At 52.6% G+C, this 57,671-nt stretch carries 45 protein-coding genes, 4 tRNA genes, 6 rRNA genes, 1 other RNA gene and 1 other annotated feature (1 of these 57 running past the window's edge); of the genes, 53 read left to right on the top strand and 3 right to left on the bottom strand.

What is annotated here, in order from left to right:
- Positions 1–48 precede the first annotated feature (48 nt).
- The 13 genes from dnaA (at position 49) to rrf (GYMC52_RS00075) (ending at position 17,509) form a co-directional block, all read left to right on the top strand.
- A complete protein-coding gene (dnaA, locus tag GYMC52_RS00010) occupies positions 49–1,401 on the top strand; it encodes a chromosomal replication initiator protein DnaA (RefSeq protein WP_012820416.1) in 1,353 nt (450 codons plus the stop codon).
- A 172-nt stretch (positions 1,402–1,573) separates the two neighbouring features.
- Entirely contained in the window at positions 1,574–2,710 is a 1,137-nt protein-coding gene (gene dnaN / locus GYMC52_RS00015; protein WP_012820417.1) for a DNA polymerase III subunit beta, read from the top strand.
- 278 nt (positions 2,711–2,988) lie between these two features.
- Positions 2,989–4,176, top strand: coding sequence for an IS701 family transposase (locus GYMC52_RS00020; protein ID WP_012820547.1), 1,188 nt, complete (start codon positions 2,989–2,991; stop codon positions 4,174–4,176).
- Positions 4,177–4,276: 100 nt separating this feature from the next.
- Positions 4,277–4,507 carry a S4 domain-containing protein YaaA gene (gene yaaA / locus GYMC52_RS00025; RefSeq protein ID WP_012820418.1) on the top strand — a complete coding sequence of 77 codons (231 nt, stop codon included), beginning with the start codon at positions 4,277–4,279 and terminating at the stop codon, positions 4,505–4,507.
- A gap of 11 nt (positions 4,508–4,518) precedes the next feature.
- Entirely contained in the window at positions 4,519–5,637 is a 1,119-nt protein-coding gene (gene recF, locus GYMC52_RS00030) for a DNA replication/repair protein RecF (protein ID WP_012820419.1), read from the top strand.
- Between the two features lie 46 nt (positions 5,638–5,683).
- The gene (gene gyrB, locus GYMC52_RS00035; protein ID WP_012820420.1) at positions 5,684–7,606 is read left to right on the top strand and encodes a DNA topoisomerase (ATP-hydrolyzing) subunit B; all 1,923 of its coding nucleotides are present in this window, start codon (positions 5,684–5,686) and stop codon (positions 7,604–7,606) included.
- Between the two features lie 150 nt (positions 7,607–7,756).
- Complete coding sequence (gyrA, locus tag GYMC52_RS00040; RefSeq protein ID WP_011229522.1) at positions 7,757–10,213, top strand: DNA gyrase subunit A; 2,457 nt, start codon at positions 7,757–7,759, stop codon at positions 10,211–10,213.
- Positions 10,214–10,359: 146 nt separating this feature from the next.
- Entirely contained in the window at positions 10,360–11,427 is a 1,068-nt protein-coding gene (locus GYMC52_RS00045; RefSeq protein WP_012820421.1) for an HD-GYP domain-containing protein, read from the top strand.
- Positions 11,428–11,812: 385 nt separating this feature from the next.
- Positions 11,813–13,370, top strand: a 16S ribosomal RNA gene (locus GYMC52_RS00050).
- Positions 13,371–13,827: 457 nt separating this feature from the next.
- Positions 13,828–13,901 (top strand) — tRNA-Ile (locus tag GYMC52_RS00055).
- Between the two features lie 6 nt (positions 13,902–13,907).
- A tRNA-Ala gene (locus GYMC52_RS00060) sits at positions 13,908–13,983 on the top strand.
- Between the two features lie 241 nt (positions 13,984–14,224).
- Positions 14,225–17,154, top strand: a 23S ribosomal RNA gene (locus tag GYMC52_RS00065).
- A gap of 238 nt (positions 17,155–17,392) precedes the next feature.
- Positions 17,393–17,509 (top strand): 5S ribosomal RNA (rrf, locus tag GYMC52_RS00075).
- Together the 16S, 23S and 5S rRNA genes with 2 tRNA genes alongside form the textbook arrangement of a ribosomal RNA operon.
- 44 nt (positions 17,510–17,553) lie before the next feature.
- Here the strand turns inward: rrf (GYMC52_RS00075) and GYMC52_RS00080 are convergent.
- Positions 17,554–18,531 carry a YaaC family protein gene (locus GYMC52_RS00080; RefSeq protein WP_012820422.1) on the bottom strand — a complete coding sequence of 326 codons (978 nt, stop codon included), beginning with the start codon at positions 18,529–18,531 and terminating at the stop codon, positions 17,554–17,556.
- A 125-nt stretch (positions 18,532–18,656) separates the two neighbouring features.
- Between GYMC52_RS00080 and guaB the strand changes: the two genes are divergently transcribed.
- The 5 genes from guaB (at position 18,657) to serS (ending at position 24,774) form a co-directional block, all read left to right on the top strand.
- A complete protein-coding gene (guaB, locus tag GYMC52_RS00085; RefSeq protein ID WP_011229525.1) occupies positions 18,657–20,123 on the top strand; it encodes an IMP dehydrogenase in 1,467 nt (488 codons plus the stop codon).
- A 104-nt stretch (positions 20,124–20,227) separates the two neighbouring features.
- Entirely contained in the window at positions 20,228–21,586 is a 1,359-nt protein-coding gene (locus GYMC52_RS00090) for a serine hydrolase (protein WP_011229526.1), read from the top strand.
- Between the two features lie 130 nt (positions 21,587–21,716).
- Positions 21,717–22,601, top strand: a complete 885-nt coding sequence (pdxS, locus tag GYMC52_RS00095) for a pyridoxal 5'-phosphate synthase lyase subunit PdxS (RefSeq protein ID WP_011229527.1) — start codon at positions 21,717–21,719, stop codon at positions 22,599–22,601.
- Positions 22,602–22,625: 24 nt separating this feature from the next.
- A complete protein-coding gene (gene pdxT / locus GYMC52_RS00100) occupies positions 22,626–23,216 on the top strand; it encodes a pyridoxal 5'-phosphate synthase glutaminase subunit PdxT (protein ID WP_011229528.1) in 591 nt (196 codons plus the stop codon).
- Positions 23,217–23,225: 9 nt separating this feature from the next.
- Positions 23,226–23,445 (top strand) — a binding site (T-box leader).
- A 54-nt stretch (positions 23,446–23,499) separates the two neighbouring features.
- On the top strand, positions 23,500–24,774 hold the full coding sequence (gene serS, locus GYMC52_RS00105) for a serine--tRNA ligase (protein ID WP_012820423.1): 1,275 nt from the start codon (positions 23,500–23,502) through the stop codon (positions 24,772–24,774).
- 212 nt (positions 24,775–24,986) lie between these two features.
- Here the strand turns inward: serS and GYMC52_RS00110 are convergent, their stop codons facing one another.
- Complete coding sequence (locus tag GYMC52_RS00110; protein WP_013522751.1) at positions 24,987–26,282, bottom strand: LysM peptidoglycan-binding domain-containing protein; 1,296 nt, start codon at positions 26,280–26,282, stop codon at positions 24,987–24,989.
- 85 nt (positions 26,283–26,367) lie between these two features.
- Here GYMC52_RS00110 and tadA point away from each other — a divergent pair, with 85 nt between their 5' ends.
- The 20 genes from tadA (at position 26,368) to rsmI (ending at position 43,302) form a co-directional block, all read left to right on the top strand.
- Positions 26,368–26,865 carry a tRNA adenosine(34) deaminase TadA gene (gene tadA / locus GYMC52_RS00115; protein WP_011229532.1) on the top strand — a complete coding sequence of 166 codons (498 nt, stop codon included), beginning with the start codon at positions 26,368–26,370 and terminating at the stop codon, positions 26,863–26,865.
- A 38-nt stretch (positions 26,866–26,903) separates the two neighbouring features.
- An RNA gene (gene ffs, locus GYMC52_RS18155) (signal recognition particle sRNA large type) lies at positions 26,904–27,168 on the top strand.
- A gap of 117 nt (positions 27,169–27,285) precedes the next feature.
- The gene (dnaX, locus tag GYMC52_RS00120; protein ID WP_012820425.1) at positions 27,286–28,965 is read left to right on the top strand and encodes a DNA polymerase III subunit gamma/tau; all 1,680 of its coding nucleotides are present in this window, start codon (positions 27,286–27,288) and stop codon (positions 28,963–28,965) included.
- 26 nt (positions 28,966–28,991) lie between these two features.
- The gene (locus GYMC52_RS00125; RefSeq protein ID WP_020279743.1) at positions 28,992–29,315 is read left to right on the top strand and encodes a YbaB/EbfC family nucleoid-associated protein; all 324 of its coding nucleotides are present in this window, start codon (positions 28,992–28,994) and stop codon (positions 29,313–29,315) included.
- Positions 29,316–29,324: 9 nt separating this feature from the next.
- Complete coding sequence (gene recR / locus GYMC52_RS00130; protein WP_012820426.1) at positions 29,325–29,921, top strand: recombination mediator RecR; 597 nt, start codon at positions 29,325–29,327, stop codon at positions 29,919–29,921.
- Between the two features lie 23 nt (positions 29,922–29,944).
- Positions 29,945–30,169 carry a YaaL family protein gene (locus GYMC52_RS00135; protein WP_012820427.1) on the top strand — a complete coding sequence of 75 codons (225 nt, stop codon included), beginning with the start codon at positions 29,945–29,947 and terminating at the stop codon, positions 30,167–30,169.
- A 78-nt stretch (positions 30,170–30,247) separates the two neighbouring features.
- On the top strand, positions 30,248–30,511 hold the full coding sequence (locus tag GYMC52_RS00140) for a pro-sigmaK processing inhibitor BofA family protein (protein WP_012820428.1): 264 nt from the start codon (positions 30,248–30,250) through the stop codon (positions 30,509–30,511).
- A 541-nt stretch (positions 30,512–31,052) separates the two neighbouring features.
- A 16S ribosomal RNA gene (locus GYMC52_RS00150) occupies positions 31,053–32,610 on the top strand.
- 335 nt (positions 32,611–32,945) lie between these two features.
- Positions 32,946–33,019 (top strand) — tRNA-Ile (locus GYMC52_RS00155).
- A 6-nt stretch (positions 33,020–33,025) separates the two neighbouring features.
- A tRNA-Ala gene (locus GYMC52_RS00160) sits at positions 33,026–33,101 on the top strand.
- 266 nt (positions 33,102–33,367) lie between these two features.
- Positions 33,368–36,296, top strand: a 23S ribosomal RNA gene (locus tag GYMC52_RS00165).
- Between the two features lie 238 nt (positions 36,297–36,534).
- Positions 36,535–36,651, top strand: a 5S ribosomal RNA gene (gene rrf, locus GYMC52_RS00175).
- A gap of 152 nt (positions 36,652–36,803) precedes the next feature.
- Positions 36,804–37,010, top strand: a complete 207-nt coding sequence (locus GYMC52_RS00180; protein ID WP_011229538.1) for a sigma factor G inhibitor Gin — start codon at positions 36,804–36,806, stop codon at positions 37,008–37,010.
- Positions 37,011–37,180: 170 nt separating this feature from the next.
- Positions 37,181–38,614, top strand: coding sequence for an aminotransferase class I/II-fold pyridoxal phosphate-dependent enzyme (locus GYMC52_RS00185; protein WP_012820430.1), 1,434 nt, complete (start codon positions 37,181–37,183; stop codon positions 38,612–38,614).
- Between the two features lie 26 nt (positions 38,615–38,640).
- On the top strand, positions 38,641–39,273 hold the full coding sequence (gene tmk / locus GYMC52_RS00190; protein ID WP_041467722.1) for a dTMP kinase: 633 nt from the start codon (positions 38,641–38,643) through the stop codon (positions 39,271–39,273).
- Between the two features lie 79 nt (positions 39,274–39,352).
- The gene (holB, locus tag GYMC52_RS00195) at positions 39,353–40,345 is read left to right on the top strand and encodes a DNA polymerase III subunit delta' (protein WP_012820431.1); all 993 of its coding nucleotides are present in this window, start codon (positions 39,353–39,355) and stop codon (positions 40,343–40,345) included.
- Between the two features lie 14 nt (positions 40,346–40,359).
- Positions 40,360–41,187 carry a PSP1 domain-containing protein gene (locus GYMC52_RS00200; RefSeq protein ID WP_012820432.1) on the top strand — a complete coding sequence of 276 codons (828 nt, stop codon included), beginning with the start codon at positions 40,360–40,362 and terminating at the stop codon, positions 41,185–41,187.
- 15 nt (positions 41,188–41,202) lie between these two features.
- Positions 41,203–41,565, top strand: coding sequence for a DNA replication initiation control protein YabA (gene yabA, locus GYMC52_RS00205; RefSeq protein ID WP_011229543.1), 363 nt, complete (start codon positions 41,203–41,205; stop codon positions 41,563–41,565).
- Positions 41,566–41,625: 60 nt separating this feature from the next.
- The gene (locus GYMC52_RS00210; protein ID WP_012820433.1) at positions 41,626–42,375 is read left to right on the top strand and encodes a tRNA1(Val) (adenine(37)-N6)-methyltransferase; all 750 of its coding nucleotides are present in this window, start codon (positions 41,626–41,628) and stop codon (positions 42,373–42,375) included.
- 15 nt (positions 42,376–42,390) lie between these two features.
- Entirely contained in the window at positions 42,391–43,302 is a 912-nt protein-coding gene (gene rsmI / locus GYMC52_RS00215; protein ID WP_012820434.1) for a 16S rRNA (cytidine(1402)-2'-O)-methyltransferase, read from the top strand.
- 16 nt (positions 43,303–43,318) lie between these two features.
- Here the strand turns inward: rsmI and GYMC52_RS00220 are convergent, their stop codons facing one another.
- The gene (locus GYMC52_RS00220) at positions 43,319–43,618 is read right to left on the bottom strand and encodes an AbrB/MazE/SpoVT family DNA-binding domain-containing protein (RefSeq protein ID WP_011229546.1); all 300 of its coding nucleotides are present in this window, start codon (positions 43,616–43,618) and stop codon (positions 43,319–43,321) included.
- Between the two features lie 396 nt (positions 43,619–44,014).
- On the opposite strand from GYMC52_RS00220, the gene metG reads away from it, so the two are divergent.
- The 15 genes from metG to GYMC52_RS00300 form a co-directional block, all read left to right on the top strand.
- Positions 44,015–45,967, top strand: a complete 1,953-nt coding sequence (gene metG / locus GYMC52_RS00225; RefSeq protein WP_012820435.1) for a methionine--tRNA ligase — start codon at positions 44,015–44,017, stop codon at positions 45,965–45,967.
- Between the two features lie 136 nt (positions 45,968–46,103).
- Positions 46,104–46,874 carry a TatD family hydrolase gene (locus GYMC52_RS00230; RefSeq protein WP_012820436.1) on the top strand — a complete coding sequence of 257 codons (771 nt, stop codon included), beginning with the start codon at positions 46,104–46,106 and terminating at the stop codon, positions 46,872–46,874.
- 200 nt (positions 46,875–47,074) lie between these two features.
- Entirely contained in the window at positions 47,075–48,280 is a 1,206-nt protein-coding gene (locus tag GYMC52_RS00235; protein ID WP_012820437.1) for a G5 and 3D domain-containing protein, read from the top strand.
- A 257-nt stretch (positions 48,281–48,537) separates the two neighbouring features.
- On the top strand, positions 48,538–49,101 hold the full coding sequence (gene rnmV, locus GYMC52_RS00240; RefSeq protein WP_041469197.1) for a ribonuclease M5: 564 nt from the start codon (positions 48,538–48,540) through the stop codon (positions 49,099–49,101).
- A complete protein-coding gene (gene rsmA, locus GYMC52_RS00245) occupies positions 49,094–49,975 on the top strand; it encodes a 16S rRNA (adenine(1518)-N(6)/adenine(1519)-N(6))-dimethyltransferase RsmA (RefSeq protein WP_012820439.1) in 882 nt (293 codons plus the stop codon). The genes rnmV and rsmA overlap by 8 nt, the downstream gene beginning before the upstream one ends.
- A 139-nt stretch (positions 49,976–50,114) precedes the next feature.
- Positions 50,115–51,014, top strand: a complete 900-nt coding sequence (yabG, locus tag GYMC52_RS00250) for a sporulation peptidase YabG (protein ID WP_012820440.1) — start codon at positions 50,115–50,117, stop codon at positions 51,012–51,014.
- A gap of 183 nt (positions 51,015–51,197) precedes the next feature.
- A complete protein-coding gene (veg, locus tag GYMC52_RS00255) occupies positions 51,198–51,455 on the top strand; it encodes a biofilm formation stimulator Veg (RefSeq protein ID WP_011229553.1) in 258 nt (85 codons plus the stop codon).
- A gap of 258 nt (positions 51,456–51,713) precedes the next feature.
- Positions 51,714–51,893, top strand: coding sequence for a small, acid-soluble spore protein, alpha/beta type (locus GYMC52_RS00260; protein WP_013143961.1), 180 nt, complete (start codon positions 51,714–51,716; stop codon positions 51,891–51,893).
- Between the two features lie 222 nt (positions 51,894–52,115).
- Positions 52,116–52,988 carry a 4-(cytidine 5'-diphospho)-2-C-methyl-D-erythritol kinase gene (gene ispE, locus GYMC52_RS00270; protein WP_012820442.1) on the top strand — a complete coding sequence of 291 codons (873 nt, stop codon included), beginning with the start codon at positions 52,116–52,118 and terminating at the stop codon, positions 52,986–52,988.
- Between the two features lie 55 nt (positions 52,989–53,043).
- The gene (gene purR / locus GYMC52_RS00275; RefSeq protein ID WP_012820443.1) at positions 53,044–53,865 is read left to right on the top strand and encodes a pur operon repressor; all 822 of its coding nucleotides are present in this window, start codon (positions 53,044–53,046) and stop codon (positions 53,863–53,865) included.
- A 43-nt stretch (positions 53,866–53,908) separates the two neighbouring features.
- Positions 53,909–54,283 (top strand): RidA family protein, encoded by a 375-nt coding sequence (locus GYMC52_RS00280; RefSeq protein WP_011229557.1) that lies wholly within the window; start codon positions 53,909–53,911, stop codon positions 54,281–54,283.
- 126 nt (positions 54,284–54,409) lie between these two features.
- Positions 54,410–54,700 (top strand): septation regulator SpoVG, encoded by a 291-nt coding sequence (spoVG, locus tag GYMC52_RS00285; protein ID WP_003247437.1) that lies wholly within the window; start codon positions 54,410–54,412, stop codon positions 54,698–54,700.
- A gap of 132 nt (positions 54,701–54,832) precedes the next feature.
- Complete coding sequence (gene glmU, locus GYMC52_RS00290) at positions 54,833–56,209, top strand: bifunctional UDP-N-acetylglucosamine diphosphorylase/glucosamine-1-phosphate N-acetyltransferase GlmU (RefSeq protein ID WP_012820444.1); 1,377 nt, start codon at positions 54,833–54,835, stop codon at positions 56,207–56,209.
- Positions 56,210–56,221: 12 nt separating this feature from the next.
- Positions 56,222–57,169, top strand: coding sequence for a ribose-phosphate diphosphokinase (locus GYMC52_RS00295; protein WP_012820445.1), 948 nt, complete (start codon positions 56,222–56,224; stop codon positions 57,167–57,169).
- A 77-nt stretch (positions 57,170–57,246) separates the two neighbouring features.
- Positions 57,247–57,671: the 5' portion of a 50S ribosomal protein L25/general stress protein Ctc gene (locus tag GYMC52_RS00300; protein ID WP_012820446.1), read on the top strand. Its footprint extends 208 nt past the window's final position; 425 of the gene's 633 nt are visible here — the first part of the coding sequence; its start codon is at positions 57,247–57,249; its stop codon lies off the right edge, out of view.

A 57,671-nucleotide genomic window follows, 5' to 3' on the forward strand; every position in this document is an offset into this window, starting at 1 on the left:
ATTTTTTTAAACAAACGATCATCCTCTGACTTAAGGGAGGGGCAACGGGTGGAAAATATCCATGACTTATGGGATCACGTGCTCGCGGAGATTGAACAAAAAATCAGCAAGCCGAGCTTTGAAACTTGGCTCAAGTCAACAAAAGCCCACTCTTTACGAGGTGACACGCTCGTCATCGTAGCCCCGAACGAGTTTGCTAGAGATTGGCTTGATTCTCGCTACTCTCATTTGATTGCGGAAACGATCTACACCATCACGGGCGAAGAATTGGCCGTCAAGTTTATCATTCCGCCAAATCAGGATGATGAAGAACTAGAGTTCCAGTCATCTAAGAAAAAGCAACGGAAACCGTATGAAGAGACAAACGATTTCCCACAAAGCATGTTAAATCCGAAATACACGTTCGATACGTTTGTCATCGGCTCCGGCAACCGGTTCGCCCATGCCGCTTCACTGGCGGTCGCTGAGGCTCCGGCCAAAGCATACAACCCCTTGTTTATCTATGGCGGCGTCGGACTTGGAAAAACACACTTAATGCACGCGATCGGCCATTACGTGATTGAACATAACCCATCGGCGAAAGTGGTCTATTTATCTTCAGAGAAATTTACGAATGAGTTTATTAACGCCATCCGAGACAACCGCCCTGACGACTTTCGCAACAAGTATCGGAACGTTGACGTCCTACTGATCGATGATATTCAGTTTTTGGCCGGAAAAGAACAAACGCAAGAAGAATTTTTCCATACGTTTAATACGCTGCACGAGGAGAGCAAGCAAATCGTCATCTCAAGCGATCGACCGCCGAAAGAAATCCCAACACTCGAAGACCGCTTGCGTTCGCGCTTTGAGTGGGGGCTCATCACCGACATTACGCCGCCTGATTTGGAGACGCGGATCGCTATCCTCCGCAAAAAGGCGAAGGCGGAGGGGTTTGACATTCCAAACGAGGTAATGCTTTATATCGCCAATCAAATTGACTCGAACATCCGCGAGCTTGAGGGCGCTCTCATTCGCGTCGTCGCTTATTCGTCGCTCATCAACAAAGAGATCACCGCTGACTTGGCAGCAGAGGCATTGAAAGACATCATCCCGAGCGCAAAGCCGAAGGTAATCACGATTCAAGACATTCAGCGCGTTGTTGGACAGCATTTCAACATCAAGATGGAAGATTTTAAAGCAAAAAAGCGAACAAAATCGGTCGCGTTCCCTCGGCAAATTGCCATGTATCTCTCCCGCGAACTGACCGACTGTTCGTTGCCGAAAATCGGCGATGAATTTGGGGGACGCGATCATACAACCGTCATCCACGCCCATGAAAAAATATCAAAGCTTTTGCAAACCGATACGCAGCTGCAAAGGCATATACAAGAGATTCAAGAAAAGCTGAAGCAACTGTGAACAACTGTCTCGGTTTTATGCACAGCTTATCCACATGTGGACAGGCTGTGCTTGCTTCGCTTTTTTTGTTTATCCACATACTAACAAGCCATACGACTAGTACTACGGTTTTTGTTTTTATATTTTCATAATTTATTTCCGACGATCTAAAGAAACGGGGAGGAACAGCAACGTGAACATTTCCATTGACCGCGAAGCGTTGGCCAAGAGCGTCCAAGACGTGATGAAAGCCGTATCGACAAGAACGACGATTCCGATTTTGACCGGAATCAAACTAACAGCAACCGCCTCGGGAGTAACGCTGACCGGAAGCGATTCCGACATTTCAATTGAATCGTTTATTCCGCTTGAAAAAGAAGGCAAGTTGCTCGTTGATGTGAAAAGACCGGGGAGCATCGTACTGCAGGCGCGCTTTTTCTCTGAAATCGTGAAAAAACTGCCGCAACAAACGGTGGAAATCGAAAGGGAAGACAACTTTTTGACGATCATCCGCTCGGGGCACTCAGAATTCCGCCTCAATGGGCTAAACGCCGACGAATATCCGCGCCTGCCGCAAATTGAAGAAGAAAACGTGTTTCAAATCCCGGCTGATTTATTGAAAACCGTGATTCGGCAAACGGTGTTCGCCGTTTCTACATCGGAAACGCGCCCAATCTTGACAGGTGTCAACTGGAAAGTTGAACATGGCGAGCTTGTCTGCACAGCGACCGACAGTCATCGCTTAGCCATGCGCAAAGTGAAAATTGAGTCGGAAAATGAAGTATCATACAACGTCGTCATCCCTGGAAAAAGTCTTAATGAGCTCAGCAAAATTTTGGATGACGGCAACCACCCGGTGGACATCGTCATGACAGCCAATCAAGTGCTATTTAAGGCCGAGCACCTTCTCTTCTTTTCCCGGCTGCTTGACGGCAACTATCCGGAGACGGCCCGCTTGATTCCAACAGAAAGCAAAACGACCATGATCGTCAATGCAAAAGAGTTTCTGCAGGCAATCGACCGAGCGTCCTTGCTTGCTCGAGAAGGAAGGAACAACGTTGTGAAACTGACGACGCTTCCTGGAGGAATGCTCGAAATTTCTTCGATTTCTCCGGAGATCGGGAAAGTGACGGAGCAGCTGCAAACGGAGTCTCTTGAAGGGGAAGAGTTGAACATTTCGTTCAGCGCGAAATATATGATGGACGCGTTGCGGGCGCTTGATGGAACAGACATTCAAATCAGCTTCACTGGGGCCATGCGGCCGTTCCTGTTGCGCCCGCTTCATACCGATTCGATGCTTCAGCTCATTTTGCCGGTGAGAACATATTGACCCACCGCCCTCCTATTGGCGAAAACCATTCAGCGTCAAGGGCAAAAGCCGCCCGACAACGCTGCTTTTTCTCAAGTCCGATGAGAAGGCGGGCAACATCTATGCCCATCCTTCCCATCGGCTTTCTTTGCGAGTGGGCGGATTTTCCGGTAAAATACTGTAGATGAGCAAATTCACTAACATAAATTGACAACCAAACAAAAAAGGAGACATGAACCGGACTCCTTGGGTAAAATAGATGTGCTCAAAACCCATTCACACAAGGAGGTTCATGTCTCATGAATAGATTAGCACATCACCAAGGAATCCACAAGTTTTTCTTCACTTTGGGGTTGACGCTGCAGCTTTCCAAACCGGTCATCAAGCATCTCATTCATATCGTCGATGCCTTGACCACCAAGGGATTCTCGGGAACATTGACCGATATTCATCACTGGAGCTTTCATCCGAATCATCGAACGACGCTCAGTCACTTTTTCACGAAAAGCCCTTGGGATGAGGAAAGGCTGCTTGGGAAGCTTCAAGAGTGGATCCTCCGCCGAATCGAGCGCCTGGTCGAGCGAAAGAATCAGCCTCTTTTTGTCTCGATTGATGATACGATTTGCCAAAAAACGAAGCCTTCGTCACGGGCAACGCACGCCATTCAAGGGTGCGACTGGCACTACTCGCATAAAGATCATCAATCGGTTTGGGGGCATTCGCTCGTTTGGCTGATGGTGCACACCTTGACACAAGCGTTTCCGTTTGCGTTCCGCCTGTATGACAAGAAAGCGGGAAAAAGCAAGATCGACCTGGCCATCGAGATGCTTTCTTCGCTCAAAGTGAAGCGGGCTCAGCCGGTGTATGTGCTCATGGATTCGTGGTATCCGTCCAAAAAGCTCATTGAAGCCTGCTTGAAACAGGGATTCCATGTCATCGCCATGCTCAAGACGAACCGGATTCTCTACCCGAAAGGCATCGCCATCCAAGCCAAGCAGTTCGCCCGCTATGTCGAGTCCGAAGACACCCGCCTCGTCACGGTGGGGAAGGAGCGTTACCGCGTGTATCGCTATGAGGGGGCGATCCATGGCCTCGATGACGCGGTGGTGCTGCTGGCTTGGAAGGCGGATCAGCCGATGGCGCCGGAACATCTCCATGTCGTCTTGAGCACCGATCGGGAGCTGAGCGACGAAGACATCTTGCGTTACTATGCTCAGCGTTGGACGATCGAGTGCTTTTTCCGGCAGGCGAAAGATCAACTGAAGCTTGATGGATACCGCGTTCGCCACATTCGGGCGGTGAAACGGTATTGGGCGGTGGTGCTGTTGGCCTGCGTGTATAGCATCGCCGAATCCCGACAAAACCTCTCCGCCGGGCTGGAGCTTCTTCGGTCGCGGAAAGACCACAGCGTCGTCGAGTTCATTTATGACGCTGCGAAGCAAGATATTCCCATTGATGTGATCAAAAAACAGCTCCGTATCGCGTAAGGGGTACCCTGTTTGTCTCTCTAATCATGGAAATTATTGTAATGAAAAATGCTCATCTACAGTAAAATAAAAGAATAGGCAGTTTGAAGGAAAGCGAGCGATGACACGGATGGAACAACGGGTGACGATTACAACGGAAACGATTACGCTGGGGCAGCTTTTGAAACTTGTGCGATTGATCGATACTGGCGGTGCGGCCAAATGGTTTTTGCAGGAACATCACGTGCTTGTCAATGGAGAACGGGAAAACCGGCGCGGGCGAAAGCTGAGAGACGGCGACCGGATCGACATTGAACCGTTTGGCACGTTCGTCGTCGTAAAAGCGGAGTAGGTGAAGGTTCGGTGTTTTTGACCAACTTAACGTTGACGAATTACCGGAATTATGAGTATGAAACGCTGAATTTCGGCGAGGGCGTGAACGTCATCTTAGGAGAAAATGCCCAAGGAAAGACGAACATGATGGAGGCCATTTATGTTTTGGCTATGGCGAAGTCGCACCGCACGTCCAACGATAAAGACCTTATCCGTTGGAATGAAGAGTATGCTAAAATAGAAGGAAGAGCGGAAAAACGAAGCGGGTCGTTAACGCTTGAGTTGCTTATTTCAAAAAAAGGAAAAAAAGCAAGATGCAACCATATTGAACAGCAACGGCTCAGCCAATACGTCGGCCATTTGAATGTCGTCATGTTCGCTCCCGAAGACTTGAATTTAGTCAAGGGAAGTCCGCAAGTGCGGCGCCGATTTGTCGATATGGAAATCGGACAAGTGTCGCCTGTGTATATACATGATTTGAGCCAATACCAAAAGCTGCTGCAACAACGCAATCATTACTTAAAAATGATGCAGGCGCGCGAGCGGAGCGATGAGGCGGTTCTTGATGTGTTAACTGAGCAGCTTGTATTGCTGGCGGCCAAAATTACGCTGCGGCGCCGCCAGTTTTTGTCGCTGCTTGAGCAATGGGCGATGCCAATCCACTATGAAATCAGCCGCGGCGCCGAACAGCTTTGCATCCGATACGAACCGTCGGTCGACGTATCAGAAAAGGCGGAATTGTCGAGAATAGTAGAAGCATACAGTGAAACGTTCGCCGCCATGAGGGAACGGGAAGTTCTGCGGGGAACAACGTTGGTCGGCCCGCATCGCGATGACATCGCGTTTTTCGTGAATGGAAAAAACGTGCAAACTTTCGGTTCCCAGGGGCAACAACGTACAACCGCGCTAGCGGTCAAGCTGGCAGAACTTGAGCTCATCTTTTCCGAGTTAGGCGATTACCCCATTTTATTGCTGGATGATGTGTTGTCAGAACTTGATGACTTTCGGCAAACCCACCTCCTTGATGCCATCCGGAAAAAAGTGCAAACTTTTGTCACAACAACAAGCATTGACGGCATTAAGCACGATATCATTCAAGAAGCGGCCATTTATCGAGTCCATTCTGGTTCGGTAACCGCTCCTTCTTGACCGCGAGACCGTTGAACGTTTGCAAAGAAAGCGTAGGTGATCAGGCATGACAATGGAACAACGGGTTGAGCAGACGTACGATGCAAGCCAAATCCAAGTGCTTGAAGGCCTTGAAGCGGTCCGCAAGCGCCCGGGGATGTACATCGGCTCGACGGGGCCGAAAGGACTGCACCATCTCGTTTGGGAAATCGTCGACAACAGCATCGACGAGGCGTTGGCGGGCTATTGCACAAACATCGATGTGACGATCGGCAAAGACAACAGCATCACCGTCGCCGACAACGGGCGTGGCATTCCGGTTGACATTCACGAGGCGACCGGGCGTCCCGCCGTCGAAGTCATTATGACCGTCCTTCATGCCGGTGGGAAATTTGGCGGAGGGGGCTATAAAGTGTCCGGCGGCTTGCACGGCGTTGGCGCTTCGGTCGTCAACGCCTTATCGGAATGGCTTGAAGTGTATGTCTATCGGGATGGAAAAATCCATTACCAGCGGTACGAGCGCGGAGAACCGTGCACCGACTTGCAAGTCATCGGCGAGACAGACCGGACCGGAACGACGACCCGTTTTAAGCCGGACCCGGAAATTTTCACTGAGACGACCGAATTTGACTATGAAACGCTGGCCACTCGGTTGCGTGAGCTCGCCTTTCTAAATCGCGGCTTAAAAATCACGCTGACGGACGAACGGGTTGACAGCCGAAAAAACGAATATGTTTACGAAGGCGGCATTCGTTCATACGTCCGTCATTTGAACCGAACACGAGAAGTGCTGCACGAAGAGCCAATTTATATCGCTGGCGAGCGTGACGGCATTGCCGTAGAAATCGCCTTGCAGTACAACGACGGCTATACGAGCAATATTTATTCGTTTGTCAACAACATTCATACGCATGAAGGCGGCACACATGAATCTGGCTTTAAAATGGCGCTGACGCGCATTATCAATGATTACGCTCGCAAGCAGCAAATTTTTAAAGAAAACGACGCGAATTTGACTGGCGAAGATGTGCGCGAAGGGCTGACGGCCATCGTGTCGATCAAGCATCCATCGCCGCAGTTTGAAGGGCAAACGAAAACGAAGCTCGGCAACAGCGATGCGCGCACGGTGACCGACGCTGTCTTTTCCGAACAATTTGAAACGTTTTTGCTTGAAAATCCGACGATTGCCCGAAAAATCGTCGAAAAAGGAATGATGGCGGCGCGGGCGCGGCTGGCGGCGAAAAAAGCGCGCGAACTGACGCGGCGCAAAAGTGCGCTTGAAATTTCCAATTTGCCGGGCAAACTGGCTGACTGTTCGTCAAGAGACCCGTCGATCAGCGAGCTGTACGTCGTCGAGGGCGATTCGGCCGGCGGCTCCGCGAAACAAGGGCGCGACCGCCATTTCCAAGCGATTTTGCCGCTGCGCGGGAAAATCCTTAACGTGGAAAAAGCGCGCTTGGACAAAATTTTGTCGAACAATGAGGTGCGGGCGATTATTACCGCCCTTGGCACGGGCATTGGCGAAGAGTTTGACATCTCAAAGGCGCGTTACCATAAGGTCATCATCATGACCGACGCCGATGTTGACGGGGCCCATATTCGTACGCTTCTTTTAACATTTTTTTACCGTTATATGCGGGAATTGATTGAACACGGCTACATTTATATCGCTCAGCCGCCGCTGTATAAAATCGAGCAGGGAAAACAGGTGCGTTATGCTTACAACGACCGCCAGCTTGAGAAAATCCTTGCCGAGCTGCCGGACCAGCCAAAACCGACGATTCAACGCTATAAAGGACTGGGCGAAATGAATCCGGAGCAACTTTGGGAAACGACGATGAATCCGGAAACGAGAACGTTGCTGCAAGTGAGCTTGCAAGACGCCATTGACGCAGATGAAACGTTTGAAATTTTAATGGGCGATAAAGTTGAGCCGCGCCGCCAGTTCATCGAAGAAAATGCCCGTTATGTGAAAAACTTGGACATTTAGGATAAAAAAAGAGGGAATCAGCCGCCCTCCTCGCTTCACCTTGCCGACGGGGACACCCGGCGCGCGAGCGAAGCGGCGCCCGCCGTCCGTCCGCGTCCGCCTGGCCGGGCGGTCCGGACTGGAGGAGGTTTCAAAGGGAGGTTTGAACGAATGGCAGAACACGAACAACCGCGCATCCGCGAAGTGAACATCAGCCAGGAAATGCGTTCTTCGTTTCTTGACTATGCGATGAGCGTCATCGTTTCGCGCGCCCTGCCGGACGTGCGCGACGGGCTGAAGCCGGTGCATCGCCGCATTTTATATGCCATGCACGACCTCGGCATGACTGCCGATAAACCGTATAAAAAGTCGGCTCGCATCGTCGGCGAAGTGATCGGGAAATATCATCCGCACGGGGATGCCGCCGTGTATGACACGATGGTGCGCATGGCGCAAGATTTCAACTACCGCTACATGCTTGTCGACGGACATGGCAACTTCGGATCGATTGACGGCGACGCGGCAGCAGCGATGCGCTACACGGAAGCGCGCATGTCGAAAATCGCCATGGAGCTTTTGCGCGATATCAACAAAGACACGATCGACTATCAAGACAACTATGACGGTTCGGAAAAAGAACCGGTCGTGCTGCCGTCCCGGTTTCCTAATTTGCTTGTCAACGGTTCATCCGGCATCGCTGTCGGAATGGCGACGAACATTCCGCCGCACCAGCTTGGCGAAGTGATTGATGCCTTGTTGGCATTAAGCCAAAATCCGGAGATGACGGTTGCCGATTTGATGGAATACATCCCAGGACCTGACTTTCCAACCGCTGGACAAATTATCGGCCGCAGCGGCATCCGCAAGGCGTACGAAACGGGTCGCGGCTCCATTACATTGCGCGCCAAGGCCGAAATCGAGCAGCAGCCAAACGGCAAGGAAACGATCATTGTGACCGAGCTCCCTTACCAAGTAAACAAGGCGAAACTGATCGAGCGGATCGCCGAACTTGTGCGCGACAAAAAAATTGACGGCATCACCGACTTGCGCGACGAGTCGGATCGGAGCGGCATGCGCATCGTTATCGAAGTGCGGCGCGATGCCAACGCGAAGGTTGTGTTGAACAATTTGTACAAACATACGGCATTGCAAACGAGTTTTGGCATCAACATGCTTGCTTTGGTAAACGGCGAGCCGAAAGTGCTGAACTTAAAAGAGTGTTTGGAGCATTATTTAAACCATCAAAAAACCGTCATCCGCCGGCGGACGGCGTTTGAGCTGAAAAAAGCCGAGGCGCGTGCTCACATTCTGGAAGGGTTGCGCATCGCCCTTGACCATTTGGATGAAGTGATCGACCTCATCCGCCGCTCACAGACAACGGAGGCGGCGCGCGAAGGGCTGATGGCGCGGTTCTCACTCAGTGAACGGCAAGCGCAGGCGATTTTGGATATGCGCCTGCAACGGTTAACCGGCCTTGAGCGGGAAAAAATCGAACAAGAATACCAAGACCTTGTCCGTCTGATCGCAGAACTGAGAGGCGTATTGGCCGACGAAGAGAAAGTATTGCAAATCATTCGCGATGAACTGAGCGAAATTAAGGAGCGGTTCAACGATGAGCGGCGCACGGAAATCGTTTCAGGAGCCGTTGAGCAGTTCGATGACGAGGATTTAATTCCACAAGAGCATGTCGTCATCACGCTTACTCATAAAGGCTACATCAAGCGCTTGCCTTTATCGACGTACCGGAGCCAAAAACGCGGCGGACGGGGCGTGCAAGGCATGCATACGGCGGAAGACGATTTTGTCGAACATTTGCTCATTACGTCGACTCATGACACCGTGCTGTTTTTCACGAATAAAGGGAAAGTATATCAGGCAAAAGGCTACGAGATTCCGGAATTCGGCCGCACAGCCAAAGGGCTGCCGATCATCAACTTGCTTGAGCTCGATAAAGATGAGTGGATCAACGCCATGATTCCGATTGAAAGCGAGTTTAGCGATGAACGCTACCTCGTGTTTGCGACAAAGCAAGGAATTGCCAAACGTTCCCCGCTTTCAGCGTTCGCCCATATTCGCAACAACGGGCTTATCGCCATCCATTTGCGCGAAGGGGATGAACTGATTTCTGTCCGGCTGACGGATGGCAAAAAGCATTTGATCATCGGTACGAAAAACGGCATGCTCATCCGTTTTCCGGAAACCGACGTGCGGGCGATGGGCCGCAGCGCGACTGGAGTCAAAGCGATCACGCTTGATGACGGGGATGAAGTAGTTGGCATGGAAATTTTAGAAGACCATCATGATGTGCTTGTCGTCACGAAAAAAGGGTTCGGCAAGCGCACTCCGGCCTCGGAATACCGCGTGCAAAGCCGCGGGGGCAAAGGATTGAAAACGTGCAACGTCACGGATAAAAACGGTCCTGTCGTTGCGGTGACAACCGTCGTCGGCAATGAAGACGTCATGGTGATCACGACCGGCGGCGTGCTCATTCGCATTGCCGTCAGCGATATTTCTCGGACGGGAAGAATCGCCCAAGGCGTTAAGCTCATTCGCCTCTCTGGCGAAGATGGGCATGAGTGCGTCGCTACGGTGGCGAAAGTGCCTGAGGAAGAAAGGGACGAGGAATAAAGAAGAAGATCATTCAGCCTAACGGAAACGGCGCTTCGCCTATAGGCGCGGGGCGTCGTTTTTCTGTTTCAAAAGCCTGCCATCGCGGCCAAAATCATGTTACGATAGAAATACAGAGAAAAAAAAGACAAAGGGGGCACTAATCGATGGTCCGTGTGAAACGCTCCCAGCTTCGCGAAGGATGCGTGCTCGCTGAAGATGTGCTCGGCAAGACGAAACGTCCAATTATACCGAAAAACACCGTGATCACGAAACCGTTGCTACTCGTACTTGAAAAATTCCTCGTTGAGGAAGTGGACGTTGAACCATTGCTTGCTAACGGTGAACCATTTCCCAACGTCGATTCCGCATCAACGGCTGCTGCCAAACAGCCGATGGCCTTCTACTTAGAGGCGGTCCAACGATACAAAACATGGTTTCAATCGTGGCAAGCCGGTTTGCCGGTTGATATCGGCGAAATCAGAGGGGTCATCATTTCGCTTTTTGAACGAATGGCGGGCCAAAAACGGGAGTTGCTTATGTTGCATCATTACGCAACAAAGGACGAATATTTGCACCATCATGCCGTCAGCGTCGGGCTGCTCGCGGGCTTTTTGGCCATGCAGCTTGGATACAGCGAAGGGGAATGCCACCAAATCGCCCTTGCCGGTGTGCTAGCAGACTGTGGCATGGCGAAAGTAAGTAAGAGAATTTTGACAAATCCGTCAGCGCTCACTGAAGCCGAGTTCAATGAAGTAAAGCAGCACCCTGTCTTCAGCTACCGCATGGTGCAAAAAATCCCTGCGCTAAACCATGGGGCAAAACTTGCCGTGTTGCAGCATCATGAACGAAATGACGGCAGCGGCTACCCGCTCGGAGTAAAAGCAGAAAGAATTCACCCTTACAGCCAGATCGTCGCCGTCGCTGATGTCTACCATGCCATGACTTCAGAACGGTTATACCGTCGCAAACAGTCGCCGTTTCGGGCCATTGAAACGATGCAAAGGGAGCAGTTCGGCAAACTGAGTACAGAAGCTGTCGCCGCGCTGGTGAACAATCTCATCGGCCTACAAACAGGAGCTGTCGTCAAACTCTCCAACGGCGAAATGGCTGAAGTGATGTTTATTCCTTCGGACGAGCCAGCCCGGCCGATCGTCAAGATCATCGAAACTGGACAGTTGCTGTCACTAAGCGTTCAGCGGGACATATATATCGAGGAAATGGTGCAAGGTTGATCAGTGTCAGTTCCAAAAAAATACTATTGCCTAAACAACATCCACATGATACAATCAACATTGCTTGTGACGGTAAAGAAATAAAAAAGTTGTTGACTTTTCGTTGTCCATGGGTTATTATTTAATAGCTGTCATCATTAAGGGACAGCGAAAAAGCTCCTTGAAAACTAAACAAAACGCAAGCGTCATAAGAAAAGCGGAGGCGCCGTAATTTCGCCTAAAGGCAGCCCGCGTCCTGCGGGCAACGGCGAAATATCGCCATCCTGGCGATCTCGAAGCCAAATGTTCTTCACCTCGAGGGGTGCTTGCACCCCGAGGTAGAAGGTGATTTGGCAGAAGAGAGCGAGGCGCCGAAGCTGGACAATCCGAAAAGCCAATCAACTTTCTTTTGGAGAGTTTGATCCTGGCTCAGGACGAACGCTGGCGGCGTGCCTAATACATGCAAGTCGAGCGGACCGGATCGGAGCTTGCTCTGGTTTGGTCAGCGGCGGACGGGTGAGTAACACGTGGGCAACCTGCCCGCAAGACCGGGATAACTCCGGGAAACCGGAGCTAATACCGGATAACACCGAAGACCGCATGGTCTTTGGTTGAAAGGCGGCCTTTGGCTGTCACTTGCGGATGGGCCCGCGGCGCATTAGCTAGTTGGTGAGGTAACGGCTCACCAAGGCGACGATGCGTAGCCGGCCTGAGAGGGTGACCGGCCACACTGGGACTGAGACACGGCCCAGACTCCTACGGGAGGCAGCAGTAGGGAATCTTCCGCAATGGGCGAAAGCCTGACGGAGCGACGCCGCGTGAGCGAAGAAGGCCTTCGGGTCGTAAAGCTCTGTTGTGAGGGACGAAGGGGCGCCGTTCGAAGAGGGCGGCGCGGTGACGGTACCTCACGAGGAAGCCCCGGCTAACTACGTGCCAGCAGCCGCGGTAATACGTAGGGGGCGAGCGTTGTCCGGAATTATTGGGCGTAAAGCGCGCGCAGGCGGTCCCTTAAGTCTGATGTGAAAGCCCACGGCTCAACCATGGAGGGTCATTGGAAACTGGGGGACTTGAGTGCAGGAGAGGAGAGCGGAATTCCACGTGTAGCGGTGAAATGCGTAGAGATGTGGAGGAACACCAGTGGCGAAGGCGGCTCTCTGGCCTGCAACTGACGCTGAGGCGCGAAAGCGTGGGGAGCAAACAGGATTAGATACCCTGGTAGTCCACGCCGTAAACGATGAGTGCTAAGTGTTAGAGGGGTCACACCCTTTAGTGCTGCAGCTAACGCGATAAGCACTCCGCCTGGGGAGTACGGCCGCAAGGCTGAAACTCAAAGGAATTGACGGGGGCCCGCACAAGCGGTGGAGCATGTGGTTTAATTCGAAGCAACGCGAAGAACCTTACCAGGTCTTGACATCCCCTGACAACCCAAGAGATTGGGCGTTCCCCCTTCGGGGGGACAGGGTGACAGGTGGTGCATGGTTGTCGTCAGCTCGTGTCGTGAGATGTTGGGTTAAGTCCCGCAACGAGCGCAACCCTCGCCTCTAGTTGCCAGCATTCAGTTGGGCACTCTAGAGGGACTGCCGGCGACAAGTCGGAGGAAGGTGGGGATGACGTCAAATCATCATGCCCCTTATGACCTGGGCTACACACGTGCTACAATGGGCGGTACAAAGGGCTGCGAACCCGCGAGGGGGAGCGAATCCCAAAAAGCCGCTCTCAGTTCGGATTGCAGGCTGCAACTCGCCTGCATGAAGCCGGAATCGCTAGTAATCGCGGATCAGCATGCCGCGGTGAATACGTTCCCGGGCCTTGTACACACCGCCCGTCACACCACGAGAGCTTGCAACACCCGAAGTCGGTGAGGCAACCCGCAAGGGAGCCAGCCGCCGAAGGTGGGGCAAGTGATTGGGGTGAAGTCGTAACAAGGTAGCCGTACCGGAAGGTGCGGCTGGATCACCTCCTTTCTAAGGAGAAAAGCGGAGGCCGCCCGCCTATCGGCGAGGTGCGCTGGAGGGCCTGCGAGCGGGCTTAGCCCGCCGCAGCAGGACCGAAGCGTCGCGAGCCGATGGCGGCCGGAGCTAGACAGGGAGAAAAGCGAAGGCGAGCGTTTCGCCGCGATGGGCAAATGTTCTTCGCCTAGAGGGATTTACAATCCCGAAGGCGAAGGTTATTTGACCCCGAGCGGCGGCGAGCCGGAGCTAGACAGAATTTCTTGACAAAACCTATCAGTTTGATTATAATGACGCTTGCTGTTTTGTTTGGTTTTGAGGGAATTGGTTATTCTCTCGGTTGTTTTGCGCCTGCGTCTGCGAGTGATTCAGCGGAGCTGGATTCCTCGGCGCAAGGCCGCAAAGAAGCTGACTCAAGGCAGCAGCCTTGTTTCGTTTTGAGGGAACTTATTGTTCCTTGCAATGTGTATATGGGCCTATAGCTCAGCTGGTCAGAGCGCACGCCTGATAAGCGTGAGGTCGGTGGTTCAAGTCCACTTAGGCCCATTGGATGGGGCCTTAGCTCAGCTGGGAGAGCGCCTGCTTTGCAAGCAGGAGGTCATCGGTTCGATCCCGATAGGCTCCACCATATCAAGTTTTGCGTCTGTGCCTGCGTCTGCCAGCGGGTTTAGGGAAGCAAGATTCCTCGGCACAAGACTGCAGAGAAGCAAATTCAAGAAGCAGTCTCGTTTGCGTCTGCGTCTACAAGCGGATTCGGAGAAGCCGAATTCCTCGACGCAAACCAGCGAAGAAGCGAATTCAAAGGAGCTACTTCGTTCCTTGAAAACTAGATAACCGATTAACATAAGGAAGAAGCCGAGAGCGCAATAGGTTAAGCTGGAAAGGGCGCACGGTGGATGCCTTGGCACTAGGAGCCGATGAAGGACGGGGCAAACGCCGAAACGCTTCGGGGAGCTGTAAGCAAGCGTTGATCCGGAGATGTCCGAATGGGGGAACCCACTGTCCGTAATGGGGCAGTATCCATGCCTGAATCCATAGGGCATGGAGGGCACACCCGGGGAACTGAAACATCTTAGTACCCGGAGGAGAAGAAAGCAACCGCGATTCCCTGAGTAGCGGCGAGCGAAACGGGAACAGCCCAAACCAAGAGGCATGTCCTCTTGGGGTTGTAGGACCGCTCACGATGGGAGTGAGAAAGGGACGGGGTAGACGAACCGGTCTGGAACGGCCGGCCAGAGAAGGTGAGAGCCCTGTAGTCGAAACTTCGTTCCCTCCCGAGCGGATCCTGAGTACGGCGGGACACGAGGAATCCCGTCGGAAGCAGGGAGGACCATCTCCCAAGGCTAAATACTCCCTAGTGACCGATAGTGCACCAGTACCGTGAGGGAAAGGTGAAAAGCACCCCGGGAGGGGAGTGAAAGAGAACCTGAAACCGTGTGCCTACAAGTAGTCAGAGCCCGTTGATGGGTGATGGCGTGCCTTTTGTAGAATGAACCGGCGAGTGACGATGGCGTGCGAGGTTAAGCCGAAGAGGCGGAGCCGCAGCGAAAGCGAGTCTGAACAGGGCGTGTGAGTACGTCGTCGTCGACCCGAAACCAGGTGATCTACCCATGTCCAGGGTGAAGGCCGGGTAACACCGGCTGGAGGCCCGAACCCACGCACGTTGAAAAGTGCGGGGATGAGGTGTGGGTAGGGGTGAAATGCCAATCGAACTTGGAGATAGCTGGTTCTCCCCGAAATAGCTTTAGGGCTAGCCTCGGGTTTAGGAGTCTTGGAGGTAGAGCACTGATTGGGCTAGGGGCCCAAAACGGGTTACCGAACCCAGTCAAACTCCGAATGCCAATGACTTATGCCCGGGAGTCAGACCGCGAGTGATAAGATCCGTGGTCGAGAGGGGAACAGCCCAGACCGCCAGCTAAGGCCCCGAAGTGCACGTTCAGTGGAAAAGGATGTGGAGTTGCCGAGACAACCAGGATGTTGGCTTAGAAGCAGCCACCATTTAAAGAGTGCGTAATAGCTCACTGGTCGAGTGACTCTGCGCCGAAAATGTACCGGGGCTAAACGTGCCGCCGAAGCTGCGGGATGACCGTTGGTCATCGGTAGGGGAGCGTTCTAAGGGCAGAGAAGCCAGACCGGAAGGACTGGTGGAGCGCTTAGAAGTGAGAATGCCGGTATGAGTAGCGAAAACAGAGGTGAGAATCCTCTGCGCCGAAAGCCTAAGGGTTCCTGAGGAAGGTTCGTCCGCTCAGGGTTAGTCGGGACCTAAGCCGAGGCCGAAAGGCGTAGGTGATGGACAACAGGTTGAGATTCCTGTACCACCTTCTTCCCGTTTGAGCGATGGGGGGACGCAGGAGGATAGGGCGAGCAGGCGGCTGGAAGAGCCTGTCCAAGCCGTGAGGCTGATCCGCAGGCAAATCCGCGGATCATAAGGCTAAGCGGTGACGGCGACGGATGGATCCGGAAGTCCCCGATTTCACACTGCCAAGAAAAGCCTCTAGCGAGGGAAGAGGTGCCCGTACCGCAAACCGACACAGGTAGGCGAGGAGAGAATCCTAAGGCGCGCGGGAGAACTCTCGTTAAGGAACTCGGCAAAATGACCCCGTAACTTCGGGAGAAGGGGTGCTCTTTGGGGTGAAGAGCCCTGAAGAGCCGCAGTGAAAAGGCCCAAGCGACTGTTTATCAAAAACACAGGTCTCTGCGAAGCCGAAAGGCGACGTATAGGGGCTGACACCTGCCCGGTGCTGGAAGGTTAAGGGGAGCGCTTAGCGGAAGCGAAGGTGCGAACCGAAGCCCCAGTAAACGGCGGCCGTAACTATAACGGTCCTAAGGTAGCGAAATTCCTTGTCGGGTAAGTTCCGACCCGCACGAAAGGTGTAACGACTTGGGCGCTGTCTCAACGAGAGACCCGGTGAAATTATACTACCTGTGAAGATGCAGGTTACCCGCGACAGGACGGAAAGACCCCGTGGAGCTTTACTGCAGCCTGATATGGAATTTTGGTATCGCTTGTACAGGATAGGTGGGAGCCTGGGAAGCCGGAGCGCCAGCTTCGGTGGAGGCGACGGTGGGATACCGCCCTGGCGGTATTGAAATTCTAACCCGCACCCCTTAACGGGGTGGGAGACAGTGTCAGGTGGGCAGTTTGACTGGGGCGGTCGCCTCCCAAAAGGTAACGGAGGCGCCCAAAGGTTCCCTCAGAATGGTTGGAAATCATTCGGAGAGTGCAAAGGCACAAGGGAGCTTGACTGCGAGACGGACAGGTCGAGCAGGGACGAAAGTCGGGCTTAGTGATCCGGTGGTTCCGCATGGAAGGGCCATCGCTCAACGGATAAAAGCTACCCCGGGGATAACAGGCTGATCTCCCCCAAGAGTCCACATCGACGGGGAGGTTTGGCACCTCGATGTCGGCTCATCGCATCCTGGGGCTGTAGTCGGTCCCAAGGGTTGGGCTGTTCGCCCATTAAAGCGGTACGCGAGCTGGGTTCAGAACGTCGTGAGACAGTTCGGTCCCTATCCGTCGCGGGCGGAGGAAATTTGAGAGGAGCTGTCCTTAGTACGAGAGGACCGGGATGGACGCACCGCTGGTGTACCAGTTGTCCCGCCAGGGGCACCGCTGGGTAGCTATGTGCGGACGGGATAAGCGCTGAAAGCATCTAAGCGTGAAGCCCCCCTCAAGATGAGATTTCCCACCGCGTGAAGCGGGTAAGATCCCTCGAAGATGACGAGGTCGATAGGTCCGAGGTGGAAGCGTGGCGACACGTGGAGCTGACGGATACTAATCGATCGAGGGCTTAACCAAGAAAAGCGCAGGCGAGCGGGTCGCCGCGACGGGCAAATGTTCTTCGCCTGCAGGGATGTTCACATCCCGAAGGCGAAGGTTATTTGACCCCGAGCGGCGGCGAGCCGGAGCTGGACAATGCGAAAAGCGCAGGCGAGCGGCTTCTTCCGACGGTTATCTAGTTTTGAAGGAATGAACATCCTGTTGACAAATCCAACAGGATGGATATAATAATTACTGTCCAAGATGATAACTATTGCCTAGTGGCTATGGCGGAGGGGAAACACCCGTTCCCATCCCGAACACGGAAGTTAAGCCCTCCAGCGCCGATGGTAGTTGGGGCCAGCGCCCCTGCAAGAGTAGGTCGCTGCTAGGCGAAAATCCCCTGCTGTATATACAGCAGGGGATTTTTGATTTGATTCAACCCAAAAATTTCCGCATTAAGTATTCATGAAGCAGCAACGGCACTTTTTCCGCCGACACGGAGAGAAACTCAAGAATAAAAGTGTATGCCTTGCTTGGGTAAGAATGGAGAAGCTCGCTCCACCATTCCGTCTCATAGCGCGAAATCATGCTCAAGTTATACAGCAACAAGTAATGGGCGTGTATTTCTGGAAGCGAGAATGTTTTCTCTTTCTTGACTGGAATTCGGAGTGTACCGTCAAGATGGAATAAAAACGGACCTTCTCCGGCCGGCGACAGCGGCGATTCTATATGAAAATACAGAAATTCTCCTTCTTCTTTGGCGAACGAAAGCCGCTTTCCTTGTCCTTCTTCACAGAGATATTGGACAAAGCGGGACAACGACATATGGTAGTGGTCCAAAATCACTTTTGGGATGGCGAGCATCGGCGGCGAAGCAGTATGTACAACAGGCAAGGATAACGGTTTTTTTCGCCCGCTTAGAAGAAAAAACGTTTCATGCAACTCGCCAATTCGTTGCAACAGCGTGCCCATGCGAAATTTTTCCCCAGCTTCTTGTTTCACATGAAACATTTTTTCAGAAAAATGTGCGAATAAACCGTTTTTTTGTATTTTCACTTCATCATCTAAAAATTCGTAGCCCTGTTTTTTTCGTTTTCTTGCTGATACACCATGGGCCAAGACCGATGTTGATTCCGGGTAGTCGGGGTCGACAGTGAGCAGGCATGCTTTTAAGAGCTGCACCATGCCGTAAAACAAGAGAACTGGCTTGATGGACAGCGGCGCCTGCTGGGCAGCGGCGTAAAAATTTTGCCCGTGTTCCAGATAATATAAAAATGGGTAACAGTTTGCATAACTGCGTTGGACGGCGTCATCCCGCTGCAGCTGTTGATAGCATTGCCGCAAAAATTGCTGCGCAGTATCGGCCGAGCGGAAAACAGAAAGGCGAAACAGTTGACCGTGATTTCCGAACATTTTTACCCCCCTTACATAGAATTGTCTCGAAATAACTGAAAAGTTGGACATTTTCTTGATTCCTTGACAGTAGTTTAACCAGTTGTTAAGCTACTAATAATATTTCCGGACAAGGGGGAGAAAACATGTGGGAAGCGAAATTCGCCAAGGAAGGATTGACGTTTGATGATGTTCTTCTCATCCCAGCGAAGTCGGACGTATTGCCGCGCGATGTTGATGTAACCACGAAGTTGAGCGATACGCTGCAGTTGAACATCCCGATTCTCAGCGCCGGGATGGATACGGTCACCGAAGCGGAGATGGCAATTGCGATGGCGCGTCAGGGAGGCCTTGGCATCATTCACAAAAATATGTCGATCGAACAGCAGGCCGAGCAGGTCGACAAGGTGAAACGGTCGGAACGAGGCGTCATTACGGACCCGTTTTTCCTAACGCCGGATCATCAAGTGTATGATGCAGAACACTTAATGAGTAAATATCGGATCTCGGGGGTGCCGATCGTCAACAACCCCGAGGAGCAAAAATTGGTCGGCATTATTACGAACCGTGACTTGCGTTTCATTCAAGACTATTCGATTAAAATTTCCGAGGTAATGACGAAGGAAAACTTGATCACTGCTCCGGTGGGGACAACGTTGGAGGAAGCAGAGAAAATTTTGCAGCGACACAAGGTCGAAAAACTGCCTCTTGTTGATGAAAACGGTGTGCTGAAGGGATTAATTACGATCAAGGATATTGAAAAGGTCATTGAGTTCCCGAATTCGGCGAAAGATGCGAAAGGGAGGCTGATTGTCGGGGCAGCCGTCGGGGTGACGGCGGACACGATGATTCGCGTCAAAAAGCTTGTTGAGGCAGGGGTTGATGTCATTGTCGTTGACACGGCGCACGGCCATTCGAAAGGCGTCCTAGAGACGGTGGCCAACATCCGACGCCAATACCCGGACTTGAACATCATCGCCGGCAATGTCGCGACAGCTGAAGGGACGCGCGACTTGATTGAGGCTGGGGCGAACATTATTAAAGTCGGAATCGGTCCGGGGTCCATCTGCACGACCCGGGTTGTCGCCGGGGTTGGTGTGCCGCAAATTACGGCGATCTACGACTGTGCGACTGAGGCGCGCAAACATGGCGTCCCGATCATCGCTGACGGCGGGATCAAATATTCCGGCGACATTGTGAAGGCGATCGCGGCTGGGGCGCATGCGGTTATGCTCGGCAGCTTGCTTGCTGGTGTTTCCGAAAGCCCGGGTGAGACGGAAATTTACCAAGGCCGCCGCTTCAAGGTGTACCGGGGCATGGGATCGGTCGCAGCCATGGAGCGCGGCAGCAAAGACCGCTATTTTCAAGAAGATGCGAAAAAGTTTGTCCCGGAAGGCATCGAGGGACGCGTTCCATACAAAGGGCCGCTTGCCGACACGATTTATCAGCTTGTCGGTGGGTTGCGCGCCGGCATGGGCTATTGTGGAACCCGCAATTTGGAAGAGCTGCGCGAAAAAACGCAGTTTATCCGCATGACGAGCGCGGGGCTCCGTGAAAGCCATCCGCATGACGTGCAAATTACGAAAGAAGCGCCGAACTACTCTGCTTTTTGATCGGAGTTGCGCCGATCGTCTCAACTTTGACGGAGACATGTCCTCCGTCTATTTTTTTGGCCGACGGTATGTTACAATAACGGTTGTGTGAGGAGGGTGTCATTGTGAGGAGGAGAAAACAAAACTGGTTGTTTTGGTTGCTGTCGATTTGCCTTTGTTTAACGTTTGGTCCGTTTCAACAGACGGTGAAGGCGGAAAGCGCCCCGCTTGACATCCGGGCGGACGCTGCGATTTTAGTGGATGCACAAACGGGAAGAATTTTGTATGAAAAAAATATCGATACGGTGCTTGGGATTGCCAGCATGACGAAAATGATGACCGAGTATTTGCTTCTTGACGCCATTAAGGCGAAGCGCGTCAAATGGGATCAAATGTACACGCCAAGCGATTACGTGTACCGGCTGTCGCAAGACCGGGCGCTGTCCAATGTCCCGTTGCGAAAAGATGGCAAGTATACGGTGCGTGAGCTGTACGAGGCAATGGCCATTTATTCGGCGAACGGGGCAACGGTCGCGATTGCTGAGATCATCGCTGGATCGGAGAAAAATTTTGTGAAAATGATGAACGACAAAGCGAAAGAGCTTGGGCTGAAAGATTATAAGTTTGTCAATGCCACAGGGTTGAGCAATAAGGATTTAAAAGGATTCCATCCAGAAGGGACAAGCACAAATGAGGAAAACGTCATGTCCGCACGTGCGATGGCGATGCTTGCCTACCGGTTGCTGAAAGATCATCCCGAAGTGCTGAAAACAGCGAGCATTCCTCATAAAGTATTCCGGGAAGGAACAAAAGATGAAATCAAAATGGACAACTGGAATTGGATGCTGCCTGGGCTTGTGTACGGATACGAAGGTGTAGACGGGTTGAAAACCGGCTATACGGAATTTGCCGGCAACTGTTTCACCGGGACGGCGAAACGAAACGGCGTCCGCTTGATTTCGGTTGTCATGAACGCGAAAGATGCGAGTGGGAAAACAACAAAAGAGGCGCGCTTTAAAGAGACAGAAAAACTATTTAACTACGGATTCAACCAATACTCCCTCGAGACGCTTTATCCAAAAGGGTACCAGCTGAAAGGAAAAGAAACACTTCCGGTCGTGAAAGGGAAAGAAAAAGAGGTTCGTGTCGCGACAGGAAAGAATCTGGATCTGCTTGTGAAAAACGGCGAGGAAAAACAATACAAACCTGTATATGTGTTGGACAAGAAAAAAATGACAAAAGAAGGAAAGCTAGTCGCCCCTTTGAAAAAAGGGGAAACGGTTGGATATATGACGCTCGAATATAAAGGGGACGACTCCCTTGCCTTCTTAAGCCCAGACATGCAAAAAAACATCCGTGTGCCGCTTGTCACAACAGCTGAAGTCGAAAAAGCCAATTGGTTTGTTCTTTCGATGCGCGCGGTCGGCGGACTGTTTGTTGATTTATGGACAAGCGTCGCCAAAACAGTGAAAGGCTGGCTGTAGAATCGACTCCCCTTGATGGGGAGCTTTTTTCCATTGTGATTTTTGTAAAAATTGAGGTAAAATAAAACAGTGGAATCGTCCTTTTGCATGCCTCGCAAAGCATAAGGATTAGGAATAGGGGGAATCAACGTTGGCATTGACAGGTACGGACCGCGTCAAACGCGGCATGGCGGAAATGCAAAAAGGCGGCGTCATCATGGACGTCGTGAACGCAGAACAGGCGAAAATCGCTGAAGCGGCAGGGGCTGTCGCGGTTATGGCGCTCGAGCGCGTCCCGGCGGACATTCGCGCCGCTGGCGGTGTCGCGCGCATGGCCGACCCGACGGTGATCGAAGAAGTGATGAACGCCGTTTCGATCCCAGTCATGGCGAAAGTGCGGATCGGTCACTATGTTGAGGCGCGTGTCTTAGAGGCGCTTGGTGTCGACTACATTGACGAAAGTGAAGTATTAACGCCGGCTGATGAGGAATTCCATATTGACAAACGGCAGTTTACCGTTCCATTTGTGTGCGGTTGCCGCGATTTAGGGGAAGCGGCGCGCCGCATTGCAGAAGGGGCATCGATGTTGCGAACCAAAGGAGAGCCGGGGACAGGCAACATTGTTGAGGCCGTGCGCCATATGCGCAAAGTGAACGCGCAAATTCGCAAAGTCGTCAACATGAGCGAAGATGAGCTTGTCGCTGAGGCGAAACAGCTCGGGGCTCCGGTTGAGGTGCTGCGCGAGATCAAGCGGCTTGGCCGCCTGCCGGTCGTCAACTTTGCCGCCGGCGGTGTCGCGACACCGGCTGACGCTGCCTTGATGATGCACTTGGGTGCGGACGGTGTCTTTGTTGGGTCTGGCATTTTCAAATCGGAAAATCCGGAAAAATACGCGCGCGCGATCGTAGAGGCGACGACTCATTACGAAGACTATGAATTGATCGCACACTTGTCGAAAGGATTGGGCGGCGCGATGCGCGGCATCGATATCGCGACATTGTTGCCGGAGCACCGGATGCAAGAACGCGGCTGGTAAGCTAAATAAAGGAGCAAAGCAACGATGAAAATAGGTGTACTTGGACTGCAAGGAGCTGTGCGGGAGCATGTTCGCGCCATTGAGGCGTGCGGCGCCGAGGCGGTCATCGTGAAAAAGCCGGAGCAGCTTGAAGGGTTGGACGGTCTTGTGCTGCCGGGCGGCGAAAGCACAACGATGCGGCGGCTCATCGACCGCTATGGGCTGATGGAGCCGCTCAAGCAATTTGCCGCTGCCGGCAAGCCGATGTTCGGCACGTGCGCCGGACTCATTTTGCTGGCGAAGCGAATTGTCGGCTATGACGAGCCACATTTAGGATTAATGGACATTACAGTCGAGCGGAACTCGTTCGGTCGGCAGCGGGAAAGCTTTGAGGCGGAGCTGTCGATTAAGGGTGTCGGCGACGGGTTTGTCGGCGTCTTCATCCGTGCTCCGCATATCGTGGAGGCCGGGGACGGGGTCGATGTCTTGGCGACATACAATGACCGCATTGTCGCCGCTCGACAAGGACAGTTTCTCGGCTGCTCGTTCCATCCAGAGCTGACCGACGATCATCGATTGATGCAATACTTTCTCAACATGGTCAAAGAAGCGAAAATGGCGTCAAGCCTCAAGTAAAGTGATCAAGCGAAAGCGATGAGAGGAACAAGTAGCGGGATGCCTTCCTTTCAGAGAGCCGGTGGGCGGTGCGAACCGGCAGGGAGCTCCTGTGAATCCATCCTCGAGCAAAACGTTGAACGCCCAAAGGGCCAGTAGGCGTTTTCGGCCGCCGCCGTTAACGGCAAAAGAGGAAGGCATAGCAAGCCTTCAATAAGGGTGGCACCGCGGGATGGCTCCCGTCCCTTTTTTGGGACGGGGGCTTTTTTATGTATAATATTGAATGGAAAAGGAGGTAAAAGCCATGCTGGATGTGAAAATATTGCGCACCCAGTTTGAAGAAGTGAAAGAAAAACTAATGCAGCGCGGCGGGGATTTGACGAACATCGACCGCTTTGAACAATTGGACAAAGACCGCCGCCGCTTGATCGCGGAAGTCGAAGAGCTGAAAAGCAAGCGCAACGATGTGTCGCAGCAAATCGCTGTCCTAAAGCGCGAGAAAAAGGACGCCGAGCCGCTGATTGCCCAAATGCGCGAAGTCGGTGACCGCATTAAACGGATGGATGAACAAATTCGCCAGCTTGAGGCGGAACTCGACGACTTGTTGTTGTCGATTCCAAACGTGCCGCACGAATCAGTGCCGATCGGCCAATCAGAAGAGGACAATGTGGAAGTGCGGAGATGGGGAGAGCCGCGTTCGTTTTCCTTTGAGCCGAAGCCGCATTGGGAAATCGCCGATCGGCTCGGTTTGCTCGACTTTGAGCGAGCCGCCAAAGTGGCGGGAAGCCGATTTGTCTTTTATAAAGGGTTAGGAGCGCGGCTTGAGCGGGCGCTCATCAACTTTATGCTTGACATCCATCTCGATGAATTCGGTTACGAAGAAGTGTTGCCGCCATACTTAGTGAACCGGGCGAGCATGATCGGAACCGGACAGTTGCCGAAATTTGCCGAGGATGTGTTCCATTTGGACAGCGAAGATTATTTCCTCATTCCGACCGCTGAGGTGCCGGTGACGAACCTGCACCGCGACGAAATTTTGGCCGCAGATGATTTGCCGATTTACTATGCGGCCTACAGCGCCTGCTTCCGCGCGGAAGCCGGGTCGGCCGGCCGCGACACGAGAGGGCTGATCCGCCAGCATCAGTTCAATAAAGTCGAGCTGGTAAAATTCGTAAAGCCGGAGGACTCGTACGATGAATTGGAAAAGCTGACGCGCCAGGCAGAGACGATTTTGCAACGGCTCGGGCTTCCGTACCGCGTTGTCGCCTTGTGCACCGGAGACCTTGGATTCTCGGCGGCGAAAACGTACGATATTGAAGTTTGGCTGCCAAGTTACGGAACGTACCGGGAAATTTCGTCGTGCAGCAACTTTGAGGCGTTTCAAGCGCGCCGTGCCAACATCCGCTTCCGTCGGGATCCAAAAGCGAAACCGGAGTACGTGCATACATTAAACGGTTCGGGGCTAGCCATTGGGCGGACGGTCGCCGCCATTTTGGAAAACTACCAGCAAGAAGACGGCTCGGTCATCGTTCCGGAAGCGCTTCGTCCTTACATGGGGAATCGGGACGTCATTCGCTGAAAAAAGGTGCTTGAGGCAAATCGTTGGTTGACTTTTCCCGACTGCCGTGTTATAGTGAATGACGTTGGCAATGAGGAACAAGAAATCTTGTTCTTGGCCAAGACGATGATGAAGAGGACTGACGCGCATAAGAGGAGATTGTCATCTGAAACGGCTGACCGCCGAAAGCCGTTTCCCATCATAAAAAAACCCGCCGTTGACCGGCGGGTTTTTTATGCCTTTATTTTTTTTACAACAGTAAATTGATCAGCGATCAGCCGCCAGTTTTGTGGAAAATCAATGCCAAGTTTCCAATAGCTGACCCCGCGCAAACCAAGTTCCTTCACGAGATTAAATTTTGCTTGAATGGAGCGGGCGTCCTCAAACCATACTTCATGCTCGCGTCCGTTTTCGTCGCGATAGCGAAAATGCGGTGCCTGCGCCTCCATATCGTATTCGATGGCAACGTTATACTTTGCGGCGAGGGCGATGGCTTGCTGCGGGCTGATGGCCTGGGCGTACGGGCCGCCGGGTACATATGGCAGCGTCCAGTCGTAGCCATACAAGTTTTGCCCCATCAAAATTTTTCCGGCTGGCATTTCAGAGATGGCGTACTCGAGAACGCGGCGGACCGGACCGATCGGGGACACCGGCATCGGCGGCCCGCCGCTGTAGCCCCATTCATACGTCATGATCACGACAAAGTCGACAATTTGTCCATGGGCGCGGTAGTCGTGTGCTTCGTACCAACGTCCGCGCTGGGTCGCGCTCGTTTTCGGCGCCAAGGCGGTCGACATCATCCACCCTTCTCGTGCAAACCGCCGTTTCGCTTTGCGCAAAAACGCATTATACGCCTCACGGTCTTCCGGGCGCAAATATTCAAAATCAAAATGGATGTCGCGGAAGCCATACCGTCTAGCGGTCGCGACAATGTTGTCGAGCAGACGATTTTGCAGCGTTTCGTTTGTTAACATAAGCGCGCCGAGCTCGTCGCTGAACTGCCCGTTTTCAATGTTGGCGACAACCATAACGAGCGTGACGCGGTTGGCGCGGGCAATATCCGGAAAGTCGTCAAGCGGCGGCTCTTGCAATGTCGCGTCGCGTCGGATCGCAAAATAAAAAGGACTCAAATAAGTCAAATACGGAGCGGCTTCGCGAGCGCTCGCCTCCAGCGCTGGGCTGACAGTCGCGCCGCGCGGTTCAATATAGGCGTTAAACTCCGCTCTTCGCTTGGCGCCGGGCGGTATATAAAGCCGCTGCCCGACCTTAAGCGGAGCGTTTAAGGAGAGGCGATTCACTTCGGCAAGCCGCTGCATCGGAATCGAAAATCGGCGTGCAATCGACCATAACGTGTCGCCGCGCTGCACCCAGTAAAAACGACCGACGATCGGGATCACGAGCGCCTGGCCGACAACGAGTTTATCAGGGTTTGGAAGCTTGTTGGCCCGGACAATTTCTTCCGCCGTGGTCCCGTATGCCTCAGCAATTCCACTTAACGTTTGTCCACTCTGCACTACGTGGATTTGCATACTTGACCTCCTAGTTGCGTCTTTATTCTCCATATTCTATGATGAAAAGAAAGGAGAAATGACCGTTTGTGTGAAGGGGTATACGATGAACACCGACGAGTACTACATGCGATTGGCAATGGAAGAAGCAAAAAAAGCGGAGCAGATCGGCGAAGTGCCGATCGGCGCTGTCATCGTTCAAGACGGCCGCGTCATCGCCCGCGCTCATAATTTGCGGGAAACCGAACAACGCGCCATCGCTCATGCAGAAATTTTGGCAATCGATGAAGCATGCCGGGCAACCGGTTCATGGCGGCTTGAGCGGGCGACGTTGTACGTAACGCTTGAGCCGTGCGCCATGTGCGCAGGCGCCATTGTTCTTTCCCGCATCGAACGGGTTGTATTTGGCGCGTTTGACCCAAAGGGAGGGTGCGCTGGGACATTGATGAACTTATTGCAGGAAAGCCGATTTAACCATCAGGTTAAGGTGGTAAGCGGGGTGCTTGCTGACGAGTGCGGTTCGCTGTTGAGCCAATTTTTTCGACGATTGCGCGAACAAAAGAGAAATGTTGGCGGGAGTGCCAACGAAAATTCCGTCGATTGACATTGCATTTTTTCCGCTAACGAGCTATACTGATAGTGCCGTGCTAAGCGGGGAGGTAGCGGTGCCCTGTACTCGCAATCCGCTCTAGCGAGGCTGAATTCCTTCTCGAGGTTAGTCTGTTGCGAGGCCTGTCTCAAGCAAGTGGTGTTGACGTCTGGGTCCCGCGCAATGGGATTCCGTGAACCCTGTCAGGTCCGGAAGGAAGCAGCAGTAAGCGGATGCTCCCATGTGCCGCGGGGACGCCTGGGCTGAGCTAACTGCTTGAGCAACGCTCGGGGCAGCTAATCGACAGAAGGTGCACGGCCTTACATAGCGATAGGGAACAAAACCCACTCATGGCGAGTGGGTTTTTTGTTATTTCAAATTGCAATAGGAAGTTATATAATAGATAGGACGAGAGAAAGAGGAGGGCCGTTTTCCGTGGCATACCAAGCGTTATATCGCGTGTTTCGGCCGCAGCGCTTTGCGGACATGGTCGGCCAAGAACACGTGACCAAGACGTTGCAAAGCGCCCTGCTTCAACATAAAATATCGCACGCTTACTTATTTTCCGGCCCGCGCGGTACAGGAAAAACGAGCGCAGCGAAAATTTTCGCCAAGGCGGTCAACTGTGAACAGGCGCCAGCGGCGGAGCCATGCAATGAGTGTCCAGCTTGCCTCGGCATTACGAATGGAACGGTTCCCGATGTGCTGGAAATTGACGCTGCTTCCAACAACCGCGTCGATGAAATTCGTGATATCCGTGAGAAGGTGAAATTTGCGCCGACGTCGGCCCGCTACAAAGTGTATATCATCGACGAGGTGCATATGCTGTCGATCGGTGCGTTTAACGCGCTGTTGAAAACGTTGGAGGAGCCGCCGAAACACGTCATTTTCATTTTGGCCACGACCGAGCCGCACAAAATTCCGGCGACGATCATTTCCCGCTGCCAACGGTTCGATTTTCGCCGCATCCCGCTTCCGGCGATCGTTTCACGGCTAAAGTATGTCGCAAGCGCCCAAGGTGTCGAGGCGTCCGATGAGGCATTGTCCGCCATCGCCCGTGCTGCAGACGGGGGGATGCGCGATGCGCTCAGCTTGCTTGATCAAGCCATTTCGTTCAGCGACGGGAAACTTCGGCTCGACGACGTGCTGGCGATGACCGGGGCTGCATCATTTGCCGCCTTATCGAGCTTCATCGAAGCCATCCACCGCAAAGATACAGCGGCGGTTCTTCAGCAGTTGGAAACGATGATGGCGCAAGGGAAAGATCCGCATCGTTTGGTTGAAGACTTGATTTTGTACTATCGCGATTTATTGCTGTACAAAACCGCTCCCTATGTGGAGGGAGCGATTCAAATTGCTGTCGTTGACGAAGCGTTCACTTCACTGTCGGAAATGATTCCGGTTTCCAATTTATACGAGGCCATCGAGTTGCTGAACAAAAGCCAGCAAGAGATGAAGTGGACAAACCACCCGCGCCTTCTGTTGGAAGTGGCGCTTGTGAAACTTTGCCATCCATCAGCCGCCGCCCCGTCGCTGTCGGCTTCCGAGTTGGAACCGTTGATAAAGCGGATTGAAACGCTGGAGGCGGAATTGCGGCGCCTGAAGGAACAACCGCCTGCCCCTCCGTCGACCGCCGCGCCGGTGAAAAAACTGTCCAAACCGATGAAAACGGGGGGATATAAAGCCCCGGTTGGCCGCATTTACGAGCTGTTGAAACAGGCGACGCATGAAGATTTAGCTTTGGTGAAAGGATGCTGGGCGGATGTGCTCGACACGTTGAAACGGCAGCATAAAGTGTCGCACGCTGCCTTGCTGCAAGAGAGCGAGCCGGTTGCAGCGAGCGCCTCAGCGTTTGTATTAAAATTCAAATACGAAATCCACTGCAAAATGGCGACCGATCCCACAAGTTCGGTCAAAGAAAACGTCGAAGCGATTTTGTTTGAGCTGACAAACCGCCGCTTTGAAATGGTAGCCATTCCGGAGGGAGAATGGGGAAAAATAAGAGAAGAGTTCATCCGCAATAAGGACGCCATGGTGGAAAAAAGCGAAGAAGATCCGTTAATCGCCGAAGCGAAGCGGCTGTTTGGCGAAGAGCTGATCGAAATTAAAGAATAAACCGTTTAAAGGAGGATGCCAAGATGATGCGTGGCGGAATGGGCAATATGCAAAAAATGTTAAAACAAATGCAAAAAATGCAAAAAGAAATGCAAAAAGCGCAGGAAGAGTTGGCGGAAAAAACAGTGGAAGGCACGGCGGGCGGAGGCATGGTGACCGTTGTCGCTAACGGTCATAAACAAATTTTGGAAGTAAAAATTAAAGAGGAAGTCGTCGACCCAGACGATATTGAAATGCTGCAAGATTTGATTTTGGCAGCGACAAACGATGCGTTGAAAAAAGCGGATGAGTTGGCTAATGAAATGATGGGGCAGTTTACGAAAGGACTTAACATTCCAGGGTTGTTCTAGGGGGGGCGTATGCATTATCCAGAACCGCTATCGAAGTTGATTGACAGTTTTATGAAACTGCCCGGCATCGGCCCGAAAACGGCTGCCCGCCTTGCATTTCATGTGCTGGCGATGAAAGAAGACACCGTGCTTGAGTTTGCCAAAGCGCTCGTTGATGTCAAGCGGCATATTCATTATTGCACGATTTGCGGACATATTACAGATACAGACCCTTGCTACATCTGCAAAGACGAGCGGCGCGACCGGACGACGATTTGCGTTGTTCAGGATCCGAAAGATGTCATCGCCATGGAGAGGATGAAAGAATACAATGGCCTGTACCACGTGTTGCACGGGGCCATCTCGCCGATGGAAGGCATCGGACCGGAAGATATTAAAATCGCCGAGCTGCTCACGCGATTGCAGGATGAGACGATCCAAGAGGTGATTTTAGCGACCGACCCGAACATCGAGGGAGAGGCAACGGCGATGTACATCTCCCGCCTGTTGAAGCCGACAGGAATCAAAGTCACCCGCATCGCCCATGGCTTGCCGGTCGGCGGCGACTTGGAGTATGCGGACGAAGTGACGTTATCAAAGGCGTTGGAAGGGCGCCGTGAGCTATAGAGAGAAAGAAGGTGGGGATCGGTTTGTTATGGCGGCGAAAGGGGAAACTAAAGAGACAATTTGATGAGAAGTTAATGGCTGAACTACAAAAGGCTAGAACTGAATGGCTTGAGCAGAAACAACTCATCGAAAAAAGCGTCGATCCGTCTCCGGAGGTGCTGAGCGCATTGCAACTCGCTGAGGCCAAATATTTTTTCCTCCTCCGCGAAGCGAAGCACCGCCGCATCACACTTAAGGAAGTGCGTTAACTTCCTTATTTTTTTGTTCTTTTTTCCCCTGTTTCTCATACGTTGGTAGTACAAGCGTGCAAAAAGGGGGTTCAAACGTTGGAGCCGAAAGTCGTCATTACCGTGTTGCTAGCGCTTATCGCCGTTTTGCTTATCGTCGGCGCCCGTCTCAAAGCGCTTCGCCTCATCGGCTACGCTGCTATCCGCCTGATCGTCGGGGCGCTCGCGCTGTTTGTCATCAACACCATCGGCGGGCATTTTAACATCCATATTCCGATTAACCTCGTCACCTCAATCGTTTGCGGATTTCTTGGCCTCCCTGGAGCGGCAGCGTTAATCGTGATTGACCGATATATTTTGTAGGCATCATTATTCAAGATGCCTTTAATTTTTTTGTTTAAAAGTTATTGACTTTTATATGACAATGCATTATATTAATTAATGTCGCTGTTCATGAAATATATATTGACAGCAAATTAAATGATATGTATAATAATAAAAGTGTGCAAGATAAACAAGTTCCTTGAAAACTAAACAAAACGCAAGCGTCATAAGAAAAGCGGAGGCGCCGTAATTTCGCCTAAAGGCAGCCTGCGTCCTGCAGGCAACGGCGAAATATCGCCATCCTGGCGATCTCGAAGCCAAATGTTCTTCACCTCGAGGGGTGCTTGCACCCCGAGGTAGAAGGTGATTTGGCAGAAGAGAGCGAGGCGCCGAAGCTGGACAATCCGAAAAGCGGAGGCCGCTTGCCTATCGGCGAAACGCGCTGAGAGGCCCGCGAGGAGGCTGTCGCCGCCGCAGCGGGACACGAAGCGTCGCGAGCCGATAGCGGCCGAAGCTAGACAGCATGAAAAGCGGAGGCCGCTTTGGCCGAAGCTGGACAATCCGAAAAGCCAATCAACTTTCTTTGGAGAGTTTGATCCTGGCTCAGGACGAACGCTGGCGGCGTGCCTAATACATGCAAGTCGAGCGGACCAAATCGGAGCTTGCTCTGATTTGGTCAGCGGCGGACGGGTGAGTAACACGTGGGCAACCTGCCCGCAAGACCGGGATAACTCCGGGAAACCGGAGCTAATACCGGATAACACCGAAGACCGCATGGTCTTTGGTTGAAAGGCGGCCTTTGGCTGTCACTTGCGGATGGGCCCGCGGCGCATTAGCTAGTTGGTGAGGTAACGGCTCACCAAGGCGACGATGCGTAGCCGGCCTGAGAGGGTGACCGGCCACACTGGGACTGAGACACGGCCCAGACTCCTACGGGAGGCAGCAGTAGGGAATCTTCCGCAATGGGCGAAAGCCTGACGGAGCGACGCCGCGTGAGCGAAGAAGGCCTTCGGGTCGTAAAGCTCTGTTGTGAGGGACGAAGGGGCGCCGTTCGAAGAGGGCGGCGCGGTGACGGTACCTCACGAGGAAGCCCCGGCTAACTACGTGCCAGCAGCCGCGGTAATACGTAGGGGGCGAGCGTTGTCCGGAATTATTGGGCGTAAAGCGCGCGCAGGCGGTCCCTTAAGTCTGATGTGAAAGCCCACGGCTCAACCGTGGAGGGTCATTGGAAACTGGGGGACTTGAGTGCAGGAGAGGAGAGCGGAATTCCACGTGTAGCGGTGAAATGCGTAGAGATGTGGAGGAACACCAGTGGCGAAGGCGGCTCTCTGGCCTGCAACTGACGCTGAGGCGCGAAAGCGTGGGGAGCAAACAGGATTAGATACCCTGGTAGTCCACGCCGTAAACGATGAGTGCTAAGTGTTAGAGGGGTCACACCCTTTAGTGCTGCAGCTAACGCGATAAGCACTCCGCCTGGGGAGTACGGCCGCAAGGCTGAAACTCAAAGGAATTGACGGGGGCCCGCACAAGCGGTGGAGCATGTGGTTTAATTCGAAGCAACGCGAAGAACCTTACCAGGTCTTGACATCCCCTGACAACCCAAGAGATTGGGCGTTCCCCCTTCGGGGGGGCAGGGTGACAGGTGGTGCATGGTTGTCGTCAGCTCGTGTCGTGAGATGTTGGGTTAAGTCCCGCAACGAGCGCAACCCTCGCCTCTAGTTGCCAGCATTCAGTTGGGCACTCTAGAGGGACTGCCGGCGACAAGTCGGAGGAAGGTGGGGATGACGTCAAATCATCATGCCCCTTATGACCTGGGCTACACACGTGCTACAATGGGCGGTACAAAGGGCTGCGAACCCGCGAGGGGGAGCGAATCCCAAAAAGCCGCTCTCAGTTCGGATTGCAGGCTGCAACTCGCCTGCATGAAGCCGGAATCGCTAGTAATCGCGGATCAGCATGCCGCGGTGAATACGTTCCCGGGCCTTGTACACACCGCCCGTCACACCACGAGAGCTTGCAACACCCGAAGTCGGTGAGGCAACCCGCAAGGGAGCCAGCCGCCGAAGGTGGGGCAAGTGATTGGGGTGAAGTCGTAACAAGGTAGCCGTACCGGAAGGTGCGGCTGGATCACCTCCTTTCTAAGGAGAAAAGCGGAGGCCGCCCGCCTATCGGCGAGGTGCGCTGGAGGGCCTGCGAGCGGGCTTAGCCCGCCGCAGCAGGACCGAAGCGTCGCGAGCCGATGGCGGCCGGAGCTAGACAGGGAGAAAAGCGAAGGCGAGCGTTTCGCCGCGATGGGCAAATGTTCTTCGCCTAGAGGGATTTACAATCCCGAAGGCGAAGGTTATTTGACCCCGAGCGGCGGCGAGCCGGAGCTAGACAGAATTTCTTGACAAAACCTATCAGTTTGATTATAATGACGCTTGCTGTTTTGTTTAGTTTTGAGGGAACTTATTGTTCCTTGCAATGTGTATATGGGCCTATAGCTCAGCTGGTCAGAGCGCACGCCTGATAAGCGTGAGGTCGGTGGTTCAAGTCCACTTAGGCCCATTGGATGGGGCCTTAGCTCAGCTGGGAGAGCGCCTGCTTTGCAAGCAGGAGGTCATCGGTTCGATCCCGATAGGCTCCACCATATCAAGTTTTGCGTCTGTGCCTGCGTCTGCCAGCGGGTTCAGGGAAGCAAGATTCCTCGGCACAAGACTGCAGAGAAGCAAATTCAAGAAGCAGTCTCGTTCCTTGAAAACTAGATAACCGGAAAAGCGGAGGCGCCGCGATCGGCTCTCGAAGCCAAATGTTCTTCACCCGGAGGGGTGCTTGCACCCCGAGGGGGAAGGTTATTTGGCAGAAGAGAGCCAGGCGCCGACGCTAGACATGAAGGAAGAAGCCGAGAGCGCAATAGGTTAAGCTGGAAAGGGCGCACGGTGGATGCCTTGGCACTAGGAGCCGATGAAGGACGGGGCAAACGCCGAAACGCTTCGGGGAGCTGTAAGCAAGCGTTGATCCGGAGATGTCCGAATGGGGGAACCCACTGTCCGTAATGGGGCAGTATCCATGCCTGAATCCATAGGGCATGGAGGGCACACCCGGGGAACTGAAACATCTTAGTACCCGGAGGAGAAGAAAGCAACCGCGATTCCCTGAGTAGCGGCGAGCGAAACGGGAACAGCCCAAACCAAGAGGCGTGTCCTCTTGGGGTTGTAGGACCGCTCACGATGGGAGTGAGAAAGGGACGGGGTAGACGAACCGGTCTGGAACGGCCGGCCAGAGAAGGTGAGAGCCCTGTAGTCGAAACTTCGTTCCCTCCCGAGCGGATCCTGAGTACGGCGGGACACGAGGAATCCCGTCGGAAGCAGGGAGGACCATCTCCCAAGGCTAAATACTCCCTAGTGACCGATAGTGCACCAGTACCGTGAGGGAAAGGTGAAAAGCACCCCGGGAGGGGAGTGAAAGAGAACCTGAAACCGTGTGCCTACAAGTAGTCAGAGCCCGTTGATGGGTGATGGCGTGCCTTTTGTAGAATGAACCGGCGAGTGACGATGGCGTGCGAGGTTAAGCCGAAGAGGCGGAGCCGCAGCGAAAGCGAGTCTGAACAGGGCGTCAAGTACGTCGTCGTCGACCCGAAACCAGGTGATCTACCCATGTCCAGGGTGAAGGCCGGGTAACACCGGCTGGAGGCCCGAACCCACGCACGTTGAAAAGTGCGGGGATGAGGTGTGGGTAGGGGTGAAATGCCAATCGAACTTGGAGATAGCTGGTTCTCCCCGAAATAGCTTTAGGGCTAGCCTCGGGTTTAGGAGTCTTGGAGGTAGAGCACTGATTGGGCTAGGGGCCCAAAACGGGTTACCGAACCCAGTCAAACTCCGAATGCCAATGACTTATGCCCGGGAGTCAGACCGCGAGTGATAAGATCCGTGGTCGAGAGGGGAACAGCCCAGACCGCCAGCTAAGGCCCCGAAGTGCACGTTCAGTGGAAAAGGATGTGGAGTTGCCGAGACAACCAGGATGTTGGCTTAGAAGCAGCCACCATTTAAAGAGTGCGTAATAGCTCACTGGTCGAGTGACTCTGCGCCGAAAATGTACCGGGGCTAAACGTGCCGCCGAAGCTGCGGGATGACCGTTGGTCATCGGTAGGGGAGCGTTCTAAGGGCAGAGAAGCCAGACCGGAAGGACTGGTGGAGCGCTTAGAAGTGAGAATGCCGGTATGAGTAGCGAAAACAGAGGTGAGAATCCTCTGCGCCGAAAGCCTAAGGGTTCCTGAGGAAGGTTCGTCCGCTCAGGGTTAGTCGGGACCTAAGCCGAGGCCGAAAGGCGTAGGTGATGGACAACAGGTTGAGATTCCTGTACCACCTTCTTCCCGTTTGAGCGATGGGGGGACGCAGGAGGATAGGGCGAGCAGGCGGCTGGAAGAGCCTGTCCAAGCCGTGAGGCTGATCCGCAGGCAAATCCGCGGATCATAAGGCCAAGCGGTGATGGCGACGGATGGATCCGGAAGTCCCCGATTTCACACTGCCAAGAAAAGCCTCTAGCGAGGGAAGAGGTGCCCGTACCGCAAACCGACACAGGTAGGCGAGGAGAGAATCCTAAGGCGCGCGGGAGAACTCTCGTTAAGGAACTCGGCAAAATGACCCCGTAACTTCGGGAGAAGGGGTGCTCTTTGGGGTGAAGAGCCCTGAAGAGCCGCAGTGAAAAGGCCCAAGCGACTGTTTATCAAAAACACAGGTCTCTGCGAAGCCGAAAGGCGACGTATAGGGGCTGACACCTGCCCGGTGCTGGAAGGTTAAGGGGAGCGCTTAGCGGAAGCGAAGGTGCGAACCGAAGCCCCAGTAAACGGCGGCCGTAACTATAACGGTCCTAAGGTAGCGAAATTCCTTGTCGGGTAAGTTCCGACCCGCACGAAAGGTGTAACGACTTGGGCGCTGTCTCAACGAGAGACCCGGTGAAATTATACTACCTGTGAAGATGCAGGTTACCCGCGACAGGACGGAAAGACCCCGTGGAGCTTTACTGCAGCCTGATATGGAATTTTGGTATCGCTTGTACAGGATAGGTGGGAGCCAGGGAAGCCGGAGCGCCAGCTTCGGTGGAGGCGACAGTGGGATACCACCCTGGCGGTATTGAAATTCTAACCCGCACCCCTTAACGGGGTGGGAGACAGTGTCAGGTGGGCAGTTTGACTGGGGCGGTCGCCTCCCAAAAGGTAACGGAGGCGCCCAAAGGTTCCCTCAGAATGGTTGGAAATCATTCGGAGAGTGCAAAGGCACAAGGGAGCTTGACTGCGAGACGGACAGGTCGAGCAGGGACGAAAGTCGGGCTTAGTGATCCGGTGGTTCCGCATGGAAGGGCCATCGCTCAACGGATAAAAGCTACCCCGGGGATAACAGGCTGATCTCCCCCAAGAGTCCACATCGACGGGGAGGTTTGGCACCTCGATGTCGGCTCATCGCATCCTGGGGCTGTAGTCGGTCCCAAGGGTTGGGCTGTTCGCCCATTAAAGCGGTACGCGAGCTGGGTTCAGAACGTCGTGAGACAGTTCGGTCCCTATCCGTCGCGGGCGGAGGAAATTTGAGAGGAGCTGTCCTTAGTACGAGAGGACCGGGATGGACGCACCGCTGGTGTACCAGTTGTCCCGCCAGGGGCACCGCTGGGTAGCTATGTGCGGACGGGATAAGCGCTGAAAGCATCTAAGCGTGAAGCCCCCCTCAAGATGAGATTTCCCACCGCGTGAAGCGGGTAAGATCCCTCGAAGATGACGAGGTCGATAGGTCCGAGGTGGAAGCGTGGCGACACGTGGAGCTGACGGATACTAATCGATCGAGGGCTTAACCAAGAAAAGCGCAGGCGAGCGGGTCGCCGCGACGGGCAAATGTTCTTCGCCTGCAGGGATGTTCACATCCCGAAGGCGAAGGTTATTTGACCCCGAGCGGCGGCGAGCCGGAGCTGGACAATGCGAAAAGCGCAGGCGAGCGGCTTCTTCCGACGGTTATCTAGTTTTGAAGGAATGAACATCCTGTTGACAAATCCAACAGGATGGATATAATAATTACTGTCCAAGATGATAACTATTGCCTAGTGGCTATGGCGGAGGGGAAACACCCGTTCCCATCCCGAACACGGAAGTTAAGCCCTCCAGCGCCGATGGTAGTTGGGGCCAGCGCCCCTGCAAGAGTAGGTCGCTGCTAGGCAATAAACGAGCAGCCAGTTGCATTGGTGCAATTGGCTGCTTTCGTTTTTTGAGGAAAAAACGATAAGGACCCGCTCAATGTCTCTCTTCCTTTCATCTACTAGTATAGAATGTTAGCAATGTGGGAAACATAGAGGATGGGAGGTGGAGAGCGTGAGGACATCAATAGCAGACCGGAATCAACGCGAACATGTATGCATCGTTTGTGAACAGGAAAAAAAGGAAGGGATTTTCCTTTTTGGCCATTTTCTTTGTTTGGACTGCAACCGGGCGATTGTGCAAACGAATACGGACGACCCGAACTACTCGTTTTATGTGCGGCAGCTGCGCAAAATGTTTACATCGAAAATTCACTCGTAATCAGGGCCTGCATTTGGGCCTGTTTTTATTTGCGATTGACGCGACTCGTGCGTTTTTTCGGGCGTTTGTGATACTATATGTTTGATGTTTCTCCTGCATATCCCATGCATTTCGGCAGTCTGCCCGGATGATGGCCGTTCTGGGACAGACAGCAAGGAAAGAGGATGATGATGGATCAAACGAAAACTCCTTTATATGACGCTCTCGTGCACCATTGGGCGCGCCGCCCGGTTTCGTTTCACGTGCCGGGACATAAATACGGCGCTTTGTTTTCGAAACGAGGGAGAGATATGTTTGCGCCGCTGTTGGCGTTGGATGCGACGGAAATTTCCGGCTTGGATGACTTGCATCATCCTGAGTCGGTGATTGCCGAGGCGCAGGCGCTGGCGGCGGAGCTGTATGGCGTTAGGGAGACGTTTTTCCTTGTGAACGGTTCGACGGCAGGGAATTTGGCAATGATCGCCGCCGTGTGTGATGGAAAGAGGAAGAAAGTGATTGTACAACGCAATTGCCATAAATCGGTGATGCATGCATTGCAACTCATGGAAGCCACTCCTGTTCTACTTGCTCCCGAGTTTGATCGTGATGTGTGTGTCGCTTCGCACATTCGTCCTGAAGCGGTCAAAGAGGCGTTGGCGCTTCATGATGATGTTGCTGCGGTTGTATTGACGAACCCAAATTATTATGGAATGGCCGCCGATTTGACAGAAATCGTCCGTCTAGTTCATGAACATGGCATTCCGGTGCTGGTTGATGAGGCGCATGGCGCCCATTTCGTTGTCGGCCCCCCTTTTCCGACATCGGCGCTTCGCTATGGCGCCGATGTCGTCGTGCAGTCGGCGCATAAAACGTTGCCGGCGATGACGATGGGAGCGTTTTTGCATGTAAACAGCGAGCGGGTTGATCTTGAGCGGTTGAAATATTTTTTGCAGTTGTTTCAGTCAAGCAGCCCGTCTTACCCGATTATGGCGTCGCTCGATTTGGCGCGGAGTTATGTCGCCCAGCTTTCAAAAAGCGATGCGGCGGCGATCGTGGCAGAAATTGAGAAGTTTAAAGCAGCCTTGGCCGATATTGATGGGGTGGCAGTCGTTTGTTCCCGTCATTTTGGCGTACAGACCGACCCGCTGAAAGTAACGGTGCAGACGCGCTGTTCCTTGACCGGGTATGAACTGCAACGTTGGCTTGAGCGCGAAGGGGTGTTTGTCGAGCTTGCTGATCGAATGAACGTGCTTTTCGTTTGTCCGCTGGCGGTAACCGGGCGGCTTCAGGAAGCAGCGGAGAAAATCAAACGAGCGTGGCGCGATTTGCCAGATGGCGAGGCGCCGGTGTGTAACGCTTCGCCTTTTCTCGGACCGCCGCTATCGGTTTTAGTCCCGTATAATGAGCTGCGCCATTTGCGGACAAAAGCTGTGGCGCTCGAGGAAGCTGAAGGACATATAGCAGCGGAAACGGTCATTCCATATCCGCCTGGGGTGCCGCTCGTGTGGGTCGGAGAACGGATCGGCCGCGGCCATATTGAACAGATCCGCCAGCTTCTTTGTCAGCGGGCGCACATACAAGGCGGAAGCCGGCTGAAAGATGGTCAGCTGGTTGTATACGAATAGGAAGGATGGAAAGGATGCCGCGAGTGATGAACGGATGCTTTTTTTCGTTTGAAGGGCCGGAAGGAGCCGGCAAAACGACGATGATCAGCAAATTGGAGTCGTTGTTGCGTGAGCGGGGGATTGACGTCGTGGCGACGAGGGAACCGGGCGGGGTGCGCATTGCCGAGGCGATTCGCTCAATCATTTTAAACCGTGACTATACGGAAATGGACGGGCGGACGGAGGCGCTTTTATATGCGGCGGCGCGCCGGCAGCATTTGCTTGAGAAAATCGTGCCGGCGCTTGAGGCTGGGTGCGTCGTCCTTTGCGACCGGTTTGTTGACAGTTCCCTCGCCTACCAGGGATTTGCCCGCGGGCTTGGCATTGAGGAAGTATGGAAAATTAATGAGTTCGCTATTGATGGGTATATGCCGTCGCTGACGATTTATTTTGATATCGATCCGCAAATTGGGCTTGAACGAATCCGACGAAACCGCGGCCGGGAAGTGAATCGGCTTGACCTTGAAACGTTGTCTTTTCATGAGAAGGTGCGAGAAGGGTATCGGGAACTCGCTAGACGGTTTGCCGACCGCATTGTCGTCATCGACGCGAACCGCCCGCTTGATGATGTATTCGCCGAAACAACAGCCGCGGTGCTTTCCCGTTTGAAAGGAAGATGACAGCGCCATTTCCATGAATCCGACCGTGATGATTCCTAGCGGACATGATAGAATAGAAATAAGAAATCAAGGAAGAGTGATGGCGATGCGATGGGAACAGCTAGCGAAACGCCAGCCGGTGGTGGCGAAAATGCTGCAAAGCGGCTTGGAAAAAGGGCGGATTTCTCATGCGTACTTGTTTGAGGGGCAGCGGGGGACGGGCAAAAAAGCGGCCAGTTTGTTGTTGGCGAAACGTTTGTTTTGTCTGTCCCCAATCGGAGTTTCCCCGTGTCTAGAGTGCCGCAACTGCCGGCGCATCGACTCCGGCAACCACCCTGACGTCCGGGTGATCGGCCCAGATGGAGGATCAATCAAAAAGGAACAAATCGAATGGCTGCAGCAAGAGTTCTCGAAAACAGCGGTCGAGTCGGATAAAAAAATGTACATCGTTGAGCACGCCGATCAAATGACGACAAGCGCTGCCAACAGCCTTCTGAAATTTTTGGAAGAGCCGCATCCGGGGACGGTGGCGGTATTGCTGACTGAGCAATACCACCGCCTGCTAGGGACGATCGTTTCCCGCTGTCAAGTGCTTTCGTTCCGGCCGTTGCCGCCGGCAGAGCTCGCCCAGGGACTTGTCGAGGAGCACGTGCCGTTGCCGTTGGCGCTGTTGGCTGCCCATTTGACAAACAGCTTCGAGGAAGCACTGGCGCTTGCCAAAGATAGTTGGTTTGCCGAGGCGCGAACATTAGTGCTACAATGGTATGAGATGCTGGGCAAGCCGGAGCTGCAGCTTTTGTTTTTCATCCACGACCGCTTGTTTCCGCATTTTTTGGAAAGCCATCAGCTTGACCTTGGACTTGATTTGCTTTTATATTTATACCGCGATTTGTTGCATATTCAAGCCGGGCAGATGGACGGCGTGTTATACCGCGATCAGCTGGACCGCCTGCAACGATGGGCGCTTGCTTGCCCGCAGCGGCGGATTTTGGCTGGCATGGAAGCGATTTTACAAGCGAAAACGCGTTTAAATACAACAAATATGAGCACGGCGTTGCTTGTTGAGCAGCTCGTTCTTCAATTAAAGCGGTAAAGGAGGGAGAGCCGTTGTATACGGTAGTCGGCGTCCGTTTTAAAAAAGCAGGGAAAATTTATTATTTTGACCCTGGCGATGCCGTTATTCCCGTCGGCGAATTCGTCATTGTCGAGACGGTCCGAGGCATTGAGTATGGAAAAGTCGTCATCGCCAATAAACAAGTCGACGAAAACGACATCGTGCTGCCGCTCAAAAAAGTGATCCGCGTGGCGAATGAGAAAGATAAATGGATTGTAGAAGAAAACAAAAAGGCGGCGCGCGAGGCGTATGACATTTGCTTGCGCAAAGTGGAGGAGCACGGGCTGGAAATGAAGCTCGTCGATGTGGAATATACGTTTGACCGCAATAAAGTGATCTTTTATTTCACTGCCGATGGGCGCGTCGATTTCCGCGAGCTTGTGAAGGACTTAGCGTCGATTTTCCGCACGCGCATCGAGCTGCGGCAAATCGGGGTGCGCGATGAGGCGAAAATGCTTGGCGGCATCGGGCCGTGCGGCCGCATGCTTTGTTGTTCGACGTTTTTAGGCGATTTTGAACCGGTGTCGATCAAAATGGCGAAAGATCAAAACTTGTCGCTCAATCCAACGAAAATTTCCGGGTTGTGCGGCCGGCTGATGTGTTGCCTGAAATATGAAAACGAAGAGTATGAGACGGCGAAAGAACAACTCCCGGATTTAGGGGAATATGTCGAAACACCGCACGGCTTCGGCAAAGTCGTCGGCTTGAACATTTTAGAGCGGGTGCTGCAAATCGAGCTTCCAGAATTCGGACGGGTCGTCGAATATACACTCGATGAGCTGATGAAAAACGGGACGTTGTCCATTCGCGTCGCAGATTAATTTGGGGTGGGGCCAGTGGAAAAAGTAGATAAAAAAGAAGTGTTTCGATCAGTGGCCAATATGGAAGAGCAACTTAGTTATTTTTACCGCGAGCTGGTACAGCTGAAACAGCGCGTAACGGAGCTGTTAGAAGAGAATCACCAGCTGCAAATCGAAAATGCTCATTTGCGCCGTCGGCTTGAACAATTGTCAGAAGCATGGGAAGAAGGCAAACGAAAAGGGGACAAACATGGCAAAAAACTCATCGACATTGGCGAAGGGTATGATAATTTAGCCCGCCTTTACCAAGAAGGGTTTCATATTTGTCACATCCATTACGGAAGCATTCGCACCGAGGGCGATTGTTTGTTTTGCTTGTCGTTTTTGAACAAAAACTAAAGGCAGCGCCACCCTTTCCGTTTCGGAAAGGTTATTTTTTTCAATGGAGGATCGTGCGTCATGGTGGAATTGTACGAGGATGAACGGCTCGATTATTTGTTTAACGAAGAGCTCCGCATCATTCAAAGTCCATCTGTATTTTCGTTTTCCCTTGATGCCGTGCTCCTTGCTCATTTTGCCTATATGCCGATTCAAAAGGGGCAGATTGTTGATTTGTGCACGGGCAACGGGGTGATTCCCCTCTTGTTGAGCCGGCGAACAAAAGGGACGATCATCGGCATCGAAATTCAAGAACGGCTTTGCGACATGGCGAGGCGAAGCGTGCAATACAACGGGCTTGAAGGACAAATCGAGATCATACACGGCGACATTAAAGAAGCGCCGCAACGGATCGGTTACAGCCGGTACGATGTCGTCACGTGCAACCCCCCGTATTTTCCGGCAGTCGGCAAAGACGAACTGAGCAAAAATGAACATATCGCCATCGCCCGCCATGAAATTTATTGCACCCTAGAGGATGTGATTCGAGTCAGCAGCCAGCTGTTGAAGCAAGGAGGGAAGGCGGCGTTCGTCCACCGTCCCGGGCGGCTGCTTGACCTTGTGACGCTCATGCGCCAATACCGTCTTGAGCCGAAACGGCTCCGCTTTGTGTACCCGAAAGAGGGCAAAGAGGCGAACATGATTTTAATTGAAGGGACAAAAGATGCAAGCCCGGACTTAAAAGTGTTGCCTCCGCTTGTCGTGTATGATGAGAATAACGAATATACCGAGGAGACGAAGCGGATCTTATATGGCATTATTTCATCTTAAAGGGGCGGAACAAGGATGCTTTGGCAGCAAAAAAGTTTTACCGAACAAACGGAGCAAGGGACGCTGTACATCGTGCCGACGCCGATCGGCAATTTGGAGGATATGACGTTTCGTGCGGTTAGGACGCTTCAGGAAGCTGATGTCATCGCCGCCGAGGACACAAGGCAGACGAAAAAGCTGCTCGCTCATTTCGGCATTCATACGCCGCTCGTCAGCTACCATGAGCATAATAAATACGCGAGCGGCCGGCAGCTTGTCGAATGGCTGAAGGAAGGAAAAACGGTGGCATTGGTGAGCGACGCCGGGATGCCCGGCATTTCCGATCCGGGCTATGAGCTTATTGCTGCGGCGCTTGCCGAGCGCTGCCGCGTCGTCCCTCTTCCTGGAGCGAACGCGGCATTGACAGCGCTTGTCGCCTCCGGGCTGCCCACGGACCGCTTTTTGTTTGTCGGCTTTTTGAAACGGGCGAAAAAAGAGAAAAAAGAGCAGCTGCTGTCATTAAAAACAGCGGCGGAGACGTTAATTTTTTATGAGGCGCCCCACCGCTTGAAAGAAACGCTCGCTCTTATGTATGATATATTCGGCAATCGGCGCATCGCTCTTGGCCGCGAGTTGACGAAACGGTTTGAGGAGTTCATCCGCGGCGATTTAAGCGATGCGGTCGCCTGGGCGGAAGAACATGACATCCGCGGCGAATTTTGCCTCATTGTCGAAGGGGCGCGAGACGGGAATAAACAAGAGCAAGAGGGAGAGGAATGGTGGCAGCCGCTTTCGCTTGTCGAACATGTCGATTATTATATTCGCGAGCACAGCCTTTCCGTCAAGGAGGCGGTGAAACAGGCGGCCAGTGATCGAAATATGTCGAAACGCGACGTTTATCGGCAGTATCATCAACAGCAAGAAGAAGAAAAAAAAGAGTTTCTCTGAAGCCAGAGAAACTTTTTTATTCTTTTTCTTTGTCTGTTGCTGCTTCTAGATGCTGTTGGATCTCCTGCAGCAAAATTTCCGCGCCTTCGCGGCTTAAAATGATTTTGCCGCCGGCCAGTTTGAAGTTGTCGTCCGACACTTCGCCGGTGACGACACACGTCATGTTCGGCTTATACTTTTTCAAAATGATGCGGTCATCGTCAACATAAATTTCCAACGCATCTTTTTCGTTAATATCCAACGTACGTCGCAGCTCAATTGGAATGACGACGCGGCCTAACTCATCGACTTTACGCACGATCCCTGTCGATTTCATCGTCGATTCTCCTCTCCGCAAAAAAGTTTTTTGTCGTTTATTCGTCAATATTCGACAAATTTCCTACAACCTAATCATATCAGTGTTTCCATTAAGCGTCAATCCTTTAATATGTAAAATTTAAAAAAAATGTATATTGTTATTTCAAAAAAAAGTTTGTTTAGAAAGAAAGGAGAAAACGAATGAATTTGCCCATCTAAACTCTATCCTTGTATAACAAATTCGCAGCGATGGTTGAAAACGCGGCCGTATTTTTGCCGGTTTGGGTATATTTTTTCAGCCCACGAGAAATAGATGTTTTTGTAGAATGAAAAAATTATGTAAAATAGAAGTAACGCCGCTCTCGTCGCCGGACGGGGGCTTTTGTGCTCAACAGTACGAGGGAGGGCCTAACCGATGGAGAAAAAAACGTTTTATTTGACGACGCCGATTTATTACCCGAGCGACCGCCTGCATATCGGTCATGCTTACACAACGGTGGCGGGGGACGCCATGGCTCGCTATAAACGGATGCGCGGCTACGATGTCATGTATTTGACCGGCACCGATGAGCATGGGCAAAAAATTCAGCGCAAGGCGGAAGAAAAAGGAGTAACGCCGCAGCAATACGTCGATGAGATCGTCGCTGGCATTCAGGAGCTATGGAAGAAGCTCGACATTTCCTACGACGATTTTATTCGCACAACGCAGGAGCGGCATAAAAAAGTCGTCGAACAAATTTTCACCCGTCTTGTCGAACAAGGCGATATTTATTTGGGCGAATATGAAGGCTGGTATTGTACGCCGTGCGAATCGTTTTACACTGAGCGGCAGCTTGTGGACGGCAACTGTCCGGACTGCGGCCGGCCTGTTGAGAAAGTGAAAGAAGAGTCCTATTTCTTCCGGATGAGCAAATATGTCGACCGCTTGTTGCAATATTACGAAGAAAATCCCGATTTTATCCAACCGGAATCGCGGAAAAATGAGATGATCAACAACTTCATTAAGCCGGGGCTTGAGGATTTGGCTGTGTCCCGGACGACGTTCGATTGGGGCATTAAAGTGCCAGGCAATCCGAAGCATGTCATCTATGTCTGGATCGACGCGCTTGCCAACTATATCACAGCGCTCGGCTACGGCACGGACAACGATGAAAAGTTCCGCAAATATTGGCCGGCGGACGTCCATTTGGTCGGCAAAGAAATCGTCCGTTTCCATACGATTTATTGGCCGATTATGTTGATGGCGCTCGGCTTGCCGTTGCCGAAAAAAGTATTCGGCCATGGCTGGTTGCTGATGAAGGATGGAAAAATGTCCAAATCGAAAGGCAATGTCGTCGACCCAGTGACGCTCATCGACCGGTATGGGCTTGATGCGCTCCGCTATTATTTGCTGCGGGAAGTGCCGTTCGGCGCTGATGGCGTGTTTACGCCGGAAGGATTTATTGAGCGCATCAACTATGACTTGGCCAACGACTTAGGCAACTTGTTGCACCGTACCGTGGCGATGATCGAGAGATATTTCGACGGCGTTATTCCGCCATACCGCGGGCCGAAAACAACGTTTGACCAAGAGTTGGTGCAAACGGCGCGCGAAGTGGTGCGTCAATATGAAGAAGCGATGGAGGGAATGGAGTTTTCCGTCGCGCTCGCCGCTGTTTGGCAGTTGATTAGCCGGACGAACAAATACATCGATGAAACGCAGCCATGGGTATTGGCGAAAGACGAACAGAAACGGGATGAGCTTGCCGCCGTCATGACCCACTTGGCTGAATCGCTCCGCCATACGGCGGTGCTGCTCCAGCCGTTTTTGACGCGCACGCCGGAGCGCATGTTCGCTCAGCTCGGCATCACCGATCATTCATTAAAAGAATGGGACAGCTTGTACGATTTCGGCCTCATTCCGGAAGGGACAAAAGTGCAAAAGGGAGAACCGCTCTTCCCGCGCCTCGACATCGAAGCGGAAGTGGAGTACATTAAGGCGCATATGCAAGGGGGAAAACCGGCCGCCGAACCGGTAAAAGAGGAAAAAAAAGCAGCGGAGGCGGCGGAAATTTCGATTGACGAGTTCGCCAAAGTCGATTTGCGCGTCGCTGAAGTCATCCATGCCGAACGGATGAAAAACGCCGATAAGCTGTTGAAGCTTCAGCTTGACCTTGGCGGCGAGAAGCGGCAAGTGATCTCCGGCATTGCTGAGTTTTACAAACCAGAAGAACTCGTCGGCAAAAAAGTCATTTGCGTCGCCAATTTAAAACCAGCCAAGCTTCGCGGCGAATGGTCGGAAGGCATGATTCTAGCCGGAGGCAGCGGCGGAGAATTTTCGCTGGCGACGGTTGATCAACACGTGCCGAATGGAACGAAAATCAAATAACGGTTTGCTTGGCAGGGGGGTGTTGAGCTTGACACCTCCTTGTTGCTATTTTGTAATGGAAATGTTAACGAAATGTGACGTATGTAACCAATTTCTATGCTACACTTAACATCAAGGTGGAAAAGAGGGCATTAGTATGCTGTTTGATACGCACGCACATTTGAATGCAGTCCAATACGAAGAAGATTTGGAACAAGTCATTGAACGCGCCCGCGATGAAGGGGTTTCACACATTGTCGTCGTCGGGTTTGACCGTCCGACGATCGATCGGGCGATCGAGCTGGCCGAGCGGTATCCGTTTATTTATGCGGCGGTTGGCTGGCATCCGGTTGATGCGATCGAGATGACGGACGATGATTTGCAGATGATTGAACATCTCGCCGCCCACCCGAAAGTCGTGGCGCTCGGCGAGATGGGGCTTGACTACCATTGGGATAAATCGCCGAAAGACGTGCAACAAGAGGTGTTCCGGCAGCAAATCCGGCTGGCTAAAAAGGTGAAGTTGCCGATCATTATTCATAACCGTGAGGCGACGGCGGATATTTTAAAAATTTTGCAAGAGGAAAACGCCGCCGAAGTCGGCGGGATTATGCATTGTTTCAGCGGCAGCGTCGAGGTGGCCAAACAGTGCATGGACATGAATTTTCTCATTTCCCTTGGCGGACCGGTCACGTTTAAAAATGCGAAAAAACCGAAGGAAGTGGCGAAGGAGATTCCGCTCAGCCATTTATTGATCGAAACCGACTGTCCATATTTAACGCCTCACCCTTTCCGCGGCAAACGAAACGAGCCGAGCTATGTCAAATACGTTGCCGAAGCGATCGCACAGATCAAAAACATTTCTTTTGCCGAAGTAGCGGAAACAACGGCGGAAAATGCCAAAAAATTGTTCGCCATCGACCGCTAAAATTAGGCGTCGAACAGCGGGGAAGCTTGTCGAAGGTGCGGCGAAGACGATAAAATTCTACAAATTCAGCCGATATGAGCCAACCGCGTGTCGACAAGTCTTCCTTCCTTTTTCACTGAATTTTCTGCATAATAGAGTATGCTCGTGCGTACATGTTAAAGGGAGAGGGGAATTCCGTAGAAAAAGGAGGCGTTCATCTGATGTTGCCGAATGGGAGGAAATGGCTGGACTTATGGAGGAAAAACGTGACCGTCACAGCGGGCGGGTTTCTCGCCATCTCCGCGACGACAGGGGTTGCTGGATATGAGATGGCCAAAGACGATGTGACGCTGATCAAAAACGGAAACAAACAAGAAATTCGCACTCATGCGAAAACGGTGAAAGAGCTGCTTGCGGAGCAAAACATTCAGCCGCGCAAAGAAGATTATGTTTATCCGTCCTTGCATTCGCCGATCACCGACGATCTCCATATTGTTTGGGAAGCAAGCAAAGAAGTGACGCTGACAGTCAATGGAAAAAAGAAAAAGATATGGACGACAGCCGATACGGTCGCGGAGCTGCTCCGTTCGCAGCACGTGGCGGTCGGGGCGTATGACAAAGTGGCGCCGGCGCTTTCGGCGAAAATTCAAAAAGGCATGGACATCGGCGTTGAAAAGGCGTTTCCAGTCCACGTCAATGTCGGCGGTAAACAACAGCAGGTATGGACAACTTCGACTACGGTCGCTGACTTTTTGAAGCAGCAAGGGATTCAGCTAGGTCAATTCGATCGGATAGAGCCCTCCTTGCATGAAACGGTCAAAGAACAGATGACCATTCGCGTGATCCGAGTAAAAAAAGTCACCGATGTAGTGGAAGAACCCGTCGACTTTGCCGTGGTGACAAAACGGGATGACTCATTGCCGAAAGGAGAGCGGCGCGTCATTCAGCCTGGAGAAAAAGGGATGGTTCAAAAAACGTATGAGGTGACATTGGAAAACGGCAAAGAAACGGTGCGCAAACTAATCGCTGCGAAAACGCTAAAAGAAAGCAAGGCGCGCATTGTCGCCATCGGCATGAAAACGGTGCGCTCAGCTGCCGCGCCCGACCGCCCGTCCTCGCGCGGCTCGGACCATGCCGCGAAGGAATTTTACGTCACCGCCACCGCCTACACTGCCTATTGTGCAGGCTGTTCAGGCATAACAAGCACGGGCATCAACTTGCGCAAAAATCCTTCCGCTAAAGTGATTGCGGTCGACCCGTCCATCATCCCCCTTGGGTCGAAAGTGTATGTGGAAGGATACGGATATGCCATTGCCGCTGACACCGGTTCAGGCATCCGCGGATATAAAATTGATGTGTTTTTCCCGGAACGGTCGGATGCGTTTCGTTGGGGCAGAAAGCGCGTGAAAATACGGGTATTGCCATAGAGATGCGATGGGAGAACGAAGCGGAGGGTTTTTTCCCTCTGCTTTTTTTCGCTATAATGGCATTGTGCCGCGACAATGCGCGCCGTTTCTGCTAAATTAGACGATGCAAACGGAAAAAAAGTTTCAGCGAAATTCAAAAAATAATAAGGGAATGAAGCGGCTTTCGGCGATGATTCGCCTTACTTTTGATTTTACCGGAAAGGAGGCATTGCAGAAATAGGAAAAAGAGACGATTCCGTTGTTTCTGCAATGGGAGGATGAAGATCAAAGAAGTGATCGTTGTGGAAGGAAAAGATGATACGGCGGCGATCCGGCGCGCCGTCGATGCCGATACAATCGAGACAAACGGAGCAGCAGTGGGCGTGGATGTCATTGAGCGGATCAAGCTGGCGAAAGAGCGCCGCGGCGTGATCATTTTTACCGATCCCGATTTTCCCGGCGAAAAAATTCGCCGCACGATTGCCGAACAGGTGCCGGGGTGCAAGCATGCCTTTTTGCCGCGCGAGGCGGCCAAAGCGAAAAACGGCAAGGGAATCGGGGTTGAGCACGCGTCCCCTGACGAAATCCGTCGGGCGCTCGCCAACGTGTATGAAGAGGCGTCGGATTGGAAGGAAGAAATTACGTTTGCTGAACTGATCGAGGCTGGGTTGATCGGCGGCGCGATGGCGCGCCGGCGGCGGCAGCGTCTTGGCGAGGAGCTGAAAATCGGCTATGCGAACGGTCGGCAGTTTCATAAGCGGCTGCAAGTGTTCCGCATTTCCCGTGATGCTTTTTATGCCGCGTTAGCGCACGTGATGCAGGAGGAGGCGGACGATGTATAAAGATATTGCAACACCGGGGCGGACGAAAGAAATTTTGGAGCGATATGGCTTTTCGTTTAAAAAGAGCCTTGGGCAAAACTTTTTGATCGATGCGAACATTTTGCGGAAAATCGTGGATGTTGCCGACATCTCCCCTGATACAGGAGCGATTGAAATCGGACCGGGCATCGGAGCGTTGACGGAACAATTGGCGCGGCGGGCGAAAAAAGTCGTCGCTTTCGAAATCGACGGCCGACTGTTGCCCATTTTGGCCGACACGCTGTCTCCTTATGACAATGTGCGCATCTTTCACCAAGATGTATTAAAGGCCGACTTGCATGCCGTCATCGCCGAGGAATTGGCTGATGTAAGCGACCGGATGGTCGTCGCCAACTTACCTTATTATGTGACGACACCGATCATTATGAAGCTGCTTACCGATCGGTTGCCGATCCGCGGCATGGTCGTCATGCTGCAAAAAGAAGTCGCCGACCGTCTTGCCGCTAAGCCAGGGACGAAAGATTACGGCTCGCTGACGATCGCTGTGCAGTATTATACCGAAGCGGAAGTCATCATGACGGTGCCGCGCACCGTCTTTATGCCGCAGCCGAACGTTGATTCTGCTGTCATCCGGCTCGTAAAGCGGCAGCATCCGCCTGTTGTTGTCGACGATGAGGGCGTGTTTTTCCAAGTGGTGCGGGCAAGCTTCGCCCAGCGCCGCAAAACGCTGTTCAACAACTTAACAAACAATTTGCCGGGAGGAAAAGAGAACAAAGAGCAAATTGAACGAGTGCTCGTTGCTTTGGGCATTGACCCGCGCCGCCGCGGAGAGACGCTTGACATCGCTGAGTTTGCTTCATTAAGCAACGCGTTGGCACCGCTTTTCGGCAAATGAAGGAGTCGTAAAGAAAGCGCTTCTCTGGGGGGCAGCGGTCTTTTCGTCAACCAAAGCCGTCCAAACAGGCGTCTATCACCTATTGTCCGCACGTGCATATCGTATGGATGACAACGATTATGCAATGGAGTGAGCGGTGATGGACGTCATTAAAATCGGCGATATTGTCGCCCGCAAGTCTTACCAATGTGATTTATTGTTCCGAGTGATTGATATTAAAGAAAAAAACGGCGAGTGGGAAGCGATTTTGTATGGTGAAGATGTGCGCCTCGTCGCGGACGCTCCGTGCAGCGATTTAGTCGTCATCGATGAGCAGGAGCAACAGGAACGGAAAAAGCGGGAAATCGAGCTGATTGAACAATCGTATCGGCTTTTTCGCCAAGATTATCAGGCGATCAAGCAAAAAGTCGAATATCGGGCGACCGGCGGATACCGGGTGGAGAAAGATTTTTTTCAAATTCCGGGGCGCGTCCTCCATTTGGATGGCGACCCGTTATATTTGCGCAAATGTATGGATTTGTATGAGCGGATCGGCGTGCCGGTGCACGGCATTTACTGCGAGGAAAGCGAAATGCCGGAAAAAGTTGGCTACTGGATCGAGCAGTTTCGCCCTGATATTTTAGTCATCACCGGGCATGATTCGTATTCGAAGTCAAAAGGAAAGGTGCATGAGTTAAAAGCGTACCGCCATTCGCGCCATTTTGTGCAAACGGTGAAAGAGGCGCGCAAAAAAGTGCCCCATTTGGACCAACTGATCATTTTCGCCGGCGCCTGCCAGTCGCACTTTGAGTCGCTCATCCGCGCTGGGGCGAATTTTGCCAGTTCACCAGCGCGGGTGAACATTCATGCTCTGGACCCCGTCTATATCGTTTCGCGCCTCAGCTTCACCCCGTTCACCGAAACGGTCGACGTATGGGATGTGTTGCGCAACACGTTAACCGGGGAAAAGGGGCTTGGCGGGGTGGAAACGAAAGGCGTGCTCCGCACCGGGATGCCGTTTCGCCTCATTGAGGATCGAGAGGAAAACCGCCGCAGTTGATGGGCGGTTTTTTCTATACGTCCGTCGCATTTTTTTACAAAAAAGTTCCACATCACACATAAAAAGAAGGATATTGTAGAAAAATATACATTGACAGAAATAAAAATGCCCTGATATAATTTTTATTTTTTTGACTTTAGACATCATCTTTGTTATAATTACAAATAGTGAGGTGGATGATGAATGCCAAAGACTTTATCCGATATTAAAAAAACGCTGGATTCCAATATCGGGAAACGGTTGACGCTGCGGGCCAACGGCGGACGCAGAAAAATGATTGAGCGTTGTGGTATTTTGGCGGAAACATATCCATCCGTATTTGTCATTGAGCTGGATCAAAAAGAGAATTCGTTTGAACGCGTATCGTTCAGCTATGCCGACGTATTGACAGAGACGGTAAAGTTGACGTTTTGGGATGATGAGCAAGCAGGGGGGCAGTAGACAGATTTGTTTGCTGCTTTTTTGCTTTTTGTTTTTTGTTTTGTCATAAATAGGTGACGTGAACTACTCCCACTTCGCTTGGCTTGAAGCGGGAGTTTTCTTTCGGAACTATGATAAAACCGCCCCCTTTATTTCATACTAAAACTGCCGCAGCCGCCTTTTGCCCGGCCAAATGCAAAGCCGGCTTGTTGATGCGCCGGCGGGTTGCCAAACGTTTCATGCCATAGCGCCAATGAACATGGAAAGGGGTTGCTGACATTGGGTCGACGCCGCGGGATTATGTCGCAACGCTTGAAAGAAGAGCTGGCGAAAGAGTTGGGCTTTTACGATGTCGTGCAACGTGAGGGGTGGGGCGCCATCCGCGCGAAAGACGCAGGAAACATGGTCAGATTGGCGATTGAACGGGCGGAGCGGCAGCTGGCCGGAACAACGGAATAGCGCCGGCAGCGGGGCGTGTTGCGGCGAGGGTGTCCCGTGAACGGGGCGCCCTTTTTTTGCATACATATATTGTTTGGCGTCGTCGCCAGAACATGGTAATATGATAAAATGGGTTGACGAAAGAAAGGCGGATGAGACGGGGCAAAGACGGCGGAGACGGAAAGCAGCCGATGGATGCCGATCCGCTTATTCATGATTGCGCGTGGAAGTAGGTGAGGATGAGTGAGGTTGTCGATAAAAGCGCCGGCGAAAATCAATTTGTCACTCGACGTTCTTTATAAGCGCCCGGATGGTTACCATGAAGTGAAAATGGTGATGACGACGATCGATTTGGCCGATCGCATTGAGCTTGTCGCGTTGCCGGAGGAAGATGCGATCCGCATCGTTTCGCAAAACCGCTTTGTGCCCGATGATTGCCGCAACTTGGCGTATCAGGCGGCGAAGCTTCTTAAAGAGACGTTTTCGATCCGCCAAGGGGTGGCCATTTCGATTACGAAGCATATTCCGGTGGCCGCCGGATTGGCGGGAGGAAGCAGCGATGCGGCGGCGACGCTGCGCGGGTTGAACAAGCTTTGGCAGCTCGGATTGACGCTCGATGAACTGGCAGAGCTTGGGGCGAAAATCGGTTCGGATGTCGCTTTTTGCGTCTACGGCGGAACCGCCTTGGCGACGGGGCGCGGGGAAATCATCACTCCGATCGCTTCACCGCCGCCGTGCTGGGTTGTGCTGGCCAAGCCCCCGATTGGTGTATCGACGGCGGAAGTGTACCGAAACTTGGAACTTGAGCGTGTCAGCCATCCGGATGTCGATGCGATGGTGAGAGCGATCGAGCGGCAAGATTATGCGGCGATCTGCCGGTTGGTCGGCAACGTTCTTGAGGAAGTGACGTTGAAAAAATATCCAGAAGTTGCGCATATTAAGGAACAAATGAAGCGGTTTGGCGCTGATGCGGTGCTGATGAGCGGCAGCGGGCCGACCGTGTTTGGACTGATCGAGCATGATTCGAGAATGCAACGGGTGTACAACGGGTTGCGCGGCTTTTGCGACCAAGTATTTGCGGTGAGGCTATTGGGGGAACGCCATTCTCTTGATTAAAGGCGTACATTTTTGTTAAAATGTATTCATAATATTCGGTTTCAGGAGGTCGGCTATGAAGCTAAGGCGAAGCGGCCGTTTAGTGGATATGACACATTACCTTCTTGAACGGCCACATCAGCTCATTCCGCTGACATTGTTTGCGGAGCGGTACGAATCGGCCAAATCGTCGATCAGTGAAGATTTGGCCATCATTAAGCAGACGTTCGAACAGCAAGGAATCGGAACCGTTCGGACGCTGCCCGGCGCTGCCGGCGGCGTGCAATACATTCCAAAAATGGCTGCTGAGGAAGCGGAAGAAGTGGTTGCGTATTTGTGTGAACAACTGTCGCGTCCGGATCGGCTTCTTCCCGGTGGATATTTGTATATGACCGACATTCTTGGCGATCCCCGTATTATGAACAAAATCGGCCGCCTTTATGCGTCGATGTTTGCCGACCGTCCGGTGGATGTCGTCATGACGATCGCCACCAATGGGATTCCATTCGCGTATGCCATCGCCAACTTTTTGTATGTGCCTGTTGTCATCGTTCGCCATGACAATAAAGTGACGGAAGGACCGATGGTGAGCATCAATTACGTATCCGGCTCGTCCAGACGCATCCAAACGATGGTCCTATCGAAGCGCAGCTTAGCGGAAGGAGCGAATGTGCTCATCGTCGATGATTTTATGAAGGCGGGGGGTACAATCAACGGCATGATCAGTTTGCTTCAGGAGTTTAACGGCAATGTCTCCGGCATTGGCGTGCTCGTGGAGTCGGAAGAGGCAAAAGAGCGATTGGTCGATGAATACATTTCGCTCGTCAAACTGTCCGAGGTGGATGTAAAAGAAAAGAGGATCTCTGTTAAGGAAGGCAATTACAAAGCGTTTTTGTAGCAGCTTGCTGCTTGACATAAAAATCAAGAAAGGAGACTGGCTCATGAGAAAAGTAGAGACAACGAAGGCGCCGCAAGCGATCGGCCCGTATTCGCAAGGCATCATCGTCAACAACATGTTTTACAGCTCGGGGCAAATCCCGCTCACCCCAGAAGGGGAACTGGTGAAAGGCGACATTCAGGCGCAGACGCATCAAGTGTTCCAAAACTTGAAAGCCGTATTGGAAGCGGCTGGAGCTTCGCTCGATACAGTGGTGAAAACGACCGTATTTTTAAAAAATATGGATGATTTTGCGGCGATGAATGAAGTGTACAGCCAATACTTCCCGAACCATAAGCCGGCGCGCTCATGCGTGGAAGTAGCCCGGCTGCCGAAAGATGTCCTTGTCGAAATTGAAGTCGTTGCCCTCGTTCCGTAATGATTAGCCCCACTTTTTCCCTACATAAAAATTTATAAAAAATTTTTCGAAAAAAAGAAGGAAATGACTCGAACACGTGGAATTAATTACATCGAGTCTCATATAGGGGAAAAGGTGGTGAGCAAAATGGAAGTGACAGACGTAAGATTACGCCGCGTCAATACCGAAGGACGGATGAAAGCGATCGCCTCCATTACGTTGGACAACGAGTTCGTCGTCCATGACATCCGCGTCATCGACGGAAACAATGGGCTGTTTGTCGCGATGCCGAGCAAGCGCACACCAGATGGGGAGTTCCGTGATATCGCTCATCCGATCAATTCCGCCACGCGCGGGAAAATCCAGGAGGCGATCCTCGCTGAATATCACCGCCTCGGGAAGTTGGAAGAAGAACTTGAAGAAGCTGGCGCTTCGTAAACATATGAAAGGGAGCTTAGGTGAAATTCACCAAGCTCTCTATTTTTTTGGCAACCGCATTGTTTCCTTGAAAAGTGCCACTGATTCATATATATTCAATTATGGATAAAAGGGTAATTGGAGGCCTTTCACATGAAGCGATATGCGGTCATTTTGGCGGCCGGACAAGGGACGAGGATGAAATCAAAGTGGTATAAAGTGCTTCATCCCGTTTGCGGCAAGCCAATGGTTCAGCACGTCATCGACCAAGTGTCGAAGCTCGGGGTGGAAAAAACGATTGCGGTAGTGGGATTTGGGGCGGAACAAGTGAAAGAACAGCTCGGCTCCCAGTGTGAATATGCCCTGCAGGAGGAGCAACTCGGGACGGCGCATGCAGTCATGCAGGCGGCTCCGCATTTGCGCGGCCTTGAAGGAGTGACGATTGTCGTCTGTGGGGATACGCCGCTCATCACCGCTGAGACGATGGAGACGCTCGTCGAGCATCATATGGCCGCCAAGGCGAAGGCGACCGTATTGACGGCCATCGCTGATGATCCGTCCGGATATGGCCGCATTGTCCGCAACCAGGCTGGCCATGTCGAGAAAATTGTCGAACATAAGGATGCGAGCGAGCAAGAGCGGAACATTCGCGAGATTAACACGGGAATCTATTGCTTTGACAACCAGACATTGTTTCAAGCGCTTACAAAAGTGACCAACCACAACGCTCAAGGTGAATATTATTTAACGGATGTGATTGAAATTATCAAAGCTGACGGCGGCGTTGTATCCGCCTATCAGGCGCCGTCGTTTGAGGAAACGATCGGCGTAAACGACCGCATCGCCCTCGCCGAAGCGGAGCGGATCATGCGTGCTCGAATTTGCCGTCAGCATATGAAAAACGGGGTCACGATCATCGATCCGGCTTCCACTTATATTTCCGCCGAGGCGATGATCGGACGCGACACGGTCATTTACCCCGGCACGGTGATTGAAGGCGAGACGGTGATCGGTGAAGACTGCGTCATTGGACCGAATTCGGAAATTAAAAATTGCTATATCGGCCATCGCACATCGATTCGCCATTCGGTCGCCCATGACAGTGAGATTGGTTCGGATGTGACGATCGGCCCGTTCGCCCATATTCGTCCGCTGTCAAAAATCGACGATGAGGTGCGGATCGGCAATTTCGTCGAGGTGAAAAAATCGACGTTTGGCAAAGGAAGCAAGGCGCCGCATTTGAGTTATATCGGCGATGCTGAAGTCGGCGCCGATGTCAATCTTGGCTGCGGGTCGATTACGGTCAACTACGACGGCGTGAATAAGCATATGACCAAAATCGAAGACGGGGCGTTTATCGGTTGCAATGTCAATTTGATTGCACCGGTTACGGTAGGACAAGGCGCTTACGTCGCCGCCGGATCGACGATCACGAATGACGTCCCCGGTCGCGCGCTCGCCATTGCCCGCGCCCGGCAAGTCAATAAAGAAAATTATGTCGATCGCCTGCCAGGCAAGAAAAAATCTTAGCGGAGGTCTATCATGTCTGACTGTCAGCATCAATTAAAATTGTTCGCTCTGAACTCGAACATGAAGTTGGCGAAGGAAATTGCAGAAGTCATGGGAATCGAGCTCGGCAAATGTTCCGTTTCCCGTTTCAGCGACGGGGAAATTCAAATCAACATTGAAGAAAGCATCCGCGGCGACGATGTGTTCGTCATTCAATCGACGAGCGTGCCGGTCAATGAGCATTTGATGGAGTTGCTTATCATGATCGACGCGCTAAAGCGCGCCTCGGCCCGCACGATCAATATCGTGATGCCGTATTACGGCTATGCCCGTCAAGACCGGAAAGCGCGTTCGCGCGAACCGATTACAGCGAAGCTGGTCGCCAACTTGCTCGAGACGGCCGGAGCGTCGCGCGTCATCACGCTTGATTTGCATGCCCCCCAAATTCAAGGATTTTTCGATATTCCAATCGATCATTTGATGGGTGTGCCCATTTTGGCGGATTATTTCAAAAGCAAACAATTGGAAGATATTGTCGTCGTCTCTCCGGACCATGGGGGTGTCACAAGGGCGCGCAAGCTCGCCGACCGCTTGAAAGCGCCGATTGCCATTATCGATAAGCGCCGGCCGAAGCCGAACGTGGCGGAAGTGATGAACATTGTCGGGCAAGTGGCGGGGAAAACGGCCATTTTGATTGATGACATTATCGATACGGCCGGCACGATTACGCTCGCGGCCAACGCTCTAGCGGAAAGCGGAGCGAAGGAAGTGTACGCGTGCTGCACCCATCCGGTGCTGTCTGGTCCAGCGATCGAGCGCATTCAAAGTTCCAAAATTAAGGAACTGGTCGTCACCAATTCAATTGCCTTGCCAGAAGAGAAAAAAATTGATAAAATTGTAGAGCTGTCGGTGGCTCCGCTTATTGCTGAAGCGATTACGCGCGTGTATGAAATGAAGTCTGTCAGCGTCCTGTTCGACTAACGCAAGAAAACATGTTTAGCCCTTCTTGTTTTAGGATAAAGTAGTCAATAGATTCTAATTCAGGAAGGTGAAGAAACATGGCGATTGTGTTGGAAGCGAAAGAACGCACAGACAAAAAACGTTCGACATTGCGGCGTATTCGTTCGCAAGGCGGCATTCCAGCGATTTTGTACGGCAAAAAAGTCGAAAACAAAATGATTTTCGTCAGCGCCGCTGAGCTGGAAAAAGTGCTTCGTGAAGGCGGACGCACAAGCTTGCTGACGCTGAAAGTCGGCGGCGAGGACTACTCGGTGTTGCTGCGCGAGATGCAGCGCGATCCGTTGCGTGGCGAGCTGCTTCACGCCGATTTTCAAGCGGTTGATCTATCGACAGAAGTTGATATTGACGTTGAAGTTCGCTTAGTGGGCGAGGCGCCTGGCGTGAAGGATGGCGGCGTGTTGCAGCAAAACTTGCATGAGCTGTCCATCCGCGTCCTGCCGGCGAACATTCCTCCAGTGATCGA

This window comes from Geobacillus sp. Y412MC52, from assembly GCF_000174795.2.
Taxonomy (GTDB): Bacteria; Bacillota; Bacilli; order Bacillales; family Anoxybacillaceae; genus Geobacillus; species Geobacillus thermoleovorans.

What these genes read in the sequence shown, in the direction of transcription:
- guaB (WP_011229525.1), top strand. Translation starts at nt 18,657, where the DNA reads ATGTGGGAAGCGAAATTCGCCAAGGAAGGATTGACGTTTGATGATGTT.
- gyrA (WP_011229522.1), top strand. Translation starts at nt 7,757, where the DNA reads ATGGCAGAACACGAACAACCGCGCATCCGCGAAGTGAACATCAGCCAG.
- GYMC52_RS00185 (WP_012820430.1), top strand. Translation starts at nt 37,181, where the DNA reads ATGGATCAAACGAAAACTCCTTTATATGACGCTCTCGTGCACCATTGG.
- gyrB (WP_012820420.1), top strand. Translation starts at nt 5,684, where the DNA reads ATGACAATGGAACAACGGGTTGAGCAGACGTACGATGCAAGCCAAATC.
- GYMC52_RS00235 (WP_012820437.1), top strand. Translation starts at nt 47,075, where the DNA reads ATGTTGCCGAATGGGAGGAAATGGCTGGACTTATGGAGGAAAAACGTG.
- veg (WP_011229553.1), top strand. Translation starts at nt 51,198, where the DNA reads ATGCCAAAGACTTTATCCGATATTAAAAAAACGCTGGATTCCAATATC.
- rsmA (WP_012820439.1), top strand. Translation starts at nt 49,094, where the DNA reads ATGTATAAAGATATTGCAACACCGGGGCGGACGAAAGAAATTTTGGAG.
- yaaA (WP_012820418.1), top strand. Translation starts at nt 4,277, where the DNA reads ATGACACGGATGGAACAACGGGTGACGATTACAACGGAAACGATTACG.
- purR (WP_012820443.1), top strand. Translation starts at nt 53,044, where the DNA reads ATGAAGCTAAGGCGAAGCGGCCGTTTAGTGGATATGACACATTACCTT.
- GYMC52_RS00110 (WP_013522751.1), bottom strand. Translation starts at nt 26,282, where the DNA reads ATGCAAATCCACGTAGTGCAGAGTGGACAAACGTTAAGTGGAATTGCT.
- serS (WP_012820423.1), top strand. Translation starts at nt 23,500, where the DNA reads ATGCTGGATGTGAAAATATTGCGCACCCAGTTTGAAGAAGTGAAAGAA.
- rsmI (WP_012820434.1), top strand. Translation starts at nt 42,391, where the DNA reads ATGCTTTGGCAGCAAAAAAGTTTTACCGAACAAACGGAGCAAGGGACG.
- recR (WP_012820426.1), top strand. Translation starts at nt 29,325, where the DNA reads ATGCATTATCCAGAACCGCTATCGAAGTTGATTGACAGTTTTATGAAA.
- GYMC52_RS00230 (WP_012820436.1), top strand. Translation starts at nt 46,104, where the DNA reads ATGCTGTTTGATACGCACGCACATTTGAATGCAGTCCAATACGAAGAA.
- GYMC52_RS00020 (WP_012820547.1), top strand. Translation starts at nt 2,989, where the DNA reads ATGAATAGATTAGCACATCACCAAGGAATCCACAAGTTTTTCTTCACT.
- GYMC52_RS00220 (WP_011229546.1), bottom strand. Translation starts at nt 43,618, where the DNA reads ATGAAATCGACAGGGATCGTGCGTAAAGTCGATGAGTTAGGCCGCGTC.
- tmk (WP_041467722.1), top strand. Translation starts at nt 38,641, where the DNA reads ATGAACGGATGCTTTTTTTCGTTTGAAGGGCCGGAAGGAGCCGGCAAA.
- GYMC52_RS00045 (WP_012820421.1), top strand. Translation starts at nt 10,360, where the DNA reads ATGGTCCGTGTGAAACGCTCCCAGCTTCGCGAAGGATGCGTGCTCGCT.
- spoVG (WP_003247437.1), top strand. Translation starts at nt 54,410, where the DNA reads ATGGAAGTGACAGACGTAAGATTACGCCGCGTCAATACCGAAGGACGG.
- glmU (WP_012820444.1), top strand. Translation starts at nt 54,833, where the DNA reads ATGAAGCGATATGCGGTCATTTTGGCGGCCGGACAAGGGACGAGGATG.
- GYMC52_RS00295 (WP_012820445.1), top strand. Translation starts at nt 56,222, where the DNA reads ATGTCTGACTGTCAGCATCAATTAAAATTGTTCGCTCTGAACTCGAAC.
- yabG (WP_012820440.1), top strand. Translation starts at nt 50,115, where the DNA reads ATGGACGTCATTAAAATCGGCGATATTGTCGCCCGCAAGTCTTACCAA.
- holB (WP_012820431.1), top strand. Translation starts at nt 39,353, where the DNA reads ATGGCGATGCGATGGGAACAGCTAGCGAAACGCCAGCCGGTGGTGGCG.
- GYMC52_RS00280 (WP_011229557.1), top strand. Translation starts at nt 53,909, where the DNA reads ATGAGAAAAGTAGAGACAACGAAGGCGCCGCAAGCGATCGGCCCGTAT.
- tadA (WP_011229532.1), top strand. Translation starts at nt 26,368, where the DNA reads ATGAACACCGACGAGTACTACATGCGATTGGCAATGGAAGAAGCAAAA.
- pdxT (WP_011229528.1), top strand. Translation starts at nt 22,626, where the DNA reads ATGAAAATAGGTGTACTTGGACTGCAAGGAGCTGTGCGGGAGCATGTT.
- GYMC52_RS00210 (WP_012820433.1), top strand. Translation starts at nt 41,626, where the DNA reads ATGGTGGAATTGTACGAGGATGAACGGCTCGATTATTTGTTTAACGAA.
- rnmV (WP_041469197.1), top strand. Translation starts at nt 48,538, where the DNA reads ATGAAGATCAAAGAAGTGATCGTTGTGGAAGGAAAAGATGATACGGCG.
- metG (WP_012820435.1), top strand. Translation starts at nt 44,015, where the DNA reads ATGGAGAAAAAAACGTTTTATTTGACGACGCCGATTTATTACCCGAGC.
- GYMC52_RS00080 (WP_012820422.1), bottom strand. Translation starts at nt 18,531, where the DNA reads ATGTTCGGAAATCACGGTCAACTGTTTCGCCTTTCTGTTTTCCGCTCG.
- GYMC52_RS00125 (WP_020279743.1), top strand. Translation starts at nt 28,992, where the DNA reads ATGCGTGGCGGAATGGGCAATATGCAAAAAATGTTAAAACAAATGCAA.